The sequence below is a fragment of the Bacteroides caecicola genome (assembly GCF_023337095.1).
In the GTDB taxonomy this organism is placed as follows: Bacteria; Bacteroidota; Bacteroidia; order Bacteroidales; family Bacteroidaceae; genus Phocaeicola; species Phocaeicola gallinarum.
Genome location: NZ_JAMBLM010000007.1, coordinates 115,343 through 173,013, shown reverse-complemented (window position 1 = coordinate 173,013; position 57,671 = coordinate 115,343). Strand labels below are relative to the sequence as shown.

General features: G+C 44.6%; 52 protein-coding genes, 1 tRNA gene and 1 pseudogene (2 of these 54 running past the window's edge). 47 read left to right on the top strand and 7 right to left on the bottom strand.

All coding sequences use genetic code 11. The features are described from left to right. From M3085_RS08960 to M3085_RS08945, 4 genes are all read left to right on the top strand, one after another. A protein-coding gene (locus M3085_RS08960; protein ID WP_249052847.1) for a uracil-DNA glycosylase family protein crosses the window boundary here: on the top strand, window positions 1–468 show its 3' portion. The gene continues 126 nt to the left of window position 1, outside the view; the window shows 468 of its 594 coding nt (coding positions 127–594); its start codon lies off the left edge, out of view; the stop codon is at window positions 466–468. Window positions 469–535: 67 nt separating this feature from the next. Then, window positions 536–608 (top strand) — tRNA-Trp (locus tag M3085_RS08955). A 301-nt stretch (window positions 609–909) separates the two neighbouring features. After that, window positions 910–1,566 (top strand): hypothetical protein, encoded by a 657-nt coding sequence (locus M3085_RS08950; RefSeq protein ID WP_249052846.1) that lies wholly within the window; start codon window positions 910–912, stop codon window positions 1,564–1,566. Next, window positions 1,563–2,117 (top strand): outer membrane beta-barrel protein, encoded by a 555-nt coding sequence (locus M3085_RS08945; protein WP_249052845.1) that lies wholly within the window; start codon window positions 1,563–1,565, stop codon window positions 2,115–2,117. Before M3085_RS08950 ends, M3085_RS08945 begins: the two co-directional genes overlap by 4 nt. 61 nt (window positions 2,118–2,178) lie before the next feature. Here M3085_RS08945 and M3085_RS08940 read toward each other — a convergent pair whose 3' ends face one another. After that, window positions 2,179–3,015 carry a helix-turn-helix domain-containing protein gene (locus M3085_RS08940; protein WP_249052844.1) on the bottom strand — a complete coding sequence of 279 codons (837 nt, stop codon included), beginning with the start codon at window positions 3,013–3,015 and terminating at the stop codon, window positions 2,179–2,181. 175 nt (window positions 3,016–3,190) lie between these two features. Between M3085_RS08940 and M3085_RS08935 the strand changes: the two genes are divergently transcribed. The 17 genes and pseudogenes from M3085_RS08935 to M3085_RS08855 all read left to right on the top strand — a co-directional run bounded on the left by M3085_RS08935 (window position 3,191) and on the right by M3085_RS08855 (window position 19,478). Next, a complete protein-coding gene (locus M3085_RS08935; RefSeq protein WP_249052843.1) occupies window positions 3,191–4,534 on the top strand; it encodes a TolC family protein in 1,344 nt (447 codons plus the stop codon). A gap of 53 nt (window positions 4,535–4,587) precedes the next feature. Continuing rightward, window positions 4,588–5,657 (top strand): annotated as a pseudogene (locus M3085_RS08930) (HlyD family secretion protein). Window positions 5,658–5,675: 18 nt separating this feature from the next. After that, window positions 5,676–5,927 carry a hypothetical protein gene (locus M3085_RS08925; protein ID WP_204498618.1) on the top strand — a complete coding sequence of 84 codons (252 nt, stop codon included), beginning with the start codon at window positions 5,676–5,678 and terminating at the stop codon, window positions 5,925–5,927. Between the two features lie 66 nt (window positions 5,928–5,993). Beyond that, window positions 5,994–6,488 (top strand): hypothetical protein, encoded by a 495-nt coding sequence (locus M3085_RS08920; RefSeq protein WP_249052842.1) that lies wholly within the window; start codon window positions 5,994–5,996, stop codon window positions 6,486–6,488. 16 nt (window positions 6,489–6,504) lie between these two features. After that, window positions 6,505–6,885: a YkvA family protein gene (locus M3085_RS08915; RefSeq protein WP_249052841.1), complete on the top strand. Its 381-nt coding sequence runs from the start codon at window positions 6,505–6,507 to the stop codon at window positions 6,883–6,885. Window positions 6,886–7,045: 160 nt separating this feature from the next. Beyond that, entirely contained in the window at window positions 7,046–7,189 is a 144-nt protein-coding gene (locus M3085_RS08910; protein WP_191709153.1) for a DUF3944 domain-containing protein, read from the top strand. 376 nt (window positions 7,190–7,565) lie between these two features. Beyond that, complete coding sequence (locus M3085_RS08905) at window positions 7,566–8,453, top strand: helix-turn-helix transcriptional regulator (protein WP_249052840.1); 888 nt, start codon at window positions 7,566–7,568, stop codon at window positions 8,451–8,453. An 11-nt stretch (window positions 8,454–8,464) separates the two neighbouring features. Further along, complete coding sequence (locus M3085_RS08900) at window positions 8,465–10,636, top strand: dynamin family protein (RefSeq protein ID WP_249052839.1); 2,172 nt, start codon at window positions 8,465–8,467, stop codon at window positions 10,634–10,636. A 3-nt stretch (window positions 10,637–10,639) separates the two neighbouring features. After that, window positions 10,640–11,461 carry a hypothetical protein gene (locus M3085_RS08895; protein ID WP_249052838.1) on the top strand — a complete coding sequence of 274 codons (822 nt, stop codon included), beginning with the start codon at window positions 10,640–10,642 and terminating at the stop codon, window positions 11,459–11,461. A 3-nt stretch (window positions 11,462–11,464) separates the two neighbouring features. Then, window positions 11,465–12,625, top strand: a complete 1,161-nt coding sequence (locus M3085_RS08890; protein WP_249052837.1) for a hypothetical protein — start codon at window positions 11,465–11,467, stop codon at window positions 12,623–12,625. 2 nt (window positions 12,626–12,627) lie between these two features. Beyond that, window positions 12,628–12,996 (top strand): SMI1/KNR4 family protein, encoded by a 369-nt coding sequence (locus tag M3085_RS08885; RefSeq protein WP_249052836.1) that lies wholly within the window; start codon window positions 12,628–12,630, stop codon window positions 12,994–12,996. Between the two features lie 245 nt (window positions 12,997–13,241). Continuing rightward, window positions 13,242–14,504 (top strand): hypothetical protein, encoded by a 1,263-nt coding sequence (locus tag M3085_RS08880; protein WP_249052835.1) that lies wholly within the window; start codon window positions 13,242–13,244, stop codon window positions 14,502–14,504. A 76-nt stretch (window positions 14,505–14,580) separates the two neighbouring features. Next, on the top strand, window positions 14,581–15,339 hold the full coding sequence (locus tag M3085_RS08875; RefSeq protein ID WP_249052834.1) for a DUF3944 domain-containing protein: 759 nt from the start codon (window positions 14,581–14,583) through the stop codon (window positions 15,337–15,339). After that, window positions 15,311–16,093: a M48 family metallopeptidase gene (locus M3085_RS08870; RefSeq protein WP_249052833.1), complete on the top strand. Its 783-nt coding sequence runs from the start codon at window positions 15,311–15,313 to the stop codon at window positions 16,091–16,093. The genes M3085_RS08875 and M3085_RS08870 overlap by 29 nt, the downstream gene beginning before the upstream one ends. Window positions 16,094–16,114: 21 nt before the next feature. After that, window positions 16,115–16,660, top strand: a complete 546-nt coding sequence (locus M3085_RS08865; protein ID WP_249052832.1) for a hypothetical protein — start codon at window positions 16,115–16,117, stop codon at window positions 16,658–16,660. A 252-nt stretch (window positions 16,661–16,912) separates the two neighbouring features. After that, window positions 16,913–17,650, top strand: a complete 738-nt coding sequence (locus M3085_RS08860; protein ID WP_249052831.1) for an ATP-grasp domain-containing protein — start codon at window positions 16,913–16,915, stop codon at window positions 17,648–17,650. Window positions 17,651–17,747: 97 nt separating this feature from the next. Beyond that, a complete protein-coding gene (locus M3085_RS08855; protein WP_249052830.1) occupies window positions 17,748–19,478 on the top strand; it encodes a tetratricopeptide repeat protein in 1,731 nt (576 codons plus the stop codon). 512 nt (window positions 19,479–19,990) lie between these two features. On the opposite strand, the gene M3085_RS08850 is transcribed toward M3085_RS08855, so the two are convergent. Then, window positions 19,991–21,001, bottom strand: a complete 1,011-nt coding sequence (locus M3085_RS08850; RefSeq protein WP_178255539.1) for a GGGtGRT protein — start codon at window positions 20,999–21,001, stop codon at window positions 19,991–19,993. Between the two features lie 16 nt (window positions 21,002–21,017). Then, on the bottom strand, window positions 21,018–21,719 hold the full coding sequence (locus M3085_RS08845) for an iron-sulfur cluster assembly scaffold protein (protein WP_178255540.1): 702 nt from the start codon (window positions 21,717–21,719) through the stop codon (window positions 21,018–21,020). Between the two features lie 223 nt (window positions 21,720–21,942). Between M3085_RS08845 and M3085_RS08840 the strand changes: the two genes are divergently transcribed. Further along, window positions 21,943–22,455: a DMP19 family protein gene (locus M3085_RS08840; protein WP_249052829.1), complete on the top strand. Its 513-nt coding sequence runs from the start codon at window positions 21,943–21,945 to the stop codon at window positions 22,453–22,455. Between the two features lie 149 nt (window positions 22,456–22,604). Here the strand turns inward: M3085_RS08840 and M3085_RS08835 are convergent, their stop codons facing one another. Continuing rightward, window positions 22,605–24,752 (bottom strand): DNA topoisomerase 3, encoded by a 2,148-nt coding sequence (locus tag M3085_RS08835; RefSeq protein ID WP_249052828.1) that lies wholly within the window; start codon window positions 24,750–24,752, stop codon window positions 22,605–22,607. Between the two features lie 159 nt (window positions 24,753–24,911). Here M3085_RS08835 and M3085_RS08830 point away from each other — a divergent pair, with 159 nt between their 5' ends. The 11 genes from M3085_RS08830 (at window position 24,912) to M3085_RS08780 (ending at window position 40,487) form a co-directional block, all read left to right on the top strand. Then, window positions 24,912–27,359, top strand: coding sequence for a glycosyl hydrolase family 95 catalytic domain-containing protein (locus tag M3085_RS08830; RefSeq protein WP_249052827.1), 2,448 nt, complete (start codon window positions 24,912–24,914; stop codon window positions 27,357–27,359). Between the two features lie 268 nt (window positions 27,360–27,627). Continuing rightward, window positions 27,628–28,305, top strand: a complete 678-nt coding sequence (locus M3085_RS08825; protein WP_225230824.1) for a zinc metallopeptidase — start codon at window positions 27,628–27,630, stop codon at window positions 28,303–28,305. A gap of 727 nt (window positions 28,306–29,032) precedes the next feature. After that, on the top strand, window positions 29,033–29,404 hold the full coding sequence (locus M3085_RS08820; protein ID WP_118363326.1) for a hypothetical protein: 372 nt from the start codon (window positions 29,033–29,035) through the stop codon (window positions 29,402–29,404). Window positions 29,405–29,494: 90 nt separating this feature from the next. Next, the gene (locus M3085_RS08815; protein ID WP_249052826.1) at window positions 29,495–30,583 is read left to right on the top strand and encodes an immunity 26/phosphotriesterase HocA family protein; all 1,089 of its coding nucleotides are present in this window, start codon (window positions 29,495–29,497) and stop codon (window positions 30,581–30,583) included. A 151-nt stretch (window positions 30,584–30,734) separates the two neighbouring features. Next, the gene (gene hisS / locus M3085_RS08810) at window positions 30,735–32,099 is read left to right on the top strand and encodes a histidine--tRNA ligase (protein ID WP_191709174.1); all 1,365 of its coding nucleotides are present in this window, start codon (window positions 30,735–30,737) and stop codon (window positions 32,097–32,099) included. Between the two features lie 14 nt (window positions 32,100–32,113). Beyond that, the gene (gene mscL, locus M3085_RS08805) at window positions 32,114–32,554 is read left to right on the top strand and encodes a large-conductance mechanosensitive channel protein MscL (RefSeq protein ID WP_178255544.1); all 441 of its coding nucleotides are present in this window, start codon (window positions 32,114–32,116) and stop codon (window positions 32,552–32,554) included. 434 nt (window positions 32,555–32,988) lie between these two features. After that, on the top strand, window positions 32,989–34,188 hold the full coding sequence (locus tag M3085_RS08800) for an efflux RND transporter periplasmic adaptor subunit (protein WP_191709176.1): 1,200 nt from the start codon (window positions 32,989–32,991) through the stop codon (window positions 34,186–34,188). A gap of 34 nt (window positions 34,189–34,222) precedes the next feature. Beyond that, window positions 34,223–37,651 carry an efflux RND transporter permease subunit gene (locus M3085_RS08795; protein WP_178255546.1) on the top strand — a complete coding sequence of 1,143 codons (3,429 nt, stop codon included), beginning with the start codon at window positions 34,223–34,225 and terminating at the stop codon, window positions 37,649–37,651. A gap of 5 nt (window positions 37,652–37,656) precedes the next feature. Beyond that, window positions 37,657–39,042 (top strand): efflux transporter outer membrane subunit, encoded by a 1,386-nt coding sequence (locus M3085_RS08790; RefSeq protein WP_178255547.1) that lies wholly within the window; start codon window positions 37,657–37,659, stop codon window positions 39,040–39,042. A 23-nt stretch (window positions 39,043–39,065) separates the two neighbouring features. Next, complete coding sequence (gene lpxA, locus M3085_RS08785; protein ID WP_191709177.1) at window positions 39,066–39,833, top strand: acyl-ACP--UDP-N-acetylglucosamine O-acyltransferase; 768 nt, start codon at window positions 39,066–39,068, stop codon at window positions 39,831–39,833. 3 nt (window positions 39,834–39,836) lie between these two features. Further along, window positions 39,837–40,487, top strand: coding sequence for a TetR/AcrR family transcriptional regulator (locus M3085_RS08780; protein WP_178255549.1), 651 nt, complete (start codon window positions 39,837–39,839; stop codon window positions 40,485–40,487). Window positions 40,488–40,584: 97 nt separating this feature from the next. Here M3085_RS08780 and M3085_RS08775 read toward each other — a convergent pair whose 3' ends face one another. Beyond that, entirely contained in the window at window positions 40,585–40,836 is a 252-nt protein-coding gene (locus M3085_RS08775; RefSeq protein ID WP_249052825.1) for a hypothetical protein, read from the bottom strand. Here M3085_RS08775 and M3085_RS08770 point away from each other — a divergent pair. From M3085_RS08770 to M3085_RS08720, 11 genes are all read left to right on the top strand, one after another. Next, a complete protein-coding gene (locus M3085_RS08770) occupies window positions 40,814–42,193 on the top strand; it encodes an SGNH/GDSL hydrolase family protein (RefSeq protein ID WP_178255550.1) in 1,380 nt (459 codons plus the stop codon). The two genes, M3085_RS08775 and M3085_RS08770, sit on opposite strands and share 23 nt — an antisense overlap. Beyond that, the gene (locus tag M3085_RS08765; RefSeq protein WP_249052824.1) at window positions 42,180–43,148 is read left to right on the top strand and encodes an SGNH/GDSL hydrolase family protein; all 969 of its coding nucleotides are present in this window, start codon (window positions 42,180–42,182) and stop codon (window positions 43,146–43,148) included. The genes M3085_RS08770 and M3085_RS08765 overlap by 14 nt, the downstream gene beginning before the upstream one ends. Then, window positions 43,120–44,628, top strand: a complete 1,509-nt coding sequence (locus M3085_RS08760) for an MBOAT family O-acyltransferase (protein WP_178255552.1) — start codon at window positions 43,120–43,122, stop codon at window positions 44,626–44,628. The genes M3085_RS08765 and M3085_RS08760 overlap by 29 nt, the downstream gene beginning before the upstream one ends. Before the next feature lie 54 nt (window positions 44,629–44,682). Continuing rightward, complete coding sequence (locus tag M3085_RS08755; protein WP_178255553.1) at window positions 44,683–45,003, top strand: DMT family transporter; 321 nt, start codon at window positions 44,683–44,685, stop codon at window positions 45,001–45,003. 94 nt (window positions 45,004–45,097) lie between these two features. Next, window positions 45,098–45,370, top strand: coding sequence for an ACT domain-containing protein (locus M3085_RS08750; protein ID WP_178255554.1), 273 nt, complete (start codon window positions 45,098–45,100; stop codon window positions 45,368–45,370). Window positions 45,371–45,399: 29 nt separating this feature from the next. Next, a complete protein-coding gene (locus tag M3085_RS08745; RefSeq protein ID WP_191709182.1) occupies window positions 45,400–46,764 on the top strand; it encodes a PFL family protein in 1,365 nt (454 codons plus the stop codon). A gap of 185 nt (window positions 46,765–46,949) precedes the next feature. Continuing rightward, window positions 46,950–48,890, top strand: coding sequence for a threonine--tRNA ligase (gene thrS, locus M3085_RS08740; RefSeq protein ID WP_178255556.1), 1,941 nt, complete (start codon window positions 46,950–46,952; stop codon window positions 48,888–48,890). Between the two features lie 104 nt (window positions 48,891–48,994). Then, on the top strand, window positions 48,995–49,576 hold the full coding sequence (gene infC, locus M3085_RS08735) for a translation initiation factor IF-3 (protein ID WP_249052823.1): 582 nt from the start codon (window positions 48,995–48,997) through the stop codon (window positions 49,574–49,576). Window positions 49,577–49,650: 74 nt separating this feature from the next. Beyond that, window positions 49,651–49,848: a 50S ribosomal protein L35 gene (gene rpmI / locus M3085_RS08730; protein ID WP_178255558.1), complete on the top strand. Its 198-nt coding sequence runs from the start codon at window positions 49,651–49,653 to the stop codon at window positions 49,846–49,848. A gap of 106 nt (window positions 49,849–49,954) precedes the next feature. Further along, complete coding sequence (gene rplT, locus M3085_RS08725) at window positions 49,955–50,305, top strand: 50S ribosomal protein L20 (protein WP_178255559.1); 351 nt, start codon at window positions 49,955–49,957, stop codon at window positions 50,303–50,305. Window positions 50,306–50,746: 441 nt separating this feature from the next. Beyond that, window positions 50,747–51,511 (top strand): EFR1 family ferrodoxin, encoded by a 765-nt coding sequence (locus M3085_RS08720; RefSeq protein WP_249052822.1) that lies wholly within the window; start codon window positions 50,747–50,749, stop codon window positions 51,509–51,511. On the opposite strand, the gene M3085_RS08715 is transcribed toward M3085_RS08720, so the two are convergent. After that, on the bottom strand, window positions 51,489–52,763 hold the full coding sequence (locus M3085_RS08715) for a sensor histidine kinase (RefSeq protein ID WP_249052821.1): 1,275 nt from the start codon (window positions 52,761–52,763) through the stop codon (window positions 51,489–51,491). The two genes, M3085_RS08720 and M3085_RS08715, sit on opposite strands and share 23 nt — an antisense overlap. Beyond that, the gene (locus tag M3085_RS08710; RefSeq protein WP_249052820.1) at window positions 52,760–54,127 is read right to left on the bottom strand and encodes a sigma-54-dependent transcriptional regulator; all 1,368 of its coding nucleotides are present in this window, start codon (window positions 54,125–54,127) and stop codon (window positions 52,760–52,762) included. Before M3085_RS08710 ends, M3085_RS08715 begins: the two co-directional genes overlap by 4 nt. A gap of 189 nt (window positions 54,128–54,316) precedes the next feature. Here M3085_RS08710 and M3085_RS08705 point away from each other — a divergent pair, with 189 nt between their 5' ends. The 3 genes in view from M3085_RS08705 to M3085_RS08695 are tightly spaced (at most 39 nt apart) and all read left to right on the top strand, a layout consistent with a single transcriptional unit that may run on beyond the window. Further along, window positions 54,317–55,771, top strand: a complete 1,455-nt coding sequence (locus M3085_RS08705) for a TolC family protein (RefSeq protein WP_249052819.1) — start codon at window positions 54,317–54,319, stop codon at window positions 55,769–55,771. A gap of 12 nt (window positions 55,772–55,783) precedes the next feature. Then, window positions 55,784–57,034 (top strand): efflux RND transporter periplasmic adaptor subunit, encoded by a 1,251-nt coding sequence (locus M3085_RS08700; RefSeq protein WP_249052818.1) that lies wholly within the window; start codon window positions 55,784–55,786, stop codon window positions 57,032–57,034. A gap of 39 nt (window positions 57,035–57,073) precedes the next feature. Further along, a protein-coding gene (locus tag M3085_RS08695) for an ABC transporter permease (protein ID WP_249052817.1) crosses the window boundary here: on the top strand, window positions 57,074–57,671 show its start. The gene runs 1,697 nt beyond the window's last position; 598 of the gene's 2,295 nt are visible here — the first part of the coding sequence; its start codon is at window positions 57,074–57,076; its stop codon lies off the right edge, out of view.

The window sequence follows — 57,671 nt, the reverse complement described above, 5'->3', positions numbered from 1 at the left end:
AATTGGAATAACGACATGTGGCGTATTTTCGGTCTCGTGTTTTTCGGAGACAAAGACCATTTTGTGCGCCCAAGCGGGAAAGGGTTTGATAAGGAGTCAATCAGCTCTTTCCTCAAAGAGAAAGGTGTGGCGCTGTATGATACGGCATCCGTGGTGCGACGCCTGCAAGACAATGCTTCCGATAAATATTTGGAGGTAGTGGAACCGACGGATGTCGGTCTGCTGCTGAAGCAACTCCCGTCTTGTCGCGCCGTAGTGACCACCGGACAAAAAGCCACCGACGTGTTGTGTGAGCAGATGCAGGTAACAGAGCCTCCCGTGGGGAGTAAAAGTCCGTTTCATTACGCCGACCGCGACATGCACCTCTACCGTATGCCTTCTTCCAGCCGCGCATATCCGTTGAAATTAGAAAAAAAAGCTGAGATATACCGCATCATGTTCAGCGAGTTAGGGCTTATATCGGGATGAATTTTAAAAATATCTGCAAAAGAAGGTTGCATATATGAAAATTTGTACTACCTTTGCAACCGCAAACACGGGAATAGCTCAGTTGGTAGAGCATCGGTCTCCAAAACCGAGTGTCGGGAGTTCGAGCCTCTCTTCCCGTGCTGAGATAGGTTGAAGCTACAAACTTCAACCTATTTTTTTTATCTCTCTTATAATAAGCCATTTATATTATTTTCGGAAGATCGGAAAATTCTATTCGTAGAACCGACTAATTCTATGGGTAGAACCGGGTGACTTATCCGCATGAAATGAGTAACACTAACGGTTGCGTTTTCCGGGGAGCGGCAGGGGATTTCTGCCTGTACTTTCACAGGGCAGGAGGATGGAATAAAATCAATCGGGTTTGCGAACAAAAAGAAATGTCGTTTGTTTTATAGATTGTGATAAAAAACCTATAAAACAATGAAAAACATTAAGATTTTCGGGGTACTTTGTATCACACTCTCTTTGCTTTGCAGTTGCCAAATTTATAGTGTGGTAAAGGATGCTACCGATCATGAAGAGGCTCGCGTTATAATGAAAGACGGCACAGAATACGTGGGGCGTGTAAAGATGCCGAAGTGTAATACGGAAAATATTCGTCTTACAACGGCGGACGGGAAGAAAGTCAAGTTGAAGAATACCGACATCGAAGTGCTGGGCGTGTGGAAGAAAACGCATACCGATATGTGTCACTACCTTGTATGCCACCCATACCGGACGAATAAAATGTTCTCTATCAAGAAGGAAAAAATCATAAAACCACAGTGGATGGCTGTGGAAGCACAAGGCGACCATGTGGAGTTCTACTGTTGCAGCTATAAATACAGCATCCCGAAAGACGGTACGCTTACGATAAGCAGTGTGCAGAATGGCGATATAATTTACATAGCCCGTAAGGTAGGCGATGAAAACGGATACGTCATCGGTTACAAAACCGGCGGGAAGAAGTTCTGGCGCAGCCAGCTTGTAAAGTATCTTGAAGATGACCCAAGCCTGTGCGCCAAGCTCGAAAACAAAGAGATAGAGCCGGATGATTTGGAAAAGATTGCCGATTTATATAATCCCGTAAGAGAATGAAAATAAAGTTACTTCTGCTTTTCGGGCTGTTTCTTTGGGCAGGAGCTAAGGGTTCGGCACAAACTGGCTATGCCCACGTCGAACTGCAAGGCGGGTATGAATTGTTTCCAAGCATGAGTAATAAGTCTGGATTTTGCCTTAATTTAGGTGCGCGTTATGCTTTCAGTGAGAAGTTTTTCATCGCCTCTCTGTTACACTGCGGCATCAATAACGGCACTTATGAGGGGATGTATGCCGGAGAGACGATAAGCCTTAAACATACGTTGCGCGAATACATGCTGGGAGCAGGTCCGGGAATATACCTTTATAACGGGGGAAACAAATGGATATATGCCGACGTGCTTTTCGGTTACGGTTTTGGTGAAGAACTGAAAGCCTCTGAAAACAGTACGTCGAAATCGTTAAACGGTTTCGCGGCAGCCGTTCAGCTTGGGATTGAACGTCAGATTAATAACGGGTTGATTATCGGCGTAAATACGGGAGCACACCTCATCGGAGGGAAAGTCAGTCCCTCCCTCTGCCTGAAAGCTGGAATGTTTCTTAACCTCTGATTACATATATAATATTGTGTAGGTTAGTCACTGAGAGGGGTGGACTTTCGTCCTCGTGAAGTTATGTCGTCCCCTCATTCCGGTAATCTGAAGGCGAGACTCCGCAATGCTTCTTGAAGTAACGCCCGAAGACAGACTGGTCGGGGAAGTGCAACTGATAGGCAATTTCTTTGATGCTGAGTTTGGTCTGCCGTAAGTAATGCTGTGCTTGCAGCAGGGTGAATGTTTCTATCCACCGGATGGCGGTACGTCCCGACTTTGCTTTGATAACCGAAGAAAGATAGTTGGGTGAGAGGTGCTGTTCTTTGGCGTAAAAAGTAACGGAACGCTCTTGGGCACAGTTGCGGAATGCCGACATAAGAAAACGGTTGAATATCCTTTCCTCACGGTTTTGGGGGAGTTCTTCTACCGGCGCACAGTTGAAATAGATTTCCAATGCTTCGAGGCAGAGATTTTGTAACAAGACCTGTACCAACATGCGAAGCAGCCGCACCGACCTCGGTTTCGTGGCTTGCTTGAGCAGTTCGGTGCGGGTCTTTAGCATTTCAGCAGACTGTTCCAATCTTTGACATTGCGTTGCGTTCAGCTTCACGCAGGGATGAGAGCGGATGGCAAAACGCTCTGTCGCCGGTATGTTCGATAATGCCGGTTGGATAGTGTCCAGCTCTCCTTCCATCAAGTAACCTTCGATGTCCTCTGTATGGCGCACGATGCGTATGAACGTATAAGGCGTGTAGAGACATAATACCCCCTTTTCTATATGAAAGCTGTGATTGTTCAGCAGTATGTCGGCTTCTCCCTTTCGGCATAAGAAGAAGCCATACTTGTTTTGCGATACGGTGGCGTAATTCGCCAAAAGCTGTCTGACATCCAGCATCTGATAAGCCAACTGTTTCATAGTATATCTTTCATTTATTCCGTAAATTAACCAATAAGATTCATATATTCGTCATCTTTCATCCTTAATATTTTCTTTTATCGTTGAAATTGCACAGTAGCCCCCATGAATTGCACTTCTTTACGACTGCTGTCCGGACTAACTTTGCCTGCAAACAACAAGAAAAAGTAAAGTCATGAAACATTTGCTCTTATTGGTATTTTGGTTCTTTGCCTTGCCCTGCATCTACGGACAAGAAAAGACCTATTCGTTGAAAGAATGTGTGGAAACAGGTCTCCGTAACAATCTTTCGCTGAAGAACAGCCGGCTGTCTGTACTGAAAAGCCAAACGGCTTTAACCCAAAGTCGCTCGCGGCTGCTCCCCGTACTGTCTGCCGATTTCCGAATGGCAGATTACCTGATGAAGCCTGCCAATGTAACCACCGGTGCATTGCTGGGAAGCGATTTCCCCGATAACCCTACGTGGCAGAAAATCCAAAGTATGCAGTATGCCATGTCTGCGGGAATCCGGTTCGGTGTTCCCCTTTATAACCAGACGGTGCTTTCGGCAACGAAGGTGGCTCGCACGGTACAAGAACTCAGCAACTTGTCCTACGAGAAAGCAGTGGAAGACCTTACCGTACAGATTGGCAACGTGTATTATTTGGCGCAAGCCTCATTGGAACTGCAAAAGCTGTTGGATGAGAATATCCGCCGGATGGAAGAGCTCTGCACCATTACCGAGGAACTTTATAAAGGCGGAGTGGTATTGGAGGTGGATTTAACCCGTGTGCAAATCAATCTGAAAAGCCTCGTAGCGCAGCGCGACCAGTATGCGACGCTTTACGAACAACAGTTGAACCTGCTCCGCTTCCTGCTCGACCTTCCTCCCGAAACGCCTATGGCAGTCTGCCCGATGCCGTCCGAAGTAGTCCTGCTTCAGGCAGAAGGTGTCAGCGAATCCCTTCCCGAACTGCGGTTACTCTCTACCCGTCAGGAGCTGACAGACCGCCAGATTAAGGCTGTACGCGCCGGATACATCCCCTCCATCTCGTTGGGCGGACAATTAGGAGCAATAGGATATCAGGAGAAATTCCATCATTTCTTTCACACCTCGGGCGAGACCCATAATTGGTTCGGAAATACGTATCTCGCCCTGTCGGTACACATCCCGATTTTCGACGGCAATGACAAGCGGCTGAAAGTACGTCAATACCGCTACGATAGGCAGCAGGCGGAAACAACCTTCGATATGCGTCGCAAGCAACTGGACAAAGAGTATGCCGACGCTTCTCGCCAGCTCCGTCATAATATCGAAGTATTCCATACACAGAAAGACAGTTACCGTCAGGCGGAAGACGTATATGCCGTGACCGAAGAGAAGTATAAAGAGGGAGTGGCATCCATGACGGAACTGCTGCAAGACGAGATGCGGCTTCGCACGGCACAGTCGGCGTGTGTACAGGCGCATTGCCAGTGTAACGTGGCTCAGCTTACGCTGCTGAAACTGTCGGGAGACTTGGAAACACTTATCCGATAATTCACCGACACGTAAGGATATTTTATATGTAAACTGCTAAATAAAATTTTGATATGGAAACTAAAACGAATACCCGCAAACAAGAATCCGGAAAAGTCTTTACCATGAAAAAGGCAGTCGGCATTATAGGCATCTTCCTCGCTATATGGGGACTGTATGCCATCATATCTCTTTTTGTCGACTATAAATCCAATGAAACGACCGACGATGCGCAGGTGGAACAATACCTTTCGCCCGTCAACATCCGAGTGCCGGGCTATATCAAGAAGATTTACTTTACCGAGCATCAACATGTGCGTAAGGGAGACACCTTGCTCGTATTGGAAGACGATGAATACCGCATCCGTCTGAAAGAGGCGGAAGCAGCCTTGATGGACGCACGGAGCAGACGTAAGGTGGTGGCAAACACGCTGAATACCGTATCCAACTCAGCTTCGGTGTACGATGCTTCCATTGCTGAGGCTCAATACCGCATGGAACAGTTGGAGAAAGATTACCGCCGATACAACTTTTTGCTGAAGAAAAACGCCACCACGCCCATAGTAGTGGAGCAGTATCAGACGCAGTTGGAAATGGCTCGTGCAAGGGTGGCGGCACTGAAGCAACAGCGGGAAGCCGCCCACTCCTCCGTTACCGAGGTAGACCAGCGTCAGGAGAATGCCGAGGCTGCCGTCAAACGTGCCGAAGCTGCTGTGGACTTGGCGGCACTGAATCTGTCGTACACGGTGGTAACTGCACCCTGCAACGGCTGTCTGGGGCGACGTTCCATCGAAGAAGGTCAGCTGGTAAATGCCGGACAGACACTCACCACCATCATCCCCGATACCCGAAAATGGGTGGTGGCAAACTATAAGGAAACACAAATCTCCTCGTTGGCTGTGGGGCAGGAAGTGGAAGTATAACGGTAGATGCTTTCGCAGGAAAAACATTTAAAGGGCGCATAACCGCCATCAGTTCCGCCACCGGCTCGAAATACTCGATGGTTCCTACGGACAACTCGGCGGGAAACTTTGTGAAAATTCAGCAGCGCGTTCCGGTGCGTATCGAACTGACGGACATCTCCGACGAAGATAACGCACGCTTGGCTGCCGGAATGATGTGTGTGGTAAAAGCAAACCTCTGATAATACAACCCCATGCTTATGAAAACGAATTACCCATTTTACGACTGGATGCCCAAACCGATAGGCGTACTTATCCTGTTGGCGTTGTTCGTCCCGCTGTTCTTTTCGGGCGGAACATACCTGAGCAACATCAACGAGATGGCGGGAGGCATGGGTGTGCTGACCGAGAACTTCCAGTTTCTGAGCCTCTGTGCCAGTATCGGCATGTCGATGGTCTTCCCCTTCATGCTGCCTTACTTACAGGCACGTAACGTAAAGCATGTTTACTAGGGAGGCTACACCCTGCTGGCGTTGCTTAACGGGGTATGTGCCGTTACCGAAAACATTCCGGTGTTGATGGCGTGCTGCTTCCTGATTGGCTTTATCCGTGTGGCGCTGGTACTGAATACCACTTTCGTCATCGCCCCCTACCTGCTGGGCATACAAACGCTTGACATGTTCCTTTATGAGCCTGATTCACCGGAAGGTGTCTATAAGAATGACCATGCCCGTACGGTACTGATGCCCGTGCTCTACTGTTACATTCTCTGCATCGTGCAGTTCAGCAACTACGTTTCGGCGTGGGTGGCATACGAGTTTCGCTGGGAATACACCTACCTGCTGGTCATGGGCATGATGCTCGTTGCCATTCTGCTGGTGTCGTTTACCTTCTGCCATGCGCCCACGCATCAGTATCATTTGCCGTGGCGATTGCTACCCGATGCCCTGCTGCTGACGCTGGCGATGGGAGCATTCTGCTACATCATGGTGTTCGGAAAGACTTACGATTGGTTTGCCCAGCGCTCGATTTGCGTGGCTTGGGCGGTGATGCTTGTCTGCGGAGGCGTATAAGAAATGTAGGCTGTATATGGAATTTGATAAGGAAACTATAATCGAGAAGTTCCAAAATAGCAATTGGTTGGAAAAGGCCCAAAATTGCTTAAAGACACCGGAAGAATTAAAACAATTATCTGATAAATTGAGTGGTTATATGAATAAAGACGGGTTAAAAGATGTGCGAAACCAGTTAACTCAATTGTTAGTTTATCTAAAACAATTGTTGACGAAAGGATACTATGATTATAAAGATAATACGCTTGTTCTTATGGTAGCGGTCATTATTTATGTTGTGTCTCCGATAGATTTGATGCCTGATTTTCTTCCAGCAGTTGGATTTATTGATGATAGTGCTCTTGTAGCATGGTTATTCCAGAAATTAGGAGATAAGCTAACCCAATCTGTACAATAAACAGAACAGGGAAAGGAAGAGAATGTATAGGAATTTTTGAATTAAATATTGAAAAAACTGAGATGTTCGGACAGTTTTTGTCCGTGTTGCCTTTTACTTTTGGCTCAGAAAAGATGAAGTAGTTCAAATGAATGTATCACTTATAAACACACAAAGCATTATGGCAGATAAAGATTTAGATTTTTTGTATCAGTGTTCCAATGAACAGTTAAAGTTACTTGCCGATTTTATGTTGTACGATAAAGACGGTAAGTTAAGATGGGCAGAAGAAATTTCTTCTACGCAGGCTTTCAAGTTGAAGTGATTTAAACTTATGTATATCAATAAAAATGTTGTCAAACAGCGTACAAATAGCATTATTCATTATAAAGTGATTCAAACTTTTAATAGACTTGTTTTAAAAACTTTCCGGTTTAATTTGGAACATTGAAAAACATTAACGGTAAAACCAAATAACTCTCCGAATAGAAATGGTTGACGCATCCGCATGAGATAAGCGATACTAACGGTAGCGTTTTTCGGGATATGCAGACCAAGTATTGTATAAGATAAGAAAGTTTAAAAAAGGTTCATTGAAAGGCCTGTTTTATTGAAAAAAAAGAACTTTGTTCGAAGAAAAATGTAAATTTGTAAATGTTAGCCGTTACATTTTTGCCTTTGAATCTGAAAAACGAAAAAGTATGGGTAAACTTGAAAAATGCTTATATATCGTAGAATTGTTATCACATGGTAGAGCTATGTCTCTTCGTGAGATAAACGAGCATTGGAAGTACTCCTCTTTTTATGATGGAGAGCTTCTTCCTAAATCTTTTGGGCGTTATAAAGAATATGTGTCGGCAGTATTTGCTATTGACATCGAATGCGATAAGCGTTCGAATACGTATTACATAGCCAATCCGGATTACATTGAAAACAATGCGCTTTACAAATATTTGCTTTCCGCATTCCATGTAGAAGCTCTGGTGGAGTTGGCGATGAAGCATAAGGACTGTGTTGTGATGGAAGATGCGCCCAGCGGTGTGGAATATCTTCAGCTAATCCTTAAAGCCATTGACCAAGGTGTAGTTATTGAGTTTGATTATCATTCCTTTAATAAAAAGACTATTACCCATCAGCTACTTATCCCTTGTTTTTTGAAAGTATGGGAAAGCCGTTGGTATCTAATAGCCGAGCCGTTGAGTCGTAAAACGCCCACAGTCTATGCCTTGGAGCGTATCAGCAATCTACATTTGACAGAAGAACGTGCAACTGCTTCTCCCTATATTAAACCGAATACATATTTCGAAGCTTGCTTTGGAGTGAATCATGAGGATTGCATTCCCCAATTGATAAAGCTTAAAGTGTATGGCAGTCAGGTGGATTATATCAAGGCTCGTCCTTTGCACGAATCGCAACAGGAGATAGAGACTGGGGATGGTTGGAGCATTTTCAGTTATTGGCTGAGACCGAGCTATAACTTTTATCAGGCGGTGCTTTGGAATCGGGAGAAGATGGAGGTGCTGGAGCCGGAAGGGGTGAGGAATGAGGTGAAGGGAATTGTAGAGAAAATGAGAAATATGTACTTATAAAATATACGAATATGAATGAAACACTAAAACAAATCCGAGTTAATGCACTGGGATTTAGCGTAAAGGAAATGGCAGAAAAATTGAATATGTCAGTTTCTGAGTATGAGAAAATCGAGAAAGAGTCATTGTCTCTAACGATGTTGGGAAAGGTTGCACAAGCAACAGGGAAGAATGTGGATTTTCTATTGAATGTGCAAAAAGAACCGATAAAGTTTGATATTAAAAATAGTTGGCTTTCTATTTATGACATTGAGCGTAAGCTTTCGCAATTTTTAATGGAGCATAGATCCTATATTGATAGTGAATCTTTGCTTGGTCTTTTAAAGAATATGGTTCGTAAACCGCGGATAGCTTTCGTTGGGCGTTCGGATGCTGGCAAAAGCACCTTGATTAATACATTATTAGGAAGTGATACTCTTCCGGTAAGTTGGACTCCTACGACTTCTATCATTGTCTATGTGAAACATATCAAAGACAAGCCTTCTTATATTAATGGTGATGTTGCAATCTTCCATGCGGATGAGAATAATGAGTTGTGGGATGATACAAGATTGGGTGAACGAGAATACACAGAGTCATATCTGCTTACGACTGGTGATTATTCTTTGCTGAAGGATTATGGATCACGCCAAGGACGTAAATTTGAAGAGACTAATGCTGTTTCTGCTGTAATGTTTGTAAATGCGGATATTCTGGCAAATTGTGATTTGGTGGATTTACCGGGTTTCGGAACCGGGGACAGAGAAAAAGATGATTCTCTGCTTGCAAAGATTAAAAGAATAGATATCTTGATATATATGTCTGCTGCTAATCAATTTATGCAGGCTGAAGATATTGCATATTTACAAAACGGATTGCCTAATTTAGCTTCAATCACATTGAATAATAAGTCATTGAAGCCATTGTCAAATATTTATGTTGTCGCATCTCAGGCTCATGCTGTAGATAACGGCTCAATTATTGAACTCAATAAGATTTTGGATCAAGCTGTTTGTCGTTTTGATAAATCATTGTCTCCCAATTATTGGAGTAACTTGGGGCAAGATATCAATTCTGCAACTTTCCGTAAACGTTTCTTTACTTATTCAACGGATCAGGAAAGCTTGAGAAGAGATTTTGATAAGGACTTACGTGATTTGTTGGAGAAACTGCCTCATGTTATAGTAAGTAAGTTGTTGTCTGTATTCAAAGATGCAATTCAAGAACGAATAAGCAGTGTACAATCACGAATAAAGTCCTTTCGTGAGATATTGTCAGACAGAAGTGCAAAAAAAAAATCTTTAGAAAAAATGTTAGCAGATGAGCCGAACCGCATAAACAAAAATGCAATGGCAAAGCAAAAGATATTTGATGCTATCAATCGTTTTAAGCAGGAAGCAACTGTTGACTTTGTGGAAGAGTATAATCGGATTATTAATAAAGAAAGTATTCTTAATCTGATTAAGAGTAATGATTTTAAGAAAAAAGAAGAGGATATGAAATTGCTCGGCCAAAAATTATCCAATCTTTTGAATGATGCAAACTCGGCTGTTACTCTTCGATATTCGCAAAAGCTTAGCACTTTAGTGGATGAATACATTCATGATTTTGCAGCAGCAACGAATCTGCAATCTTTGGAAACAGGTATTAATGGGAAAGCTGGTTTTGATTTCAAAGCTTCTTTTGCAGGTGGTTTAGCCGGTGTTGCGGTATATGGAGCTTTAGCCGTATGGGCAGCAGGATTAGGTAATTTGGGTGCCTATATTTTGGTCGCAAAAGGTGTTAGCCTTTTAGCAGCTTTAGGCATTGGTATAAGCGGAGGCACAGCTGCTGCCATATCAGCAGTTGCGGCTATCGGTGGTCCTGTCGTCATTGCGGTTGGACTGGCAGCCCTTGTTGCTGCATTGTTCTATGCTATTTTTGCTGCAAATTGGAAGGAAACGATGGCAAAGAACATTGTGAAAGAATATGATAAGAAGAAAGTTCTGGAGGACTGCAAGAAGTCTATCGCTAAGTATTGGGACGATACAAAGTCTGCATTTATTTCTGCTGCGGATAATATGGAGAAAGAGTATAAGGAATATCTGAAAGTTCTTGAAAAAGAAATTAATGAAGTAAATGATGCTGAAATTGGTCAGAAGATTGCTTTTGAAGAGAAGTGTTTAGATATATATAGTCAATTGATTAATAACTTAACAGAATAGCGTATGGAATTGTTCAATGCACTTAAAGACACGAATTTTTGGGATGCTCAGATTGTAGGTAAGAATCTATTTTGTAAGTATCCGGATAACTCAGAATACTTTACTGCATATTTTGATTTCTGTATCAAGGTTGCAGGGTATCCTGTTGAAGTAGAAACCTGTTCATTTTTCTTGAGTGAAGCGGAATTGGCTTTGAACGTATTTTCTGAAAAAGTGGATATGACAGAGGAAAGTTTGTCTCTTATCCAAGGAAAGCGTGCAGAATTGATTAAAGCTTCATCCAAGGTTAATGAAGTGATTGCCAAGAATGACAGAGCAGCTTATGATCAGCAGGTGAAGGCTAATACGGATGCTTTGACTAAGTTGGCTACTTTGAGAGATGAGCTTCTCTCTGTAAGAGCACAAGAAGCTTTTGAAGCAACCTTGAGTGCAATAGCTGTTGCGGATAATTCATTGGATAAATCTATCTTTACAGATAATCAAGCCTCCATTTACGAAAGCTTGACTCGTGGGTATTCAGAACTAGTTTCCAAGAAAATGGCTGAGCTGGCTCATGATGAAGATGTAAAGTATAACAAAGAGGCCGCACAAGCGTTTAAAAAGGCTTTCACTCTGTTTAAAGCAGATGAGGGCAGATACAAAAATCATGATAACAATTTGTATGAGTTAGTGGCTAAATATTTGTTTGCATATGATGCTAGACGCCTGTTTAGTGAAACATTGATTTATTACAATCATGTATATTCATATATGTTCAATAAGTTGGATGACGAAGCTAAGTATCGATTTACTCAGTTCTCGTTTGATACTCCTAAATCAAAGTAGACTATGATAGGTAGTAGAGATACACAAAGACAAGTCATTGGAAGATCTTCTTTACAATACCGTACATGGGGCGGTATTGTAAATCCCATGCTTATGGCTGTGCCAATGCAAGCTGCTAATGCTTTTCAGATTACTCAGTTGACTAACAATTATAATAGTGATTATAGAGCGAGAATTATTCCATTGCGAATAGAGAAGGAAGCTAATCTGATTAGTTTGGATATAAAATTAGCTGTAGACCCCAATTATACTGCTGATAGACAGAAGGGAGTTGATTTGGCCTGGAAATATGAGCAAGCTGATGTTGCAATGGGAGGCACAGGATCTGCTAATTGGAATCCGGAGCAACGAACAGAACTTTTGCAGAGAGGTAAAGTGCGAAATTATGTTGGGCATCATCAAAAGAATGTTGCTAATCATCCTCAACATCAGACTAATCCTGATAATATTCGATTCCTTAGAAATGAGAAACACTTGTCAATAGGGCATAAGGGGAATTTTAGAAATCCAACAGATGATCCTTTTATTGATAAGGATGCAATGCTAAAGCATACTAATAGAAAACGGGTTTTAAGAAATGAATTCAAAGGAATTGGTATTGCTGCCGCAATCGGTTTTGCTACTGGCGCATCCATTGGTTTTATTGTGACTTTAGCACAAAATGGCCTTTCTCCTGAGTCTTTTAAATTAGCTGCTATCGAAGGCGGAAAAGTTGGTTTAGAAGGTATGGCATTTGGGGTTATTGGGCATGTTGCATCAAGAACAATTGGTGAAATGGCGACAAGTGCCATGACTGGTGTTTTGGCTAATGCCGGAATGGAATTGACGGAGAACTTAATGAAGGCTTGTAATATGGGTATTGTTGGCTCTGTAATAATTGTAGCCTCTTCTATCTATCAGTTTGTACGTTTAAAGCGGGCGGGTTGTAGTACACAAGAATGTCTTGCACGTGTAGGTAAGCAAGCCTTGGTATCTGTAGGCTCACTAGCTGTATGTGCTGTGGTTCAAGTAACATTTGGAACCGGTCCTGCAATTGTAGTAGGAATTGCTATAAGTGCAGTTTTACTGAGCTATTCTATGTATAAAGCATACCAAGACAAGGCTCTTGCTGAGAGAATTCAAGGTTATGTAATTGAAAAGTCGTACCCGTCCATTATCGCTTAACTATGTCATATAAAGATTTTGTATCACGAGCCATACAGCAAGATGCAAGAAATGTCTTTGCTGCATCAGATAAAGTACCTGATATAGTGCCTCAATCTTTGCGTAAATTTTATAATGAATATAATCCTGTAGATGTTGAGATTGATACCAAAAAATATGGTGCTATTCGATTTTACGGAATTGATGAGCTGGAAAGGTTACGTGAAGAGTATTATTTTTATCCTAAAGATGTTTTTATTTTTGCTACAAGCAATGGGGATCCATTTTTTATGGGTGAAGATAATCAGGTTTATACTTCGTTAGAAAGTGAATATAGTCCAGAAAAGGTGGCTGATAATTTTACAGCGTTTTTAGAAAGTTGTTTAGTGTAAATATATTATGGAGTGGATAAAATATACAGGACTTAATAAGAATTTTCTTACGACTCAATCAGGTATGGCCAAATGCCCTCAATGCGGGCATGTATTCTATTATGAACATGGACGTTTTTTGACAGAGATACCCCCTATGATAGGACGATCTACCAATTTCCCGTCTCCTTGTCCTAAATGTGGATGCGGCCAATGTAAAAGATTAACTCTTATAGATTATATAAAGCGTGAACGTAGATAACCTTATGAGCAAACTAACCGACCACCTATCAAATCTCTTGCCATTTTCACAGGAAGATAAGAGATACGTAAAAGAGCGTGGTGAAGAACTCGCTACCTCTTTTTTGATTAAAGAAGCCTTGAAAACTGGTACGTATTTGTCTGAGGAATTGGAATTCCAAAATCAGAAGGAGGGGTTCCGATGGCGGGCAAGCAGAAGCCATGCCGTGATATTAGGCACGGTGCTCAACCGAATATTCGATATCCGGAAAGAAAACCTTTTTAGGCTGTATGTGGTTTATACACGAAGAGACGGACAAACAGGGAAAGAATTCATTCAGCCAGATGCTATATGGAACTTTGACTTGTGCAAGGCGATGGCGGATGAAAAGCATCCCGAAATGTTTTATAATCAGGTGACCCTGTGTGTTTCTTATATCTGTAATGAAGAAACAGAGGAAACCGTGCTTATCCATTTAAAGGAGAACGGCGGTGATGAACAGACCCGGTTTATTCGTGCTTCTATCATGCGGACTCTTTCGACTGAGAAAGGTGATGTTTCATTCTTGGCTACTCAAAACCGGCCGGAAACCTGTTCCATTTTGTTTGCATACGACATGACAGATTCACAAAAACGGATTGTCGAGTTTGAGAAGAAAGTGGAAAAAGCGGCCGATAAATATGCAAAAGGAAAAGAACTGGATGCGGATGAAATGGCCTTGATTGCTAAAATCGCTCCTGAAGCTGGATGGTATTATTCGTGGGGATACAAGGCTTTCAATGAGAAACGTTATTGGGATGCTTTGTTGTATTTCGAGAATGCTGTTTATTTGTTGAAGGAAAAGTTTTACGATAATACCCTTTCGGATGAAGAATTGGATGTATTTTATCATTGTTGTTATTTGATAGGTTTTTGTTATGCTGAAATGGAGTTATATCAGAAAGCCTATTATTATCTGAGTTTTGTTTGGCCCTTGGATAATGTTACATACAGTTGTGAATATGTCAATTGTTTGGTTAATATTAAAGATCCCCGTGCCCTGCAGGAGATAGATGATGAGTTGAAGCGATTGGATGCCTTGAAGGAAGAAGAACTTCCGGAGGAAATCTTTCATTATTATTGTTTCTTGTTCCGTAGACGTGCACATGTTCTCACGGATATGCATCATTTGGATGAGGCGGAGAAGTTGCTGAAGAATTTGATAGAACTAGGTGATCAGTCTAAATTAATTCGGCATGAACTGGATTATATTAAGCAACTACGCAAAATGCAACAAGAAAATTCATAAAAATCTTTTCCTGTCGGACAACTTTTGTCTTAGTCTCTGCTTTCCTTTGCATTATCAAACTTATAAAATTGAGGATATGAAAGAAGACAGGGACTTGCAGTTTTTAGCGTCATGCAAAAGTGAAGATTTGAAGACGTTGGTCGATATGATGACATCCGATAAGGACGGGAATGTGCGTTTGTCGGAACAGTTGACAAATACGGATGCTTACTTACAGTATTATCCCGACCGTCTACCCTGTATGTGGCAAAAGATTGCCAACGAGTTGCAACGCTTTGGCGGCAATACGATAGTGAATGTGTTCCGCAAGGGAGGTGTGTGCTATCGGGAAATATTGCAGGATGTATGCCGAAAGATGGAAGTCTGGTTCTCCGACTTGGACGAGACCGCAGAGATAGAGAGACGCTTGTTGGAAAAGGTCTGTATGGAAACGGTAAGGCGTATGCCAGAAGAAGAGTTGCGGCAGATGGCGGAACAATTGGGCATTGGCGAGAAGCATCCGCAGAAGTTCATGGTGGTGTTCGCCCTTCAGATAGCGATACGGAAAGGGGGCGTGTTGTTTACCCGGATTGCGCTTTATGTAGCGCAGATGATTTCGAAGATGTTGCTGGGTAGGGGGGTATTGATGCTTGGCGGAAATCTGCTGAATAAGGCGTTCGGTATTTTCGGCGGTCCAATTGGCTGGGCAGTCACTTTAGGTTGGGCGGCTTTCGATTTGGCTTCGCCGGCTTACCGGGTGACGATTCCCTGCGTGATACAAGTGTCGTGTATGCGTTTGCGGTTAATGGAAGAAAGGAGGATAGGTTATGAGGGCGCAAGACATTATGCATCCTGAAGATGCGAAGGCAATACGGTTGATAAAGAGTGTGCCGGGCTGTGAGGAATTAGTTCGTAAATTCATGAAGTTGGGCTATGAAGCCCAATACCGAGGAGAGAATCTGGCGAATATGATTAAAGTCACTTCAAGGAATTTTCCGGATATCTATGCTATTTTTAAAGAGGTGACGGTTAAAATCGGCATCATGGAACCGGAACTGTATGTGTATAACGACCCCATGATGAACGCTTATACTTACGGTGAGACCCGTACGTTCATCGCCTTATCCAGCAGTTTGGTGGAGCGGATGAGCAAGGAGGAATTGAAGGGAGTTATCGCCCATGAGTGTGGTCATATTTTGTGCCGCCATACGTTGTATCTCACCATATATGAGACGCTGAAAGAGATGGGCGTGTTTTTAGGCTTGATACCTTGGATGATGTTCTCGCCGCTTTATTTGGCTTTGCAATACTGGAACAGGAAAAGCGAATTGTCCGCCGACCGTTGTGGGGCAGCAGTTGTTGGTGAAGAAACCTATCAGTCGGTGTTGATAAAGTTGGCATCGGGAATGAAAGAAGAATCCCGCCAGCCGGATTGTCTGGTGGAACAAGGAAAAGCGTATGAGGCGCTGAAGTGTTCTTCGCTTTGGAACCGGATACAACAGGAATATCAGCGTATTTTTTATTCGCACCCTCAATTGTGCGTGCGGGCATTGGAACTGGACCGCTGGAAGGTTTCGTATGCTTACCGTAGCCAACGGAACAAATATTAATTAATAAAACGAAGAAACAATATGAACAAGGCGATAACTTCTTTTGGGAAACGGCTGTTTTTCCGTTATGATGTTAGCCGAATGCGCGAGGCTGTGGTGGATTATCTGACAGCGGAAGGCATACAGACGGAGGTGAAAGACGGCATGATACGGGTGCTGTTTGAAGACTATTATTATAATGTGGAGTTCGACTTGGACGGGGAATATCCTCGGTGTGATATTTCGTTCCGAATGAAGGACGAAAAATATGAAAAGCTAGATTTGTCGCGCAAGACTTTCATTGCGGATAAAGTCAATACAGATGAGGATTATTTGTCGACGCTGAAGGCGTTTGGTGACGTGATAATCGTTGATGCGCATTTTTATTTTGTTGACCGCAAAATGCTGCTTTCGCTTTTCTATGAGTATTTTGTGGATGTGAAAGATGCAGTAGACGATATGTGCGATTTGTTGCAAAACGAATTGAGCGGGAAAGAGGAAAAACGTCCGATAGGTTTTACGGCGAGTCCAGTCCCCTCGTCCAAAGAAGAAGCAAAGGTAGTGGCTTGTAATAAACAAACAGAATAACTATGACACGCGGAACAATTTTATTCATTTACACCAAGTGCAAGAAAGTTTTTTTGGCACCAGACATAGAATATGGCGCAATGTTTTTTTCGGTACCCATGCCTTGCGAACGTTGCGGGAGCATACGTACCCTGCCGATGGAGCTACAGTTTCTCGTTACAAGTGTTATCAAAGAGGAGAATTAAGTTATATACCAAGATGGCATATCGGACAGGAATTTGTTGATGAAAACTTTAAAATAAAACAACAACAATGAGAGCCTTTATACACTGTGATTCTACCGGCTACCCTTGTAATACCAATGCGTTTACGGCATTTGTTGGTTTGCGGGAGATGGGGTACGAGTGCATCTTCTTCCAAAGATACGAAGAGCTAATGGCGAATAATCACTGTAAGGAAGAAGTCATCGTCAGCGGCATCGGAATGATTCGGAGAAGATTGCAGGATTTCGGGATTGCCTGCTTTGCTATAAACTATCCAGAAGAATTAAGAAAATATCTCGGAAGGAAGATTTGGAAATCGACCATTAATGAGATAGCGAATACTCCTACAGCGTGGCCAGTATTTGTCAAATCAGTTGAAGGGAAAAGGTTGTCAGGTAGGGTTATTAATAGTATTCACGATTTGGTGGGTTGCGGATGCTGTGATAATAATTACGAGGTGTTGTGCAGCGAACCTGTTGATTTTATTGCAGAATGGAGAGTGTTTGTCAGATATGGAAAGATACTTGATGTTCGACCTTATAAAGGCGATTGGAAAGTGCATTATGACCCGAACGTGATTGAATGTGCCATCAAAGATTATATAACTGCGCCTAATGCGTATGGCATTGATTTCGGGGTGACTTCAAGCGGGGAGACCTTGCTGGTTGAGGTGAACGAGGGTTATGCCTTGGGATGTTATGGCCTGTTCCCACACCTTTACGCCAAACTTGTCCTCACACGTTGGGCTGAGCTGACGGGTACATCCGATGAATATGGGTATGTCTAATGAAGTGAGATAACTCAGAAAAGTGAACTTAAAACAACAATAAGTCATGACACGCGGAACAACTTTATTCATTTGCACCCAGTGCAAGAAAGTTTTTTTGGCACCAGACATAGAATATGGCGCAATGGCTTTTTCGGTGCCCATGCCTTGCGAACGTTGCGGAAGCATACGCACCCTGCCGATGAAGTTCGATTTTTTTGTTGATTCAATAAATCCGGATAAGCCGTTGGAACGACAATTACGTGATTACGCAATGTACAAGGATATCTGGGGAAAGCAGGGCTCAAATTCGTATATGGGGCAAGATACGCCCGACGAGCAATACCGCATCGGGATGGAGTATCTGGATGACAGCTTTCATGGTTCTGATGTCGCTTTTTATTGGTTAATGAAAGCGGCCAAACGCGGGCATGTCCAGGCACAGTATCAAGTGGGTAGATTGCTACGTCACAGGCCTCCCGTACCCAAATATCTGCAAAACCCACCCTTTTGCTACACGGAGGGCACGGCTTACCAATGGATGGCCCAAGCAGCTGAACAGGGTTTGCCGGAAGCCATGTGTGGTTTGGGGAACATGTATTGCGTCGGAGACGTGATTGAAAAGAATCCGGAAAAAGCGTTCGCATGGCATCTGAAAGCGGCCATGTCGGGTTGTGCGGCGAGCGAATATGCCATAGCTTGCCTGTATGAACAAGGCCAAGGAGTGGAGCAGAACACGTTCAAGGCGTTGCGTTGGTGTTGGAAAGCAGCCTTGCATGGATATGCGGAAGCGCAGCTGCGTTTGGGCATTGTTTATGAAAGTACCGGAAAGGAGCGGTATTTCCATACGGCGGCCACTTTCTACCAGCAGGCGGCACAACAGAATATGGTAGAAGCCTGGCTACGTTTGGCCGCGCTTTATGAGGCGCGCAAGAGTGAACAAAACTTGCAAAAGGCCTGGGAATGTTACGTGAATGCCTGGGAAGCGGGGGACGAAAACGCGTACCAGGAAGCGAAGCGCCTGGTGGATGAAGGTCTGGCGAATCCGGACGCTTCCACCCTGATGGCATGGTACAGGAAGTGTATCGAACGAGGGCATAAAGAAGTATGGTATGACTTGGGCAAGATATACCATGAGGGCAGAGGAGTGGAACGGAATCTGCAAGAAGCCCGTCAATGCTATCTGTTTGCCGCACGTACCTCTCATGTACCCGAGGCACAGTTTGCATTGGGGCGTATGTATGAACAGGGTGAAGGCATCCAACCGGACTTGCAAAAGGCCATCCGCTGGTATAAGGAAGCGGCGAATCAAGGACATACGGAGGCACAGGTCGCTTGCAGGCGGTTGAAGGTGTATGAACCGCGCGAGGGATTCGATACCTGGCAACAGTTGGCTTTGCTTTATGAGGTGGGCAAAGGTGAACAAGATTTGCAAAAGCTTTGGGAATGCTACCTGAATGCTTGGGAAGCGGGAAATGAAAACATATATCAGGAAGCGAAACGTCTGTTGGATGAAGGCTGGGTGAAGCTGGACGCTTCCACTCTGATGGAATGGTACAGAAAGTGTATCGCACATGGACACAGAGAAGCATGGTATGACCTGGGTAAGATATATCATGAGGGCAGAGGAGTGGAACGGAATCTGCAAGAAGCCCGTCAATGCTATCTGTTTGCCGCACGCACCTCTCATGTACCCGAGGCACAGTTTGCATTGGGGCGTATGTATGAACAGGGTGAAGGCATCCAGCCGGACTTGCAAAAGGCCGTTCGCTGGTATAAGGAAGCGGCGAAGCAAGGACATACAGAAGCACAGGCTGCTTGTTGGCGGTTGGAAGACGGAGATGACTGAAAACGATGATTCAACAAAATGAACTTGAACAATAATAACTATGATACGCGGAACAACTTTATTCATTTGCACCAAGTGCAAGAAAGTCTTTTTGGCACCAGACATAGAATATGGCGCAATGGTTTATTCAGTACCCATGCCCTGCAAGCGTTGCGGAAGCAGACGGACACTACCGGTGTTGCAATTGCCTTATTATGCAGTGTATAAGAAGATTTGGAAGACGATGGAATAATAATAAGGAGGTTTGATTATGCGTGTTTTAATTGAATTGGGGATTTCTTAGAAGGGAAGTTTTGGTGATATACTAAAAAATACTATTGTTAGTATCTCTATATTCATGCGGATGAATGCTTCTGTTCTATCCGTAGGATTTATCAGTTCTACGGATAGAATTTACTAGGTCTCGGATACATCCGAATAATGTCCCTATCAGAATAGGGGATAGGTAAAAAAACAAAAATCCCCATAACTCAAAGAGTTACAGGGATTTATTATGTTGTTTTAAGTATGTATTACTTATTCAGAGCCAAAGCCACATTTACAGCGCAAGCTACAGTACATCCTACCATCGGGTTGTTACCGATACCGAGGAATCCCATCATTTCTACGTGTGCGGGAACTGATGAAGAACCTGCGAACTGAGCGTCTGAGTGCATACGACCCATAGTGTCGGTCATACCGTAAGAAGCAGGACCGGCTGCCATGTTGTCCGGGTGAAGTGTACGGCCTGTACCACCACCTGATGCTACTGAGAAGTAAGGTTTGCCGGCAAGAACACGTTCTTTCTTGTATGTTCCGGCTACCGGATGCTGGAAGCGAGTCGGGTTAGTAGAGTTACCAGTGATAGATACGTCTACATTTTCGTGCCACATGATGGCTACACCTTCACGAACGTCGTCAGCACCGTAGCATTTTACTTTTGCACGCGGACCGTCTGAGTACGGAGTTTCTTTTACGATGTTCAGGTTACCGGTGAAGTAATCGAACTTAGTCTGAACGTAAGTAAAGCCGTTGATACGAGAGATAATCATCGCAGCGTCTTTTCCCAAACCGTTCAGGATGCAGCGCAACGGGTTTTTACGTACTTTGTTTGCCATTTCAGCAATTTTGATGGCACCTTCAGCAGCAGCGAATGATTCGTGACCTGCCAAGAATGCGAAACATTGAGTTTCTTCGCGCAGCAAACGTGCAGCCAAGTTTCCGTGACCCAAACCTACTTTACGGTCATCGGCTACTGAACCTGGAATACAGAATGCCTGCAAACCGATACCGATAGCTTCGGCAGCGTCAGCAGCGTTTTTGCAACCTTTTTTCAGTGCGATGGCGCAACCTACTACGTAAGCCCATTTTGCGTTTTCGAAGCAGATACCCTGCGTTTCCTGACAAGTCAGATACGGGTCGAGACCTGCTGCGTCACAGATTGCATTAGCTTCTTCAATGTCTTTGATGCCGTTTTCGTTCAATGCAGCAAGAATTTGCTTCATACGGCGGTCTTGACTCTCAAATTGTACTGGTCTAATCATAATCTGTGTCCTCCTATTATTCTTTACGTGGGTCAATATATTTAACTGCTCCTTGTTCGGGTTTGAAGCGTCCGTATGTACCGGTTACAGCTTTCAGTGCTTCGTTAGCATCTACACCCTTCTTGATTTGTTCCATGAATTTGCCCATGTGAACATATTCATAACCGATTACTTGGTTATCTTTATCCAAAGCCATGCGAGTGATGTAACCTTCGGTCAGTTCGAGGTAACGAGTTCCTTTAGCTTTTGTTCCGTACAGTGTACCTGTCTGGCTGCGGAGACCTTTACCCAAGTCTTCCAGTCCGGCACCGATCATCAATCCGCCTTCTGAGAAAGCTGACTGCGTACGGCCGTAAACGATTTGCAGGAACAGTTCACGCATAGCAGTATTGATAGCGTCGCAAACCAAGTCGGTATTCATTGCTTCCAAGATCGTTTTGCCCGGCAGGATTTCAGAAGCCATTGCTGCTGAGTGAGTCATACCTGAGCATCCGATTGTTTCTACCAAGCATTCTTCAATAACACCTTCTTTAACGTTCAGTGTCAGTTTACATGCGCCTTGTTGGGGTGCGCACCATCCCACACCGTGTGTTAAACCTGAGATGTCTTTGATTTCTTTTGCTTGAATCCATTTTCCTTCTTCAGGAATTGGAGCCGGACCGTGATTAGGTCCTTTTGCGACACAACACATGTGTTCAACTTCGTGTGAATAAATCATATTCTTTACGTTTTTATTAGTTGGTAATAAAAAATAGGTATTCGTAAACCACTCGATTAAAGAAATTCTTCCTTAATCCGCACGCAAAGTTAGTCGTTTTATTTTGTTCTACAACGGGTGATAGCAAACTTTTTCTTTTCTTTTTATAATATTTTTGCTTTACCTTTGCCTGTAAGAATTTTTAAAACGACTACCTATATATAGGTAATAATAATTAGGTATAATGGATGTGACTAAAATTGAAGTAACAGATGAGGCTTTGCGCAAGGGAGCGGCGGAAGGCATGGACGGTTTTTTACAAGTATTTATCGACAAGTATCTTGAAGTGACGGGCGGTGTGCCGGATGCAGAGACCATGCCGCTGCTTAACGGTTATCAGCATACCTTGTTGGGATACCACTTTTTCCGTGAAGAGGTGCTTGAGGGAGGCTTTGTCCAGCTTATCCAAAACGGCTATGCGCCTTATATTTTCGGTAATCCCTTTGCTAAAGCGATGCGTATTTTCGGAGCCAAGAATTTTTCGAAATTGATTTACGAGGCGCAGAAGATATACGAGGCTAACAAAGAGGATTTGGAACGTGAGCGTACCGACGAGGAGTTTATGGCGATGTACGAGCAGTATGAGGCTTTCGATGATTTGGAAGAATCGTTTATGGATATGGAAGAGGAGGTGACGGAACAGGTGGCTCGTTACGTTGACGAACATCTGGAACAGTTCGCCCAAATCGTTCCGTAGATAACCGGATTTCAGCCTTTTGGGAGGGCTTATGAGTTTATCCGCATGTGTTGGTTAAAACAAGCCCATAAACTCATAAGTCTATCCGCATGTGTTCCCTCTTTCTATGGGTAGAATTTTGGCGCTGATAATGAGGCCGATGGAAACCCTTAAAAAGGCTTACGGAATGTACAGCCGTTTTTCCATTCCGAGCAGCCGTAAGCCGTTTTTCCTTTTATGATGATTCCTTTGCCGCAAACGGGGCAGGCACGGCCTAACATGGCGTCTCCTTCGGGCAGTGGCGGCGGAGGCGTATCTGCTACTTTGCGTTTGCGCGGAGCTCTCGGTTTTGTCGGGGCAGGTTTGTCGGCGGAAGCATCTTTCCTGCGAGCCGCTTTCTTTACCGGGGTGGCAGCATCTTCGGGTGCAACGGTTACACGGCGGTTGGTATTGTCGCGCAGCACACTGTAAACGATGTCCGTAACCATTTGTTTCAGTTCGGCGAGGAATGTGCCGGCATCATAACTCCGGCGTTCTATTTCTCGCAATTTCTTTTCCCAGATGCCCGTCAGTTCTGCCGATTTCAACAGCTCTTCATGGATGAGTTGTATCAGTTCCACCCCTGTGGGAGTAGCAATCAGGTTTTTCCGTTCCTTACGTATGTAGTGACGTTTGAAAAGCGTTTCGATGATGGCGGCACGTGTAGAGGGGCGTCCTATCCCGTTTTCTTTCAGTGCGTCGCGCAGCTCATCGTTGTCTACCAGCTTTCCGGCCGTTTCCATGGCGCGCAGCAACGTGGCTTCAGTGTATGGGCGTGGCGGCTGTGTCCATTTCTCGTTAAGTTGCGGTTGGTGAGGTCCGCTTTCTCCTTTTGTAAAAGCAGGCAAAACGCTTTCTTCTTCGTTTTCTTTATTCTCGTCGGACTGAGGCTCTTTGGCGAAAATAACACGCCATCCCGCATCAAGGATTTGTTTGCCGGTTGCTTTGAATTCTATTTCTTCTGCCACTCCCGTAACGGTGGTTGTCGAAAATTTGCAGTCAGGATAGAATACAGCGATGAAACGGCGGGCTATCAGGTCGAATACGCGCCGTTCCATGTCGGTCAGTCCTTGCGGATTTACTCCCGTAGGAATAATGGCATGGTGGTCGGTTACTTTGGAGTTGTCGAACACTTTTTTCGATTTCAGCAGCGGTTTTCCGAGGATAGGCGCAGTGTAGGCAGCATAATCTCTGATGCCCTCTAATATTTTCGGACATTTGGGGTAAATGTCATCGCTCAGGAATGTCGTGTCGACGCGCGGATAAGTTGCCACTTTCTTTTCGTATAGCGACTGGATGAGTTGCAGCGTCATGTCCGCCGAGTAGCTGAACTTCTTGTTACATTCTACCTGCAATGACGTCAGGTCGAATAATCGGGGAGGGGCTTCCGAACCTTTTTTCGATGTAATGTCGGTAATCGTAAACGGTTTGTCTTTGATGCGTTCCAGCAGGGCGCGTCCCGTCTGTTCGTCTGTAATGGGCGGAATCCCCCGGTTGGTATCTTCTTTTGCCGCGGTTTTCTTTTTCGCGTTCGGATTTTCTTTTTCCTTTTCAGCCTCTTCCGCTAATTCTTCATCGCTCTTCCGGACGATGGCAGCAAACAGTGTGTCGCGGTAAATGGTCTTTAGTTCCCAGTATTGCTTCGGGACAAAGTGTTCTATTTCCTGCTGACGTTTTACAATCAGAGCCAGCGTAGGTGTCTGTACGCGCCCTATGGAAAGAATCTGCTTGTTCTGTCCGTATTTTAAAGTATAAAGCCGGGTGGCATTCATTCCCAGCGTCCAGTCGCCGATGGCACGGCTCAACCCCGCCTCGTATAGCGGTTGGAAGTCCGACTGGTCTTTCAGGTTTGCAAATCCCTCCCGGATGGCTTCTTCCGTGAGCGAGGAAATCCACAACCGTTTTACCGGACATTTGGCTCCCGCTTTCTGCATAACCCATCGCTGGATAAGTTCACCTTCTTGTCCGGCATCGCCGCAGTTTATAATCAGGTCAGCCTGCTGCATCAGTCCTTCGATGATGTGAAACTGTTTTTCGATACCCGTATCATTAATGAGCTTGATGCCGAAGCGGGGCGGTATCATAGGAAGGCTTCCCAATGACCATGCCTTCCAAGCCGGCGTATATTCATGCGGTTCTTTCAGAGTGCAAAGATGTCCGAATGTCCAAGTTACTTGGTATCCGTTTCCTTCTATGTAACCGTCTTTTCGGTTTCTTGCGCCGAGTACTTCGGCTATGTCGCGTGCCACGCTGGGCTTTTCGGCTATACAAACTATCATAAGCAAGCTGTCTTTAACGGCGACAAAGTTAGCAAAAAACCGCTAACATGCGGATAAAATCTGAATGTTGCCGCATATTCTTTCGTCGTAATCCGATATATTTTTCTATCTTGCGGACGATTTCTAACCTTAATTTATTTAAAAGACATAAGAAGCGATATGAAAAACGGACAATATTTGTTGGCAAAAATATGCCGGTGGGGAATGATGGGGGCACTTGTGTGTTTGGGAAGAGTGCTTCCGGTAACAGCAGATGAAGGACAAGATAATTTGACTTTGCGTTATAACCGTCCGGCGGAATATTTTGAAGAGGCGTTGGTGATAGGTAATGGAACGTTGGGAGCCGTGGTGTATGGCGGAACAGATAAAGACCGGATTTCACTGAACGACCTAACGTTGTGGACGGGTGAACCTGACAAATCCGTTACTACGCCCGATGCCTACAAAGCCATTCCAGATATCCGGGCTTTGCTGGATAAAGAAGATTACCGGGCTGCCGATAGCGAATATCGCAGGGTACAGGGACATTACAGCGAAAATTACCAACCGCTTGGAACATTAACCATTAATTATCTTGACCGTGAGGCAGACGTTACTTCGTATCAACGGCTGTTGGATATCGGTAATGCTACTTCGCAAACTGCTTACCGGCGTGGCGGCAAACTGTTTACTACCGATTATTTTGCATCTGCTCCCGATTCGGTGATTGTTATTCGCCTCAAGTCTGAATCTGATAAAGGCATTAACGCCGTACTTTCGTTTGATTCGCCGTTGCCTCACTCCGCAGTGTCGGGCGATCATGCGATTTCGGCAGAAGGCTATGCGGCTTATCACTCTTATCCCGTGTATTATGACGGTGTAAAAGAAAAACATCTGTACGACCCCGACAGAGGGATACACTTTAAGACCATTATAAAAGTAATTGCTCCGCCGGCGTGTGTTGAAAGCCATCCTTCCGGTGAACTGAAAATTAAAGATTGCAGTGAAGCCTTGATATTGATAGCCAATGCCACCAGTTTTAATGGCTTTGATAAAGACCCGGTGAAAGAAGGACGTGATTATCAGCATATCGTGGCAAGGCGGATGAAGCAGGCGATGGCAAAGACTTACGATGAGCTCCGCCGCTCGCACGTGGCAGATTATAAACAGTTTTTCGACCGTGTTTCGCTGGACTTAGGAGAGACTGCTCCCGACATAGCTACCCTGACTACCGATGAGCAGTTGCGCCTGTATACCGATAGCTTGCAACATAATCCGGAGCTGGAGGCACTTTATTTCCAGTACGGACGTTACTTGCTGATATCGTCTTCGCGTACGCCGGGCGTTCCTGCTAACCTGCAAGGTCTGTGGAATGAAAAAATACTGCCGCCGTGGAGTTGCAACTATACTACCAATATCAATCTGGAAGAAAACTATTGGGCTGCCGAAACCACCAACCTTAGCGAAATGCACCGTCCGCTGATGGATTTCATCGGCAACCTGAGCCGGACGGGAAAAGAAACGGCTAAAGCTTATTATGGTGTAGATAAAGGATGGTGTCTGGCGCATAATACGGATATATGGGCAATGACATGTCCCGTAGGTTTGCGCGACGGAGACCCCTCTTGGGCTTGTTGGACAATGGGAGGCGCATGGCTTTCTACGCATATTTGGGAACATTATTCATTTACGCAGGATAAAGATTTTCTGAAAGATGCTTATCCGATGCTGAAAGGAGCCGCCGAGTTCTGCATGGGGTGGCTGGTTGAAAAAGACGGCTACCTGATGACTTCGCCCGGAACATCTCCTGAAAATAAATTCGTAACCCCCGATGGGTATGTAGGAGCCACTTTGTACGGCAGTGCGTCCGACCTTGCTTTGACGCGCGAATGCCTGATTGATGCTGTTCATGCGGCAGAAGCATTAGGTGTGGATAAGGATTTCAGAAAACACGCAAAACAAACGCTCAGCAAACTCTTGCCTTACCGCGTAGGGAAAAACGGAAACTTGCAGGAGTGGTTCCATGACTGGAAAGACGAAGACCCGAAACACCGTCACCAGTCCCACCTTGTCGGACTTTATCCGGGACATCACCTTTCCATTGCCGATACGCCCGAACTTGCCCGCGCCTGTGCCCGCACGCTCGAAATAAAAGGAGACGAAACGACAGGGTGGAGCACCGGATGGCGTGTAAATCTGTATGCACGCCTGCACGACAGCAAGAATGCCTACCACATCTACCGCAAACTGCTGCGTTACGTCAGCCCCGACGGTTATCAGGGGAAAGACGCACGCCGGGGCGGAGGCACGTATCCTAATCTGCTGGATGCCCATTCTCCTTTTCAGATTGATGGTAATTTCGGAGGTTGTGCCGGAGTGGTCGAAATGTTGATGCAGTCGACAGCCGATGAAATCATCCTGCTTCCGGCTTTGCCGGCGCAGTGGAAAGACGGTAGCGTAAAAGGAATCTGTGCACGGGGAGGCTTTGTGGTCGACATGGCGTGGAAAGACGGGAAGGTCGTTTCATTGGCTGTTTTCTCTCGGAAAGGTGGAAAAACGCGCATCAGCTTCAATGGAAAAAGAAATTCAATATCTCTTAAAGCCGGCGAGAAAAAGCAGTTATTATGACACATTGCAGCATACAATTCCCAAAAATAAATAAAAAATGCGGCTATTCTATGCCTTTGGCTGTGAAATCCGATATATTTGGCAAAATATTTGTTGGATTTATCATGTAAAAACGCTACCGTTAGTGTTGCCTGTTTCATGCGGTAGTGTTACACAGTTCTACCCATAGAATTGGTCAGTCCTATGGGTAGTGTTTTCGGGCATCAGAACAGCCTCTCAGAACGGGAGCAGGCACATAGTAAAATGTCATAGTAAAAAGATAGAAATTATGTTTATTTGGATTGTATTTATCGGCATAGCCGTGATTAGTTATCTGGTGCAAGCCAGTTTGAAAAGCAAGTTTGAAAGATATTCTAAAATACCTGTTGCGGCAGGAATGACCGGACGCGAGGTGGCAGAAAAAATGCTGCGCGACAATGGCATCTATGATGTAAGGGTGATTAGTACGCCGGGCATGTTGACCGACCATTACAACCCGACCAACAAGACGGTGAACCTGAGCGACGATGTATATAACACTTGCAGCGTGGCAGCAGCTGCGGTTGCCGCCCATGAGTGCGGACATGCCGTTCAGCACGCCCGTGCCTACGCTCCGTTGCAGATGCGTTCGGCACTGGTTCCTGTGGTTCAGTTTTCTTCGTCTATCGTGTCGTGGGTACTGCTGGCAGGCATTGTTTTGGTGAATGTTTTCCCTCAGCTTTTGCTGATAGGTATTTGTCTGTTCGCCATGACTACGCTGTTCAGCTTTATCACACTGCCGGTCGAAATAGACGCAAGCCGTAGGGCGCTGGTGTGGTTGAACACAGCCGGAATAACAAATTCTGCCAGCCACAAGCAGGCGGCGGATGCTTTGAAGTCGGCTGCATACACGTATGTGGTAGCTGCATTGGGCTCGTTGGCAACACTGATTTATTACGTGATGATTTATATGAACCGACGCGAGTAATACCGGAAAGATTTTCAGGGGTGTCAGGGTTCCGCAGATTTGTATCGGTAAGTTAAGGCAGAACATGCGCCGACCACTACAACCGCAAAGTAAAAGCAAGAGGGTCAGGCTATATATAAATGTTAATCCTGCCCGATTTATTGAAAAAAAAGTGCAGTACGCCGTTCGTGGTGTACCGCACTTTTTTTATATTTGTTCGCAAAGTAGTATGCTTAAAGAAAATAACAGCCGATTTCGCTGTTGGCATGACGTTATCGGTTATAAAAAGAACAGAATGAAAATATATATTCCTATCATAATAAGTATAATTTTTTGTATGGCGTATTGCCTCTGCATAAATCTGGTCAATATATACAAACCTATTGCACACATGGATATTTCAATAGGAATACTTTTCCGATTGAGTGTAATAGTTATGTTTTTAACTTTATTGATGGGGATGCTAACAGTACGATTTACCAAAAGGAAATATTTGATAGTAATTCCTATAATCATGCCTATTTTGTTATGGTGTTCTTATGTAAAATTATTTCCTTGCAGGTCGTTTGTTTATATGGGGATATCTGCCTTGATTTATCTTATACATATATCAATTTTATGGTATTATAATAAGGCAAAGTATAAGAAGAATAATCCGATAACATGCGGCTAAATCGCCCTTGAAATGGTCGATTATCCGCCAGACATTATCGGCTCAATAAAATGTTCAATTTTTAATTAGAAGAAAATGAATACTAAAACAAATGATTTAAAAGAAGTTATCAAAAGTTGGATCATCAATATTGATAAAACAGAAGAATTGCCTTCTGATATTGTGGCTTTGAGCTTTAATCTTTATGAACCTTATGGTTTAGAAATGGTTGGTTCTACTTGGTTTGATGAAAAGGATGAAGATTGGGCATGTGATGAAAGTTTTGAACCAGCTCAAAGAAGTTGTCCTAATTTTGAAATTTCAGACAAACTAAAATGGGAAGAAGTGTTAGAAATAGTTGTTGCTATTCTTAAAGACTTACTCAATGAACTTGCTGACTTAAATATTTTTAGAGTAGAACATATCGCAGTTGGATTTGTAGATGGTGATTTGATTATCATTAAATAATCAATATGCCGCCATAACATACGGCTAAATCGCCTTTGAAAGGTCGATTATCCGTCAGACATTAGCGACTGCTTGTAAAACGACAGTGATATGAAAACAAATATACCCTTTGAATTGACAAATGAAGAACGTAAATACTTAGGATTATCCCCTGTTAGTGATACATGGGAGTTAGTCTATTTTGCAGGACAATATTTGTATTATGACGGTAATGTCATTCGTAAAAAAATAACAGTAAATGATGATGGTTCATATTCTGAAGCTGAATTGTACGAGATTACAGCAGAAAACCATACTATTCTTTTACCCAAAACCAAACGGGGAAAGTCTAAGAAGATGAATTATACAGCAACATTGTCTTTTCGACCGTTTGGTGTATATTTCAGTTTTTCCCCGTACTACGTAACTATTGACAATAATACAACTCAAATAACATTCTACCATGAAGTTTTCCAAAGCAGACTATCTTTGAAAGAATGGTTGAGTCGATGGGTTTCAGAAACAACAGAAGAAGACTTGAAAGAAATAGAACTTTACAAAAATGCCAAACGCCAACATATAAAATATCGGGAAGGAGATTTCTTCGCTTTTAAGATTGGAAGAAGAAAATGGGGATTCGGGCGTATTGTATTGAATATTGCAGAACGGCGCAAGTCTGCAACATTTAAAGCTCAAAAGAACTATGGATTAACCAATCTAATGGGAAAGCCTTTATATATCATGGTTTATCGAAAAATAGCAGAAACAATAGAAATTGATATAAATGAATTGGCATCGTGTGAAACTTTACCTGTTCAAGCTATTATGGATAACAACTTTTATTATGGTGAATACAAGATAATAGGAAATCTGCCTATAACAGCAGATGAATGGGAACCTATAATATCATACGGTAGAAGTATCAGTGCATGGGATAGGTATACAGTGTATTTACAATACGGACTGATATTTAAAGAAACGACCATTGATAAATTTAATAAATATTTAATTGACTGCAATGGTAAAGTCAATCCTTACAGTAACGAAGCTATTGGTTGGGTTATTAATGATGTCCGATATGAAAAGACAGATTTGAGAGCACCGGAGAATATTGATATAAAACGTGAGATCTTTACGTTTTTTGGTCTGGATGCAAACAAGAGTTATGCGGAAAATCTAAAATTGGAGATAGATAAGTAGTTAACGAGGTTTAGCCAACCGCTGAACGTTGTACCTCGTCAATCCATTATCGCTAAATAAATTACAAACTAAAATAAAATCGGCATGAATCTGCGGAATCCGCGTTTTTCTGCGTACTTTTGTGCGGAAAATCAAAAAGTTAAAATCAATTATGGCAACAAAACCAAGCATACCTAAAGGAACAAGAGACTTTTCTCCCGCTGAAATGGCGAAACGTAACTATATATTTAATACGATTCGTGACGTGTTCTATCTGTATGGCTTTCAGCAGATAGAGACTCCTGCGATGGAAAACCTGTCGACACTGATGGGAAAATATGGGGAGGAAGGTGACAAATTATTATTTAAGATTCAAAATTCAGGCGATTATTTTTCGGGATTGACCGACGAAGAGTTATTGAGCCGTAATGCTGCGAAACTGGCAAGCAAGTTCTGCGAAAAAGGTTTGCGTTACGACCTTACCGTGCCTTTTGCCCGCTATGTGGTGATGCACCGCGATGAAATTACTTTTCCTTTCAAACGATTTCAGATTCAGCCTGTATGGCGTGCCGACCGTCCGCAGAAAGGGCGTTACCGTGAATTTTACCAGTGTGATGCCGATGTGGTAGGAAGCAACTCTTTGCTGAACGAAGTTGAATTGGTTCAAATGATTGATGCCGTGTTCGCTAAGTTCGGTATCCGTGTGTGTGTGAAGATAAACAACCGCAAGATTCTGACAGGAATAGCCGAAATTATCGGTGAGGCAGACAAGATAGTGGATATAACCGTAGCCATCGACAAATTAGATAAAATCGGTCTCGATAATGTGAATGCCGAACTTGCTTCGAAAGGTATTGCTCAAGAAGCCATCGATAAGTTGCAGCCTATTATATTATTGAGTGGCTCAAACGAAGAAAAGCTGGCAACACTGAAAACTGTATTGGCAGGCAGTGAAACCGGACTGAAGGGAATTGAGGAAAGCGAATTTATTCTCAGCAGGGTGGCTCAGTTGGGAATGAAAGCTGAAGTAGAACTTGATTTGACTTTGGCTCGCGGATTAAATTATTATACGGGTGCAATTTTCGAAGTGAAAGCGCTTGATGTGCAGATAGGAAGTATCAGCGGTGGCGGACGCTATGACAATTTGACAGGCGTGTTTGGTATGGATGGCATGTCGGGCGTGGGTATCTCGTTTGGTGCCGACCGCATCTATGATGTGTTGAACCAGTTGGATTTATATCCCAAAGAAGCTGCCGATGCTACCCAACTGCTGTTTGTCAACTTTGGCGAAGCGGAAGCCGAATATGTACTTCCGTTCTTGTTTAAAGTGCGCGAGGCAGGCATACGTGCCGAAATTTATCCGGATTCAGCCAAGATGAAAAAACAAATGAGCTATGCCAATGCTAAATCGGTTCCATTTGTGGCGATAGCGGGCGAAAACGAGATGAAAGAAGGCAAGATTATGCTGAAAAATATGGAAAGCGGTGAACAATCCTTGCTTACTCTTGTTGAATTAATTACCGTTATTAAAGGATAAAACAAAAAGAAGCGATGAAAAAAACATTGGAAGAGTTTAAAAAGTTTGCCATGCGTGGTAACGTGGTTGATATGGCAGTCGGCGTTATCATCGGTGGGGCTTTCGGGAAAATCGTGTCGTCCATCGTGGGCGATATCGTGATGCCTGCTGTCGGCGTATTGGTAGGAGGCGTTAGTTTTACTGACTTGAAATTAGTCTTAAAACAAGCTGTGGTAGAAGGAGATACCGTGATTTCTCCGGAAGTTGCCATTAATTATGGTAATTTCATCCAAGTAACTTTTGATTTCCTTATTATTGCAGTGGCAGTGTTCCTATTGGTAAAAGGCATTAATTCATTGAACCGGAAGAAAGAGGCTCCGGCAAAAACTCCTCCTGCTCCTCCGGCAGACATCCAGTTGCTGACAGAAATACGGGATTTGCTGAAGGAACAAAAGAAAGATGATTTGCAAAAATAACAGCAACAGTTTTTCATTAAAAAAACAACAGCTTCTTTATTTAATCTATGCTCGTACGTTCACAAATGTACGAGCATAGATTTTTTTTATTACCGCCTTTTAAGAGCCTATTTAAATTTTAGGAGGATAACGTTAACGATTCTATTAATAAAGGTGAAAAAGGACAGTAAAGGAAACAAGCAGTTTGTCGGTAATATTTGTCTATTGGTCGGTTTAATCGGACTATATGTAATAATTGGTATATTTTATGGTTATTCTTAGTTAAATCAAATAGTTTTGAGAATGATTTTTCCTTATATTTGCACGACCTAAAACTGAAAGGAGCAAAAAAGTTTTCACTTGTTTGATGCTCTTTGAACCGGACGGTTTGGGTAGGTAACAATTAGGCATAGATTGAATTGTAGAAACATTATAATTAATTAAATAAGAAGAATATGAACGTGAAAAGAAACAGAAGTTTTTCTTCAAGTCGGATTGCTTTAATGGCTTTGGGCATATCGGCATTGACTGCTTGTAGTGGACAAAGCGGAAAAATGGGTGATGACGAGTTTACTGTGCAGGAAGTTACAACTACTTCCAGTAATCAGATAACGAAGTATCCAGCTACCATCAAGGGGTTACAGGATATCGAAATTCGTCCGCAAGTATCAGGCTTTATCGTAAAGTTGTGTGTAGATGAGGGTGCTACCGTGCACAAAGGACAGGCTCTGTTCCAAATCGACCCCACCCAGTATCAGGCAGCTTACGACCAAGCCGCAGCGGGTGTAGAATCTGCAAAAGCTAACTTGCAGACTGTAAGCGAGACGGAAGTGCATAAGAAAATGTTGCACGAACAGAAAATTATCAGTGACTTCGAATATCAGACGGCTGTCAATAACCTGTTGACCGCTAAGGCAAGTTTGGCTCAGGCTGAGGCTTCTTACACGGCAGCTAAGCAAAACTTGGGATTTTGTACGGTTACCAGCCCGTCAGACGGTGTAATCGGAACATTCCCTTACCGTATCGGTGCGTTGGTTAGCCCGTCGGTATCAGAACCGCTGACTACAGTTTCTCAGATTGGCGACATGTATGTATATTTCTCATTGACAGAGAAAGAACTGTTGGCGTTGACAAAAGCTGAAGGCACATTGAAAGAACAGTTAGAGAAAATGCCCGCCGTGCAGCTTGAGTTGTCAGACGGAAGTGTTTATAACGAAAGCGGAAGGATTGATGCAGTGAGCGGAGTTATCGACCAGACTACCGGTTCGGTAAGTATGCGTGCCGTTTTCCCGAACAAGCAAAATGTATTGCGAAGCGGCGGTACAGCAAACGTGATGTTCCCATATACAATGGAAAATGTTCTGCTGGTTCCGCAGTCGGCTACTGTTGATATCCAAGATAAGAAATTCGTTTATGTTTTACAGCCGGATAGCACTGTTAAATATACAGAAATCAGTATTTCTAACCTGAATGATGGTAAAAACTACATTGTTCTTGATGGATTGAAATCTGGCGATAAAATTGCCGTCGAAGGTGTTACACGTTTGAGTGACGGTATGAAGATTACTCCGATTACCTCTGCGCAGAAGGAAGCCAAATATCAACAGGCTTTGAAAGACCAGAAAGAGGGTAATTTGGCTACGGCTTTTAATTGATAAACGTAATGTCGTTATATAATAAAAGTATAGAATGAGACTTGATAAATTTATTAACCGTCCGGTATTATCAACCGTTATTTCTATTTTGTTGGTAATCTTGGGTATAATAGGTCTTGCCACACTGCCTATTACTCAATATCCGGACATTGCGCCGCCTACCGTTTCGGTTAGTGCGACCTATACAGGTGCCAATGCGCAGGCTGTATTGAACTCTGTAATCTCTCCGTTGGAAGACCAGATAAACGGTGTGGAAAACATGATGTACATGCAATCTACCGCTACCAATAACGGTTCGGCACGTATTACAGTATATTTTAATCAAGGAACCGACCCTGATATGGCTCAGGTCAATGTTCAGAACCGTGTAACTCAGGCGCAGGGTTTGTTGCCTGCCGAAGTTACTCAGGTCGGTGTGACCACACAGAAACGTCAGACTTCTATGTTGATGATATTCTCTGTATACGATAAAGAGGATAAGTATAACATTGAGTTCCTTGAAAACTATGCAAGTATTAACTTGATTCCGGAAATCAAGCGTGTAAGTGGTGTGGGTGATGCAAACGTGATGGGTACGGACTACTCTATGCGTATCTGGTTGAAGCCGGATGTGATGGCACAATATAAGTTGGTACCGAGCGACATCACGGGAGTGTTGGCTGAACAGAACGTGGAAGCAGCTCCGGGACAGTTCGGTGAACGTGGTAATCAGTCATTCCAGTATACCATCCGATACAAAGGACGTTTGTCAAGTACCGTTGAGTTTGGCGATATTGTCATTAAATCATTGCCAGATGGTGAAGTTCTTCGCTTGAAAGATGTAGCAGAAATGGAGTTGGGTCGTTTGACTTATAACTTTAATAATACGGTAAACGGACATAAAGCGGTTTCTTGTATTATTTATCAGATGGCAGGAACCAATGCGACGGAAACCATCCAAAACTTGGAAAAGGTGCTTGCCGAATATGAGAAGAATCTTCCTGAAGGATTGGGTATAAACATTGCTCAGAGCGCCAACGACTTCTTGTTCGCTTCTATTCATGAGGTAGTAAAGACTTTGATTGAAGCATTTATCTTGGTGTTTATTGTGGTGTATATCTTCTTGCAGGATATGCGTTCTACATTGATTCCGGCTATTGCCATTCCGGTTGCGTTGATTGCTACGTTCTTTGCTTTGAAACTGATCGGATTTAGTATCAACTTGTTGACTTTGTCTGCAATGGTGTTGGCGATTGCCATAGTCGTCGACGATGCCATAGTCGTCGTCGAGGGTGTTCATGCGAAACTCGATCAGGGATATAAATCGACGAAAGAGGCCTCTATTGATGCCATGAGCGAACTGGGTGGAGCGATTGTCTCTATTACATTGGTCATGATGTCTGTGTTTATTCCGGTAAGTTTCATGAGCGGTACAGCCGGTACATTCTATCGCCAGTTTGGTCTTACCATGGCGATTGCTATCGGTTTCTCTGCTTTGAATGCGTTGACACTTTCTCCGGCATTGTGTGCCCTGTTCCTGAAACCTCACAATTCGGAAGCTACGCTGAAAGAGCGCATGGGAACTGCTTACAAGGAATCACGTAAATTAATGGTAGCCCGTTATACGGATGCACTTGGTAAATGGATGAATCCGAAGATTGTCATCCTCTTTACGATTGTTGCTATTTTGGGTATGATTTTCGGACTCTTTAGCTTTAGCGAACATCCGGTACTTTGTATTGTGCTTATCATTATCAGTATCTTGGCTTTTGCCGGTATGACTACTGATAAATTCAAGGCTTCATTTAATAAGTCATATACAAATCTTTTGGGCGGATATAAGAAGCGTGTTGTGTTCTTTATCCATAAGAGATGGTTGTCTATGGGGCTGGTTGGTGCTGCCATTGCGTTGTTGGTGGTGTTTATGAGCATTACTCCGACCGGTATGGTTCCGAACGAAGATACAGGAACAATCATGGGCTCTGTAACATTGCCTCCCGGTACATCTCAAGAGCGTGCCCGTGAGGTATTGGCAAAAGTAGATAGCTTGATAGCTGTTGACCCGGCTGTACAGTCGCGTACGGTGATTTCCGGATTTAGCTTCATCGGTAGTGGACAAGGACCTTCTTACGGCTCTATCATTATCAAACTGAAAGACTGGGAAGAACGTTCTACCCAGCAAAGTTCGGATATTGTGGTGGCATCGCTGTTTATGCGTTCTCAGAAGTTGTTTAAAGACGCGCAAGTATTGTTCTTCGCTCCTCCGATGATTCCGGGATATTCTATTTCAACCGATATTGAGTTGAATATGCAGGATAAAACCGGTGGTAGCTTGGATCACTTCTTCCAAGTGGTGAATGATTACATTGCCGCTTTGCAGGAACGTCCGGAAATCAATTCTGCATCAACGAACTTCAACCCGAGCTTCCCGCAGTATCAGATGGATATTGATGCGGCAGCTTGTAAGAAAGCAGGTATCAGTCCGAGCGATATCTTGACAACCATGCAGGGATATTTCGGAGGTATTTACGCTTCTAACTTCAACAGCTTCGGTAAGATGTATCGTGTAATGATTCAGGCAGAACCCGATGCAACGAAGAATATGGAATCATTGAACCGTATCAAGGTACGCGGAAGTGATGGTGAGATGGCTCCTATTTCGCAGTTCGTATCAATGAAGAAGATTTACGGTCCGGATGTGATCAGCCGTTTTAACTTGTATACTTCTATTCAGGTAATGGTTTCTCCGGCTGCCGGTTATTCATCCGGTCAGGCTTTGCAGGCCATTTCTGAAGTTGCCAGCCAGAATCTGCCGGCAGGTTTCGGATACGAGTTGGGAGGTATGGCACGTGAAGAGGCACAGACTACTAACACAACAGGAATTATTTTCGTTCTCTGTTTGGTATTCGTTTACTTGCTGTTAAGTGCGCAGTACGAAAGTTACCTGTTGCCGCTGGCGGTATTGCTTTCTATCCCGTGCGGATTGTTGGGTAGCTTCTTGTTTGTCAACGGATTCTCTGCTTTAGGAAGCATTCCGGCATTGAAGATGATATTGGGTACGATGTCAAACGATATCTATATGCAGATTGCATTGATCATGTTGATGGGTCTGTTGGCTAAGAATGCCATCTTGATTGTAGAGTTCGCGCTCGACCGTCGTAAGCAAGGTATGAGTATCTCTTGGGCTGCTGTCTTAGGAGCTTCTGCCCGTTTGCGACCGATTTTGATGACTTCTTTGGCGATGATTATCGGTTTGCTTCCGTTGATGTTTGCATTTGGTGTAGGCGCTCACGGTAACCGTACATTGGGAGCTTCGGCTATCGGCGGTATGTTAATCGGTATGATTTTCCAGATTTTCATTGTTCCGATATTGTTCGTAGTATTCCAATGGTTGCAAGAGAAATTCAAACCGATGGAATGGGATAGCTTGGACGAAAGTGAAATAGAATCAGAAATTGAACAATATACTCTTAATAAAAGATAAAGTCAATGAAGAAACAAATAATAGGAATGATGTGTCTGGCTGCCATGATGAGCAGTTGCCACATCTATAAATCATACGATCGTCCGGAAACGGTAGATGCTTCAGGCATCTACCGAGACCCGGTATCGGATACAGATACATTAGCTGTTGCCGATACAGTGAATATGGGAAATCTTCCGTGGAAAGAAGTATTCCGCGACCCTAAACTGCAAGCGCTGATAGAAGAAGGTTTGGCAAACAATGTTGATTTGCAGGCTGCCATCTTGCGTGTAGAGGAGGCTAAAGTAATGCTTACGGCTGCAAAATTATCCTATTTGCCGTCTATAAATCTTGCTCCGCAAGGAACATTGAGTAGTTTTGATAAAGCGAAACCAATCCAAACCTACCAGTTGCCGGTAGCTGCGAGCTGGGAAATTGATTTGTTTGGAAAGTTGCTTAACGCCAAGCGCGGACAGCGTGCGGCTTATTTGCAAAGCCAGTATTCACAACAGGCTGTCCGTTCGCAAATTATTTGCGGTATAGCAAATACATATTATTCTTTATTGATGCTTGACCGTCAGGTTGAAATTACAACCGAAACGGTTGCCATTTATAAAGAAAATGTTCGTACAATGGAAGCGATGAAAATAGCCGGTATGACGACCGAAGCTGCCGTTGCTCAGACTCGTGCTGCTTATCATCAGGTACAGGCTTCTCTGTTGGATTTGAAACGTCAGGTGCGCGAAACCGAAAACTCTTTGTGCATTTTGTTGGCTAAGGCTCCTCAACAAGTAGACAGAGGAACGTTAGACGAGCAGGTAATGCCGGAAGATTTGACCGTGGGCGTTCCTTTGCAGTTGTTGGCTAACCGTCCGGACGTTAAGGTTGCCGAAATGACATTGGCAAGTGCATACTATACAACGAACCAAGCCCGTGCAGCTTTCTATCCGAGCATTACATTGAGTGGTACTGCCGGATGGACGAACAGTTCGGGAGCGGGAATTGTCAATCCGGGAAAAGTAATATTGAACGCCATCGCTTCACTGGCTCAGCCAATATTTAATAATGGTCAGTTGGTAGCTAACCTGAAGGTTTCGAAGGCAGAAGAAAAGATTGCTCAAATGAACTATCAGCAAACCATTTTGGAAGCCGGACAGGAAGTAAGCAACGCTTTGTTCCTTTATGACACCCAAGATAAAAAATTGGTGGAAGACCGAGGACAGGTTGACCAGTTGGATAAAGCCGTTACTTATACGAAAGCCCTGTTCCAAAGCGGCGACGCTACGTATCTGGAAATCCTGACAGCACAACAGAATTTGCTGAGTGCACAGTTGACCGAAGTTTCAGATAACTTCCAGCGTATGCAAGCTGTAGTGTCTTTGTATAGTGCATTAGGCGGAGGCAGAGAATAATCTAACCTTAAAATATTATGTCTATGATTAGCCCTTTAGCTTATGTTGACCCGTCTGCAAAACTCGGGAAAAACGTTACGGTTCATCCGTTTGCCTATATCGATAAAAATGTCGAGATAGGCGATAACAATGTTATAATGCCATACGCAAGCCTGATGAGTGGTACACGTATGGGTAACGGTAATACGGTATATCAAGGTGCGGTTATTGCTGCTACCCCGCAAGATTTTGCTTACACGGGTGAAGAAACAATAGCTCGTATCGGAAACGATAATGTGATTCGTGAGAATGCTGTAATTATTCGCGGTACTCATGCCGACCACGAAACATCGGTAGGTAATGGAAACTTTATCATGACCGGCGCCCGCTTGTCGCATGACGTGACAGTAGGCAATAGATGTATCATCGGAAACGGCTCTCAGATTTCCGGAAATGGCATCGTACAAGACTGTGCGATTTTAACATCCAATGTCCTGATGCAAGGAAATACCCGTTTGGGAAGCTACTCAGTAGTGCAGGGCGGCTGTCGTTTTGTAAAAGATATCCCTCCCTACATTGTGGCAGCTCACGAACCGATAGAGTTTTATAGCATCAACACCATTGTATTGGAAAAGGCAGGTATGTCGGAAACCCTGATTAAGCACATCGCGCAGGCTTACCGTATTCTGTATAAAGCCAATACATCACAGCATGATGCTTTGATCCGTATTCGCGAACAGATACCTAATAGTCCGGAGATTAACCGAATTATAGAATTTGTAGAAACATCTAAATTAGGTATTATCCGTTGATACATGGCAGTAAAGAGAAACAAGCAAGATAAGGAAGAATTAAGAGAGCGTATCGTTGGAGCGGCTACGTTAGCTTTTACCAAATCTGGTGTTCGTAATGTCAGAATGGACGATATTGCAGTTTCGCTTTCCATATCCAAGCGTACTCTTTACGAACTTTTCCGCGATAAAGAGCAACTCTTGTTAGAAGTAATGAAATGCTACTGGCAGGAGATGAGTAACTACATGGCAGAGGTTATTTCCAGAACTGAAAATGTTTTGGAAATAATCTTTGCTTTTTATATGCGTAAAGTAGATGAGTTATGTGCGATTAACCCGGCTTTTTTACGCGATTTACGTAAATATCCGCTTGTGTTGGATTTCCTCGTCGAAAAGCAAAAGTTAAGCGATGAAGTAGCATTCCGTTATTTTCAGAAAGGGATGGAACAAGGAATATTCAGGGATGACATCAATTTTAGAATCATCAACGAAGCGATGTTGATGAGTATGGATTTGCTGATTTACTCCGACATCATCGAAGATTATTCTTTGAGCGAGATTTACAGCGAAGTTACATTCCTTCATATCCGTGGCATTGCCACCGAAAAAGGGATGAAGATGGTTGATGCTTTTCTGGAAGAAATAAAAAAAGGAAAGCAGCCTCTTTCCCGATAGCATGTTTGAATGTTTCGTTAACCGACCGAATCTGATTGTTAGTGAGACGGTTAAGGCTTTTCTGCCTAACGAGAACACAAGAAAAAATTCCTCGCCATCATATCCCGTAAAACGCAACCGTTAGTGTTATCCATCCCATGCGGATGTGTTGACCATTTCTACCCATAGCGTTGACCATTTCTACCGTTAGTGTTTTTTCAGCCTCCGGACAAGCCGGAAAAGAGTTAAAATAAGCTCTGAACTGCTTCAGTATAAAGATTTCTTTCCTTTCGCTTTCTCTTGTTCGATTAAACACTATCTTTGCAGCTGTTTTATAAAAAAGATTGATGAAAAATAAAATAGTTGCCACATTCTGGTTTGTTTTGTTGGTAATAGCCGGTGTGGAAGCATTACATTTTCTGCCTGTGCTGAATGTCGGAGGGAAACCCCTGCGCAAGGTGGATTTATTGGCTGATATCCGTAAGGATGAGGTTGTCGAGATTGAGGTAGCCGACTCGGATACAGTGGTATTACCCGTGGTTAAGCCTTTGTTTGTCGATACCTGTAAAGAGGGGATGACATGTATTGAAGATTATGCAGATTCAACGGAGGGAGGCGGCATGAAAGCATTCTATGAAGCATTGTTGAATCAGGATAAGCTGAACCGTCCGTTGCGCATTGCTTATTTTGGCGACTCTTTTATCGAAGCGGACATCTTGACCGGAGATTTGCGGGCAATGCTCCAGCAGCGTTTCGGAGGTTGCGGGGTAGGCTATGTCCCCATTACTTCGAAAGTATATGGATTCCGTCCTACGGTACGCCATTCGTTTAGCGGGTGGGAGAGTCATGCCACAACCGATTCGCTGCATTTCGACCGCTCTCTTCAGGATATATCCAATCATTATTTTAAAGCACATCCCGGAGCTTCGGTCACATTATCGGGACAAAAGAAGTATGCCTCACGGCTGGATACGTGCAGTGTTTCCACTTTTTACTTCTTGTCTGTCGATTCGGTATATCTGACAGCGCAAATAAATAATGGGAAAAAGGTTGCTTATGCTCTTGCCGGAGACAGCTCGTTGCAGGCTGTATCGGTTAGAGACAAAATAGGCAGTGTGAAATGGACGGTGGATAAAAGCACTCCGTCATCGGTCTTTTATGGCGTTACGATGGATTCTTTTGACGGAATTGTTTTGGATAACTTCAGTACGCGCGGCAGCAGCGGGCAGCAACTTGCACAAATACCGTTGAAGATATTGAAACAATATAACCGCCTGCGTACTTATGATTTGATAGTTCTTCAGTATGGCTTGAATGTAGCATTCGAGCGCGGAGTTAATTACACTTACTATAAGAACGGCATGATTCCGGTAATAAACCGTTTGAAAGCCGCTTTTCCGCAAGCATCTATCTTGGTTATAGGGGTGGGCGACCGTGAGTATAAGACAGAGAACGGCGATTTGCGCACGATGCCCGGAGTGAAGAATCTTATTCGTTACCAGCAAGCGTTGGCGGCAGAAACCCATGTGGCGTTTTGGAATCTGTATGAAGCGATGGGCGGCGAAGGCAGCATCGTGGAAATGGTGGAAAGCAATCCGCCGATGGCGAATTACGATTATACGCATATTAATTTCCGGGGTGGAAAACACATCGCAAAGATTCTTTTCGATACGTTGATGTATGGTATGGAACAATATGAGAAACGGAAGACCTATGAGGCAGAGTAGGATACGTTTGTGGATAATAGCTCTATGCGGATTATTCGGTTTGCTGTTTCCGTTGGCGGTGGAGGCGCAAGACCCGGTTCCGGAGAAAGCACGCAGAGACCGTAACTCCGGGATTATTAATCCCAGTCATGAATTGCAGCAACTCATGCAGTTTGTGCCGGTCTGCAATCCGATGCCGGAATCTTTTAAAAACACCGGCGATAATCAGATTATCGACCCCGATGCCTCGCTTGACAAGGTTTGGGAAAAAATAAGTAAGATGGAGTCGCCTGTGCGTATAGTGCATATAGGCGATTCGCATGTACGCGGGCATGTTTTCCCTTATGTGGTGCGAAAGAACTTGGAACACGATTTTGGCGATGAGGCAGTGCTGGATATGGAAGTTTCTTATCGTACTTCGGGATTAGCGCATGAAACCGGAAGGGCTGGCATCGTTTACCATATTATAGGAGTAAACGGGGCTACATGCGCCACTTTTTCTACGGATGAACGTATCCGGATGATTATTGATTTGAATCCTGATTTGGTGATTGTTTCGTTTGGAACGAACGAGGCTCATGGGCGGCGTTATTCCACATCGGAACATCTTTGGCAAATGCAGTCTTTGATAGACCGTTTGAGGAACAAATGCCCTGATTTGACGTTTCTGATAACAACTCCGCCCGGCGCTTATGTCCGTAGCGGGCGTAGGGGAAGGGTGATTAACCCGCGGACGGCTGCTGTGGTAAAAACAGAACAGGAGTTTGCTGAGACGAACCATTTGGCACTGTGGGACATGTATCACATTGTCGGGGGAGAAGACCGCGCTTGCCGTAACTGGTTGTCTGCCGACATGTATCAGCGAGACAGGATTCATTTCACCGTAGCGGGATATACTTTACAGGGATTATTATTACACGAAGCACTTATCAAAGCATATAATACTTATGTGGCTATTCAACAAGACAGATTTTGATTTTAATATTGACTGGGGCAAATTAGCAGAAGTCTTTACTTACGACCCCAAGCAACCCATGATATTCAGCAGCGGATTTTTTCTTTGGTTGTTTCTGGGCTTTGCCTTTGTTTACGTGCTTCTCCGCCGGAAAATGACGGCACGTTTGTTGTTTGTTACCCTCTTTTCTTATTATTTTTATTATAAGAGCAGCGGCATCTATTTCTTTTTGCTCGGAGTAGTAACGGTATCCGATTTTTGTCTTGCCCGGATAATGGCTCGTACTGACGACCCCTTCCGGCGTAAGCTGTTGGTGGTTATTAGCCTTTGCATCAATCTTGGGTTGTTGGTTTATTTCAAGTATACCAATTTCTTTTATGAAATGCTCGCTCCGCTTTGGGGAGGTTCGTTCCATGCGCTCGACATCTTTCTGCCTGTGGGGATTTCTTTCTTCACTTTTCAGTCGCTCAGCTACACGCTTGATGTTTATCGGGGCGACCTGAAACCTCTCGATAATCTGTTGGATTATGCTTTTTATATATCCTTCTTCCCCCAGCTTGTAGCCGGTCCCATAGTCCGTGCACGCGATTTCATTCCGCAGATACGCCGTCCGCTTTTTGTTTCTGCGGAAATGTTTGGCGAAGGTGTTTTTTTCATCGTTAGCGGTCTGTTTAAGAAAGCCGTCATATCCGATTATATCAGCATCAACTTTGTGGAGCGCATCTTTGACAATCCGGGACTTTATTCCGGTCTGGAAAATCTGTTCGGCATTTACGGTTATGCTTTGCAAATTTATTGCGACTTTTCCGGATACAGCGATATGGCGATAGGCATTGCCTTGTTATTGGGATTCCGTTTCCCCATCAACTTTAATTCACCTTATAAGGCAGACAGCGTGACCGACTTTTGGCATCGCTGGCATATTTCGCTTTCCACATGGCTGCGCGATTACCTGTATATCTCCCTCGGAGGAAACCGTCGCGGACGGATACGCACGTATGTAAATCTTTTGTTGACAATGCTTTTGGGAGGATTGTGGCATGGGGCTTCGTGGAATTTCATCGTGTGGGGAGGACTTCACGGGGCTGCGCTTGCCGTACATAAATACGTTCGTTCGGTGTTAGGGCGTGCCAAACAGTATCGCAGTACGGGTATACGTCGTTTTTTTGCCGTGGTGCTGACGTTTCACTTCGTATGCTTTTGTTGGATTTTCTTCCGGAACTCCACTTTCGAGGCTTCGCTCACCATGATTCGGCAACTGTTTACTTCTTTTCACCCCGAACTGATAGGTCAGTTGCTTACAGGATATTGGAAAGTATTTGCACTTATGGGCATAGGTTATCTGCTTCATTGGTGTCCTGATAAATGGCAAAACACTTGTTGTTCGGTTATGACTCGTCTTCCGCTTGTGGGGCAGGCAGTGGTGCTGATAGCGCTTATCTACCTCGTTATCCAAGTGAAGAGCAGCGACATTCAGCCGTTCATTTATTTCCAGTTCTGATGCCGACATGCGTTTTTCAAAACTTTAATTTTGACTTTTTTATAAATCGTTTTTATGAGTTGGATTATTTTGATTATTGCCGGATTATTCGAATCGGGGTTTGCCTTCTGTCTCGGTAAAATGAAAGGAGTAACCGGGATGGAATACTATCTGTGGGGAGCAGGATTCCTTCTTTGTCTGACTTTAAGTATGCTTCTGCTCGCAAAAGCGGTACATACGTTGCCTATCGGGACCGCATATCCCGTATGGACGGGGATTGGCGCGGTAGGAACCGTGATACTGGGCATTGTGTTCTTTCATGAACCGGCATCTTTTGCACGACTGTTCTTCATCTGTACGTTAATAGCTTCGGTTATAGGATTGAAAATGGTATAAACGGATAAAGAGCAGGAAGAATTTCATAACTGAAATCTGCCATTAAGAAAGATTTTTTTACCTTTGCGCGACAAATTAAAATAGAAATAAGAAAATGAATAGAACAATTATTACCGTAGTAGGCAAGGATACGGTAGGTATCATTGCTAAGGTTTGCACCTATTTGGCAGAAAATAAAGTAAATATTCTGGATATTTCACAAACCATTGTGCAGGGATATTTCAACATGATGATGATTGTCGACATGACTGCGATGGAGAAACCTTTCGAAGAAGTGGCTGGCGAGTTGACCGGACTGGGAAAAGAAATGGGAGTGCAGGTAAAATGTCAACGCGAAGAAATATTTAACAAGATGCACCGCATCTGATAATAACACAGGATAGATACACGGAAATTATGATAAATATATCAGAAGTTATCGAGACCAATAAAATGATAGAGCAGGAGAACCTCGACGTGCGTACCATCACGATGGGGATTAATCTGTTAGACTGTGCGGACAGCGATTTGAAAAAGCTCTGTCAGAATATTTATAATAAGATAACCGGGCTTGCCAAAGATTTGGTGAAGACGGGCGAAGAAATTTCAAAAGAATACGGTATCCCTATCGTAAACAAGCGTATTTCAATCACGCCGATAGCTTTGGTGGGAGGTACGGCATGTAAAACGCCGGATGATTATGTGGAAATAGCCCGCACGCTCGACCGTGCTGCTGCGGAATTGGGCGTAAACTTCATAGGTGGTTATTCGGCTATCGTTTCGAAGGGTATGAGCCGTAGTGACGAATTACTGATTCGTTCCATCCCGAAAGCAATGGCGTGTACGGAGCGCATTTGCAGTTCGGTAAATGTAGGCTCTACCAAAACCGGCATCAACATGGATGCGGTTCGCCTGATGGGAGACATTATTAAAGAAACAGCCGAGTTGACTAAAGATTGCGACTCGTTGGGTTGTGCAAAGCTGGTGGTATTGTGTAATGCGCCTGATGACAACCCGTTCATGGCAGGCGCATTTCATGGCGTATCCGAAGCCGATGCGATTATCAACGTAGGTGTAAGCGGACCGGGCGTGGTAAAATATGCACTTGAGCAAATTCGTGGAAAGAGTTTCGAGGTATTGTGCGAAACGATAAAACGTACAGCGTTTAAAATTACCCGTGTAGGTCAGTTGGTGGCACAAGAAGCATCGCGCCGTCTGGGAGTACCGTTCGGAATCATCGACCTCTCTCTGGCTCCTACTCCGGCAGTAGGCGACAGTGTGGCAGAGATTCTTCAGGAAATCGGGTTGGAACATCCCGGTGCACCGGGTACCACGGCGGCATTGGCTTTGCTGAACGACCAAGTGAAGAAAGGCGGCGTTATGGCTTCATCGTACGTAGGCGGACTGAGCGGCGCATTCATCCCCGTGAGTGAAGATCAGGGCATGATTGATGCCGTAGAAGCAGGCGCGCTCACCATTGAGAAATTAGAAGCAATGACCTGCGTATGTTCCGTAGGCTTAGACATGATAGCCATCCCCGGCGATACATCGGCTGCCACGATAGCCGGCATTATAGCCGACGAGTCAGCTATCGGCATGGTGAATCAGAAAACGACAGCTGTCCGTATCATCCCTGCCGTTGGCAAAGTGGCTGGCGACAAAGTGGAATTTGGCGGATTGTTGGGTTATGCTCCCGTAATGCCCGTCAACCGTTTTTGCTGTGAAGCGTTTGTAAACCGTGGCGGACGCATCCCGGCTCCGATACACAGCTTTAAAAACTGATTCTGAGAAGTGAGATAATATTCAGATAAAACATGCTTTTATCCGGCAAGCCATTTTATTACGGTGGCTTGCCGGATTTTTTTATTTCGTTTTCCGGCAATTTTAAAACTTTTTGGCTTATACTGTTTTATTCTGAGTTAAATTGTTTATTTTTGCGTCTCAATAAGATAACAAATAAAAAGACTATGATTAAGATAACTTTTCCTGATGGCTCCGTTCGCGAGTATAACGAAGGAGTTACCGGTCTGCAAATAGCAGAAAGCATCAGTTCACGCCTTGCTCAAGACGTTTTGGCTTGCGGCGTAAACGGTGAAACGATTGATTTGAATCGCCCTATCAACGAAGATGCAAACTTCGTTCTTTATAAATGGGAAGACGAACAAGGTAAACATGCTTTTTGGCATACCAGCGCCCACCTGCTTGCCGAGGCTTTGCAGGAACTGTATCCGGGCATCCAGTTCGGTATCGGTCCGGCTATCGAAAACGGATTTTATTACGATGTAGATCCGGGAGAGGCTGTGATTAAAGAAGGTGACCTGCCTGCCATTGAAAAGAAAATGGCGGAATTGGCTGCCAAAAAGGAGTCGCTCGTGCGTGAAAGCATTTCGAAAGATGATGCACTGAAAATGTTTGGCGAGCGTGGAGAAACCTATAAATGTGAATTGATTTCCGAACTGGAAGACGGTCATATAACTACCTATACGCAGGGAGCGTTTACCGACTTGTGCCGCGGACCGCACTTGCTTTCTACTGCACCCATCAAGGCTATCAAACTGCTGTCGGTAGCCGGTGCGTACTGGAGAGGACACGAAGATCGCAAGCAGATGACCCGTATCTACGGTATCACTTTCCCGAAGAAAAAGATGCTGGACGAATACTTGGTTATGCTGGAAGAGGCAAAGAAACGTGACCATCGTAAGATTGGTAAGGAAATGGACTTGTTTATGTTCTCAGACACAGTAGGAAAGGGATTGCCGATGTGGTTGCCTAAAGGTACTGCGTTGCGTATCCGTCTGCAAGACTTTTTGCGCCGCATCCAAGCTCGTTACGATTATCAGGAGGTAATGTGTCCGCCTATCGGTAACAAGTTGCTGTATGTAACTTCCGGTCACTATGCGAAGTATGGAAAAGATTCATTCCAACCCATTCATACTCCCGAAGAAGGCGAAGAATATTTCTTGAAACCGATGAACTGTCCGCACCACTGTATGATTTACAAGAATTCTCCGCGCTCTTACCGCGACCTGCCTTTGCGTATCGCTGAATTCGGAACGGTATGTCGTTACGAACAGAGCGGTGAGCTTCACGGACTGACTCGTGTACGTAGCTTTACGCAAGATGACGCTCATATCTTCTGTCGTCCCGACCAAGTAAAAGACGAATTCCTCCGCGTGATGGATATCATTTCCATCGTGTTCCGTGCGATGGGATTGGAAAACTTTGAAGCACAGATTTCACTGCGCGACAAAGTGAATCGCGAGAAATACATTGGTAGCGATGAAAACTGGGAAAAAGCAGAACAGGCCATCGTTGAGGCATGTGAGGAAAAAGGACTGAAAGCAAAAGTTGAATACGGTGAAGCTGCTTTCTATGGTCCGAAATTGGACTTTATGGTAAAAGATGCCATCGGTCGCCGCTGGCAGTTGGGGACGATTCAGGTAGATTACAACCTGCCCGAACGTTTCGAACTGGAATACATGGGCTCTGATAACAAGAAACATCGTCCGGTAATGGTTCACCGTGCGCCGTTCGGCTCAATGGAACGCTTCGTAGCCGTGTTAATCGAGCATACGGCTGGTAAATTCCCCTTGTGGCTGACTCCTGACCAAGTAGCGATTCTGCCGATATCAGAGAAGTTTAACGATTATGCTGACCAAGTACGCTTGGAGTTGCGTAAATACGATATCCGCGCCATCGTAGACGACCGTAATGAAAAAATCGGTCGCAAGATACGCGATAACGAAATGAAGCACATCCCTTACATGCTGATTGTAGGTGAAAAAGAGGCTGAAAACGGTGAAGTTTCGGTACGTAAACAGGGCGAAGGGGACAAAGGCAGCATGAAAATCGAAGATTTCGCAAAAAATATTGCGGAAGAAGTTCATAATATGACAAATAAATGGTAACTTTGCCGCCGTTTGCTGAAGTCTGTTAATCGGATTTCAGCAAACGGATTAAAATAACAATAATTTATAACTCTAAAACACAAACTTAGGAAGAAAAATTTTTGATGAAGAATGACAGTTTAAAAGGGCAGCACAGAATCAATGAACAGATTCGCGCCAAAGAAGTCCGTATTGTTGGAGATAATATAGAATCGGCTGTATTCCCAATAGCCCAAGCATTAAAGATGGCTGAGGAACATGAAGCTGACTTAGTTGAAATTTCACCCAACGCTGTTCCTCCGGTTTGTAGAATTATAGATTATTCTAAATTCCTTTACCAGTTGAAAAAACGTGCGAAGGAACAGAAAGCTAAGCAAGTAAAAGTAAACGTAAAGGAAATCCGCTTTGGTCCGCAAACCGATGAACATGATTATAACTTTAAGTTGAAACATGCCATTGGCTTCCTGCAGGATGGCGATAAAGTGAAGGCATACGTGTTTTTCAAAGGACGTTCCATTCTGTTTAAAGAACAAGGTGAAGTACTGTTGCTTCGATTTGCCAATGATTTGGAAGAATATGCGAAAGTAGAGCAAATGCCGATTTTGGAAGGTAAACGAATGACTATTTCGTTAGCTCCTAAAAAACCGGGTTCACCTAAGAAAACAGCTCCCAAACAAGAGGCTCCGAAAGCGGAAACAAAAGAGTAAACAAGAGAGGTGCGTAACGCGCCGGTATAGTGCGTTGCCACTGTTTGAATACTAATAATTAAAAATTTAACAAGATGCCAAAGACTAAGACTAACTCCGGTTCTAAAAAAAGATTCACTCTTACCGGAACGGGTAAAATCAAAAGAAAGCACGCTTTTCATAGTCATATCCTGACTAAGAAAACTAAGAAGCAAAAGAGAAACCTTTGCCACAGCACGTTGGTTCACAGCGCTAACTTGACTCAGGTTAAAGAACTTTTGTGCATGAAGTAATCGTGCGAAAAGCGTAAAAGTATCATTTAAATTATTAACCGAATGTATTAGCTTCAAGTCCGGGTGAGAAATATCGGCGCTATCATTCAAAAAAGAATTAAAAACTATGCCAAGATCAGTAAATCACGTTGCTTCAAGAGCAAGAAGAAAGAAAATTTTGAAATTAACCAGAGGTTACTTTGGTGCAAGAAAGAATGTTTGGACGGTTGCCAAAAATACTTGGGAAAAAGGTCTGACTTATGCGTACCGTGACCGCAAGAATAAAAAACGTAATTTCCGCGCATTGTGGATTCAACGTATTAATGCGGCTGCTCGTTTGGAAGGCATGTCATACTCTAAATTGATGGGTGCATTGCATAAAGCAGGCATCGAAATCAACCGTAAAGTGTTGGCAGACCTTGCAATGAATCATCCCGAAGCATTCAAGGCTGTTGTTGACAAAGTAAAGACGGCTTGATTGTGAGATAGCTTATCTCAATCAGGAAATTATAATTAGGCACAGATTTTACAAATTCACGGCAAATTTATGTGTCAGTCGTGAAAATTTAGTGAAATCTGTGCCTAAAACTTTTTCAGGGGGTCTCTTTTTCTCCGTTTTGTTTTGTACTCTCAAATATTAGTTGTACATTTGTAATACAAAAATGAAGCCGTACTTGCAGAATCGGGAAACTCATCAAACTAATAAGAAATACCGAGACACGCTTCATCTTCCAATGGCGGGCCACGCCTTCGGGTAGCATTTATGCCGGTGGATTACAAAGGAGGAGAGCACTCAAAACCTGTCATTCGGAGTTTCGTCACGCCTCGGGTACGGCTTCTCCTTTTTATAAGAGGCGAAGAATCTTGGGTAGTAGGTCAAGGTTCTTCGCTTTTTTATTGATAGTTTAATTCATACGTTATGATTTTATATTTCTCCGGAACAGGCAATTCACGTAGGGTTGCAGAATTTCTTGGCAGGTTACTTGGCGAACGGGTGCTCCCGATAATGGAACTTATTAATGAAGGGACAAAAACACTTCAGCTTCAGGAAAAGGAGTCGTTAGGCTTTGTTTTTCCGGTGTATTCGTGGGGGCCTCCAACTGTGGTACTGAAAGCGTTAGAGCGATTGCGTGTATCACGACTGTCTGATTACGTATACTTTATCTGTACTTGTGGCGACGATACGGGAAAGACAGCCGATATATTCCGGAGAGCAGTAGAGAAAAAAGGCTGGAAGTATGGAGCCGGTTTCTCGGTTGTGATGCCGAACACGTATGTTTGTCTTCCGGGCTTTGATGTGGATTCAAATGATCTTGCGGATATAAAGTTAGAGAATATGGAAGGCAGGTTGGAGGTCATTGCCTCATGTGTCAAGGCTCGTAAGCGTATGACTGACTGCCATGAAGGAGCGTTGCCTCGCTTAAAATCCTATTTCATTCGTCCGTTGTTTAATCGTTATCTTACTTCGCCGAAAGCGTTTCGTGCGTCTGATGCTTGTATTTCGTGCGGGAAGTGTGCACAAGTATGTCCCATGCATAATATTCGTTTGGCAGATGGACATCCGGTGTGGGGAATGGATTGTGCGATGTGTCTGGCATGTTATCATTACTGTCCGAAACATGCTGTGGAATATGGCTGCATGACGAAAGGGAAGGGACAATTTACATTGGAAAAGAAAGCGTAAAACAACTTCCTTTATCGGGATGGGATTGCACGGTTATTTGTCCGCCGTGGAGCATGATAATCTGTTTGCAAAGTGCCAGTCCGATACCTGACCCGCCGGGTTTGGTGGTGAAAAACGGAACAAAAATCCTTTCGGTTACTTCGGGCAGCATTCCTTCGCCGTTATCGCTTACTTGGAAACGCCACATTCCGTCGGATACGGAGGCAGTGATGCCGATATGTGCATGATCGGTGTTCCGGCAGGCTTCCAACGCATTTTTAATCAGGTTGATAAAGACTTGTTCCATTTGTCCTCGGTCGGCTCTCCAGTGAGGGAGACCGCTGGGAGTTTCAAACGACACGAAAGGTTTATCGGCAAAGAGTTGCTTGAGGTCGTTAAAAAAGTCGCATACATCAATGTCTGTTTTGGCAGGCTGCGCGATGCGGGTCAGCTTCCGATAGTTTTCCACAAATTCCAATAATCCTTTGCTTCTTCGGCGGATAACCTGAAGTCCTTGCTGTATATGTGTGCGGGTACGTTCATCGGGCGATGCCGTCATGCTCCGTTCGCTTAGCGTGTCTGCCAGTGAGATGATGGGGGTAATAGAGTTCATGATTTCGTGCGTCAGTACCCGGATAAGTTTCTGCCATGCTTCCATTTCTGTATGTTCCAGTGCACTATGGATGTTCTTCAGGCTGACCAGATAATAGGTTTTTCCTTTCTGTTGGATGCGTGTTGCCGATACAGCCAGTTCGGTAGGGATGGAGCGGTGAGGCAGACGGGCTACTGCTTGGTGATTCTTCAGCGCAGTGATAATCTCTTCGGGCAGGATGCCACAGTTGTCCAGCATCTGTTGAGCCGCTTTGTTCATCCATTCCGTTCGTCCGTCCGCATAACATACTACTACCGCCGTGTCTACTTGGTTCAGCAGGTTTTCATAATACAGATGCTTGGTTTCCACTTCGTTCAGGTGCGTACGTATTCCTTTCAGTGTGGCAGAGAGAGCATCGGCAAGTTGCGTCATCTTCCTGTCGCTAAAAGGAGGGCAAGCCAATTGCGAGAAATCATTGCTGTTCATACAGTCTACTATCCGTTGCATCATTTGTGTCTGTCGTGTCTGTGCCCGGTAGAGGCTGATGCAGATGCCTGTTATCACCGCGAAGGAGGCGGCTGCGCAGAACCACAAATGATTCATGGTAGTCCACACACTTGCTGCAACAAAAAGAAGCAGTCCGACTACGTGGAATATCAGCGAACATACGTAACTTTTCATAATCCTAATTTTTCGATTTTCCGGTAAAGAGCAAAGCGGGTGATGCCCAGCAGTTCTGCCGCGCGGGTCATGTTTCCCCCGCTGGAGCGCATAGCCTTTTCTACTGCCTTCCGTTCCAATTTTTCCAGATTCAGTTCTTCATCGTTACTTTCACGATGCTCGTTTCCGGCAGTGGGGAAGGGGAAGTCCGCCGGACGCAGCAGCGTATTGTCGCTAAGGATTACCGCCCTTTCTATGGTATGTTGCAGTTCACGCACGTTACCCGGCCAGTTATATTTCAGCAACTTGTTCTTTGCCTCGCGTGTCAGTCCTTTCACCTCTTTGTGGTACTTCCGGTTATATCCGGTCAGGAAATGTTCTGCCAGCAAGAGGATATCCTCCCCGCGTTCCCTCAGTGGCGGGATGCGCAGTTCGATGGTGTTGATGCGGTACAACAGGTCTTGACGGAAACTACCGTCTGCCACCCGTTGGTGTAGGTTGGCATTGGTGGCACAGATCAGTCGCACATCTATTTCGATGGGTTCTACTGCTCCTAGTCTGAGAATCCGGTGTTTTTCGATGGCAGTCAGCAGTTTTGCCTGCATCGGCAGCGAGAGGTTACCGATTTCATCAAGGAACAGCGTGCCGCCCGAAGCGATTTCCATTCTCCCCGGTTTGGCTTTTCGTGCATCGGTGAACGCCCCTTTCTCATAACCGAAAAGTTCACTTTCAAAGAGTTGTTCGGGAATGCTCCCCAAGTCGATGGTAACAAATGCAGCTTCCTGTCGGGGAGAAAAATGCTTCAGCATACGTGCCACGAGGTCTTTTCCCGTACCGTTCTCGCCCAAGATAAGGATATTGGCATCTGTGTCCGAGAGTTTGAATATGGTTTCCTTCACTTTCTGCATGGCGGGCGAATTGCCGATGAGTTCGGGCAGTTCATCATCGGTTTTCAGGGCGAGCATCTGTGCTTGCAGTTTTCCCACCTCCTTGCGTGAGCGGCTGAGTTTTAGTGCCGAGGAGAGCGTGGCGAGTAACTTCTCTTTTTCCCACGGTTTCGAAACAAAGTCGGTAGCCCCTTCTTTGATGGCACGTACCGCTTTGTCGGTATCGGCATAGGCGGTCATGAATATCACTACCGCCTGCGGGTCGATTTGCAGAATCTGTTCCAAGCAGTCGAATCCCTCCTGACCGCTGATGGCATCGCGCCGGAAATTCATATCGAGCAGGATTACATCGGGTTTGAAGGTCGTCATGAAGTGCGCGATGCGTGCCGGCTGCGTGGTTACTTTCACCTTTTCCATATACGATTCCAGCAGCAGGTTGAGAGCGAAAAGCACGTCCTCGTTATCGTCTATAATCAGTATTTTTCCTTTTTCTTCCATGTATGGTGGGTTGTGATGTACAAAGATAATGATTTTCAAGATGTGTTGTATGTGCGTTTCCGCACGAAAAATGTGTGATTCCGCACGCTGAAATCTCCCTCTATTTCTTATTATTTACCTGATTGTTAGCGTTCTGATTGTGTGGCACGACTTTTGATTTACTGTATCCGTATGATTGCGAAACGAGATATGAAACGATTGTTGTTTACGATATGCGGACTACTTTTCTTATGGGGTGAGGCGGATGCCCGGCGGCTGACGTTGGTTGATGCCATCCGTATGGCGCAGGCTTATTCGCCGGAAGCGCAGGCGGCGGAGCATACTTATCGGGCGGCTTACTGGAGTTACCGCTCTTTTCGTGCCAACTATCTGCCGGAGGTGAATCTGGTGTCGTCTCCCTACCTGAATCGTCAGATTAACCGGGTGACGCAGCCCGATGGTACGGAGCAGTTTATCCGGCAAAACCAGTTGATTACGGATGTGGGTTTGCAAATTAGTCAGAACGTCTGGTTTACGGGCGGTAATTTGTTTGTGCAGACTTCTACGCAGCGGATGGATGAGCTGGGTAGCAACCTGACGTCGTATAACTCACTGCCGGTTACGGTTGGTTATCAGCAGTCGCTATTCGGTTATAACTCGCTGAAATGGGACCGCCGCATTGAACCGGTGCGTTTCCGCGAGGCGAAGAAAACTTATGCCGAAACGCTTGAACTGATTGCTTCGAAGACTTGCGAACTGTTTTTCGCTCTTGCCACGGCGCAGGCGAATCTGGATATTGCCCGTTCGAATTATGCTTCGGCAGATACGCTTTACCGTTATGCGCGCGGTCGGTATAACATCGGCAGTATTACCGAAAACGAGATGTTGCAGTTGGAAGTGAACCGGCTGAACGAGGAGACGAACATGATGAAGGCGCGTATAGAGGTGGAAGACGCCATGCTCACGTTCCGTTCGTTTTTGGGCATCCGTGAGGAAACGGAGATAGAAGTCATGGAGGGCGACAGCGTACCGCAGTTTGAAGTTCCGCTGGGCGAGGCGCTGGAGCAGGCGTACCGCAATAGTCCCGATCCGGATACGTATCGGAGGCTGAAGTTGGAGAGCCGGAGCGCGCTGGCGCAGGCACGGACAAGCCGGGGACTGAAAGCCGACTTGTATTTACAGTTCGGATTGTCGCAGACTGCCGATCGATTGAAAGATTCGTGGCGCGATCCGCTTGACCAGCAATACGTAAGTCTGTCGCTGGTAGTTCCCATCCTCGACTGGGGACGCGGAAGGGGCAAGGTGCGCGTGGCGAAATCGAATGTGGCGTTGGTTGAAACACAGACGGAGCAGGGCATGAACGATTTCGAGCTGAATGTAAGGAAGATGGTGCGGCAGTTCAACCTTCAGGCGCGTCAGGTGGAAGTGGCGGCACGCACTGACGAAACGGCACGCCGACGCTACGAGGTGGCACTCCGCCTGTATCTGATGGGGAAATCTACCGTGCTCGATCTCAATGCAGCCATCAGCGAGAAAGACACGGCGCGGCGTAACCGCATTGAGGCGATGAAAACCTATTGGACGCTTTACTACGGTTTGCGCAGCATGACGCAATACGATTTTGAACGCGGTTGTCCGATTACCGACAATCTGCCGGAGATATAAAAGAACAGAACGATGGATATAAAACTGGAAAAGAAAGCATGGTATGTACGTTACCGCTATCGTTTGGCGGCGGCGGTTATCGTAACAGGCGTACTGATTTATGTATCGGTGCTTGCCTCCGGTCCGCAGCGGTTACGGGTTGACTCCGAATCGGTACAGATGGCGGAAGTGAAAAACGAGGATTTCTTGGAATACGTGGATGTGGAGGGAGTGGTACACCCCATCCTTACCCTCATGGTCAATGTGCGCGAGAGCGGCAACGTGGAGCGCATCGTGGCGGAGGAAGGTAGTCTGATGAAGCAAGGCGACACCATTCTTACGCTGACCAACCCCGACTTGATGCGCGATTTGGAAGACCAGCGAGACGAATGGGAGAAGCAGTGTTTTACGTATGAGGAGAAAGCCATCGAGATGGAGCAGAAAACCCTTACCCTCAAGCAGCAGACCCTTGAAGCGGAATACGAACTGAACAAAATACGCAAGAGCTTTGCGCTGGAGGAAGAGGAATACAAGATGGGGATTCGGAGCAAAGCGCAGTTAGAGGTGTCTGCCGATGAATACCGCTACAAGACGGAATCGACACGCCTCAAGCTGCAAAGTCTGAAAAGCGATTCGGCTATGACGGTGATCCGGCGCGAATTGCTGCTTAACGACCGCGAGCGCGAGCGCAGAAAATGGGAGCGTTCGTTGCAGCGGACACAAGATTTGGTGGTGCGCGCTCCCGCCGACGGGCAGTTGAGCTTCGTGAAAGTCACCCCCGGGCAGCAGGTAGCCTCCGGCGAAAACATAGCCGAGATAAAAGTGCTGAGCCAGTTTAAGATACACGCCTCGCTGAGCGAGTATTACATCGACCGCATAACCACGGGGCTGCCTGCCTCGGTGGTTTATCAGGGCAAGCGTTTCCCGCTCCGCGTGAGCAAGGTAGTGCCCGAAGTGAGAGAACGCACCTTCGATGTCGATTTGGTATTTACCGGCGAGATGCCCGATAACGTCCGCCTCGGCAAGAGCTTCCGAGTACAGATAGAATTGGGGCAACCCGAACAGACAGTGGTGATTCCGCGCGGAAATTTTTACCAGCAGACGGGCGGCAACTGGATATTCCGGCTCAATGCCGACCGTACACGTGCAGTGAAAGTCCCCATCGAAATCAGTCGGCAGAACCCACGCCAGTATGAAATAACCGAAGGATTGCAGCCCGGAGATTGGGTAATTACTTCAGGATATGATAACTTTGGGGACGCCGAAGAGTTGCTGTTGCGGTAAAGAGTAAGAAGTTGGTAATTAGTGAATTTAAAGTATGGTATGATAGGGCATTATCTGAAAGTGGCTTTGCGCAATTTGTTGAAATACAAGGTGCAGAATATAGTATCGGCTCTGTGTCTGGCGATAGGAATTGTGGTATTCAGTATGGTATATCTGTTTGTTGACCGTTTTGCGGATGCGTATAGCAGATTGCCGGATTCCGAACGGCGTGTTCTTATCAGGGCATACGGTGAAGAAGCGGAACGTGACATACCGTTTTATCTGTCGGCTGTAAACGAGTTGGTTTCTCGCACAGAAGGAGCGTTGGACTCGGTATCTGTCCATTCGGCTACGTTACGTATGGATGTGGATGTAATAGGGAAAGACGGTCGTAACCTGCCATATATTGTACAGTATATGGTAACGAACAGTTGCTTTTTCAGCTATTTCAACCTGCCGTTACTTTATGGTAATTACGTGCCGACCTTACCGAACGAAATAATCATATCGTCTGACTTTGCAGGAAAAATAGCTAAAAACAGCAGTCCTGTCGGTATGGTGGTACGTCTTAACTCTTTGAAATCGGGAAACGGAATAAGAGATTATCGGATAGTAAATGTGGCAGACGTATCCAAAGATGGGTTAGAACTAAACGCCG

Excerpts from the sequence above, each read along its gene's own strand:
- M3085_RS08950 (WP_249052846.1), top strand. The coding sequence starts at position 910 with ATGAAAAACATTAAGATTTTCGGGGTACTTTGTATCACACTCTCTTTG.
- M3085_RS08945 (WP_249052845.1), top strand. The coding sequence starts at position 1,563 with ATGAAAATAAAGTTACTTCTGCTTTTCGGGCTGTTTCTTTGGGCAGGA.
- M3085_RS08940 (WP_249052844.1), bottom strand. The coding sequence starts at position 3,015 with ATGAAACAGTTGGCTTATCAGATGCTGGATGTCAGACAGCTTTTGGCG.
- M3085_RS08935 (WP_249052843.1), top strand. The coding sequence starts at position 3,191 with ATGAAACATTTGCTCTTATTGGTATTTTGGTTCTTTGCCTTGCCCTGC.
- M3085_RS08925 (WP_204498618.1), top strand. The coding sequence starts at position 5,676 with ATGAAAACGAATTACCCATTTTACGACTGGATGCCCAAACCGATAGGC.
- M3085_RS08920 (WP_249052842.1), top strand. The coding sequence starts at position 5,994 with ATGGCGTGCTGCTTCCTGATTGGCTTTATCCGTGTGGCGCTGGTACTG.
- M3085_RS08915 (WP_249052841.1), top strand. The coding sequence starts at position 6,505 with ATGGAATTTGATAAGGAAACTATAATCGAGAAGTTCCAAAATAGCAAT.
- M3085_RS08910 (WP_191709153.1), top strand. The coding sequence starts at position 7,046 with ATGGCAGATAAAGATTTAGATTTTTTGTATCAGTGTTCCAATGAACAG.
- M3085_RS08905 (WP_249052840.1), top strand. The coding sequence starts at position 7,566 with ATGGGTAAACTTGAAAAATGCTTATATATCGTAGAATTGTTATCACAT.
- M3085_RS08900 (WP_249052839.1), top strand. The coding sequence starts at position 8,465 with ATGAATGAAACACTAAAACAAATCCGAGTTAATGCACTGGGATTTAGC.
- M3085_RS08895 (WP_249052838.1), top strand. The coding sequence starts at position 10,640 with ATGGAATTGTTCAATGCACTTAAAGACACGAATTTTTGGGATGCTCAG.
- M3085_RS08890 (WP_249052837.1), top strand. The coding sequence starts at position 11,465 with ATGATAGGTAGTAGAGATACACAAAGACAAGTCATTGGAAGATCTTCT.
- M3085_RS08885 (WP_249052836.1), top strand. The coding sequence starts at position 12,628 with ATGTCATATAAAGATTTTGTATCACGAGCCATACAGCAAGATGCAAGA.
- M3085_RS08880 (WP_249052835.1), top strand. The coding sequence starts at position 13,242 with ATGAGCAAACTAACCGACCACCTATCAAATCTCTTGCCATTTTCACAG.
- M3085_RS08875 (WP_249052834.1), top strand. The coding sequence starts at position 14,581 with ATGAAAGAAGACAGGGACTTGCAGTTTTTAGCGTCATGCAAAAGTGAA.
- M3085_RS08870 (WP_249052833.1), top strand. The coding sequence starts at position 15,311 with ATGAGGGCGCAAGACATTATGCATCCTGAAGATGCGAAGGCAATACGG.
- M3085_RS08865 (WP_249052832.1), top strand. The coding sequence starts at position 16,115 with ATGAACAAGGCGATAACTTCTTTTGGGAAACGGCTGTTTTTCCGTTAT.
- M3085_RS08860 (WP_249052831.1), top strand. The coding sequence starts at position 16,913 with ATGAGAGCCTTTATACACTGTGATTCTACCGGCTACCCTTGTAATACC.
- M3085_RS08850 (WP_178255539.1), bottom strand. The coding sequence starts at position 21,001 with ATGATTAGACCAGTACAATTTGAGAGTCAAGACCGCCGTATGAAGCAA.
- M3085_RS08845 (WP_178255540.1), bottom strand. The coding sequence starts at position 21,719 with ATGATTTATTCACACGAAGTTGAACACATGTGTTGTGTCGCAAAAGGA.
- M3085_RS08840 (WP_249052829.1), top strand. The coding sequence starts at position 21,943 with ATGGATGTGACTAAAATTGAAGTAACAGATGAGGCTTTGCGCAAGGGA.
- M3085_RS08835 (WP_249052828.1), bottom strand. The coding sequence starts at position 24,752 with ATGATAGTTTGTATAGCCGAAAAGCCCAGCGTGGCACGCGACATAGCC.
- M3085_RS08830 (WP_249052827.1), top strand. The coding sequence starts at position 24,912 with ATGAAAAACGGACAATATTTGTTGGCAAAAATATGCCGGTGGGGAATG.
- M3085_RS08825 (WP_225230824.1), top strand. The coding sequence starts at position 27,628 with ATGTTTATTTGGATTGTATTTATCGGCATAGCCGTGATTAGTTATCTG.
- M3085_RS08820 (WP_118363326.1), top strand. The coding sequence starts at position 29,033 with ATGAATACTAAAACAAATGATTTAAAAGAAGTTATCAAAAGTTGGATC.
- M3085_RS08815 (WP_249052826.1), top strand. The coding sequence starts at position 29,495 with ATGAAAACAAATATACCCTTTGAATTGACAAATGAAGAACGTAAATAC.
- hisS (WP_191709174.1), top strand. The coding sequence starts at position 30,735 with ATGGCAACAAAACCAAGCATACCTAAAGGAACAAGAGACTTTTCTCCC.
- mscL (WP_178255544.1), top strand. The coding sequence starts at position 32,114 with ATGAAAAAAACATTGGAAGAGTTTAAAAAGTTTGCCATGCGTGGTAAC.
- M3085_RS08800 (WP_191709176.1), top strand. The coding sequence starts at position 32,989 with ATGAACGTGAAAAGAAACAGAAGTTTTTCTTCAAGTCGGATTGCTTTA.
- M3085_RS08795 (WP_178255546.1), top strand. The coding sequence starts at position 34,223 with ATGAGACTTGATAAATTTATTAACCGTCCGGTATTATCAACCGTTATT.
- M3085_RS08790 (WP_178255547.1), top strand. The coding sequence starts at position 37,657 with ATGAAGAAACAAATAATAGGAATGATGTGTCTGGCTGCCATGATGAGC.
- lpxA (WP_191709177.1), top strand. The coding sequence starts at position 39,066 with ATGATTAGCCCTTTAGCTTATGTTGACCCGTCTGCAAAACTCGGGAAA.
- M3085_RS08780 (WP_178255549.1), top strand. The coding sequence starts at position 39,837 with ATGGCAGTAAAGAGAAACAAGCAAGATAAGGAAGAATTAAGAGAGCGT.
- M3085_RS08770 (WP_178255550.1), top strand. The coding sequence starts at position 40,814 with ATGAAAAATAAAATAGTTGCCACATTCTGGTTTGTTTTGTTGGTAATA.
- M3085_RS08765 (WP_249052824.1), top strand. The coding sequence starts at position 42,180 with ATGAGGCAGAGTAGGATACGTTTGTGGATAATAGCTCTATGCGGATTA.
- M3085_RS08760 (WP_178255552.1), top strand. The coding sequence starts at position 43,120 with ATGTGGCTATTCAACAAGACAGATTTTGATTTTAATATTGACTGGGGC.
- M3085_RS08755 (WP_178255553.1), top strand. The coding sequence starts at position 44,683 with ATGAGTTGGATTATTTTGATTATTGCCGGATTATTCGAATCGGGGTTT.
- M3085_RS08750 (WP_178255554.1), top strand. The coding sequence starts at position 45,098 with ATGAATAGAACAATTATTACCGTAGTAGGCAAGGATACGGTAGGTATC.
- M3085_RS08745 (WP_191709182.1), top strand. The coding sequence starts at position 45,400 with ATGATAAATATATCAGAAGTTATCGAGACCAATAAAATGATAGAGCAG.
- thrS (WP_178255556.1), top strand. The coding sequence starts at position 46,950 with ATGATTAAGATAACTTTTCCTGATGGCTCCGTTCGCGAGTATAACGAA.
- infC (WP_249052823.1), top strand. The coding sequence starts at position 48,995 with ATGAAGAATGACAGTTTAAAAGGGCAGCACAGAATCAATGAACAGATT.
- rpmI (WP_178255558.1), top strand. The coding sequence starts at position 49,651 with ATGCCAAAGACTAAGACTAACTCCGGTTCTAAAAAAAGATTCACTCTT.
- rplT (WP_178255559.1), top strand. The coding sequence starts at position 49,955 with ATGCCAAGATCAGTAAATCACGTTGCTTCAAGAGCAAGAAGAAAGAAA.
- M3085_RS08720 (WP_249052822.1), top strand. The coding sequence starts at position 50,747 with ATGATTTTATATTTCTCCGGAACAGGCAATTCACGTAGGGTTGCAGAA.
- M3085_RS08715 (WP_249052821.1), bottom strand. The coding sequence starts at position 52,763 with ATGAAAAGTTACGTATGTTCGCTGATATTCCACGTAGTCGGACTGCTT.
- M3085_RS08710 (WP_249052820.1), bottom strand. The coding sequence starts at position 54,127 with ATGGAAGAAAAAGGAAAAATACTGATTATAGACGATAACGAGGACGTG.
- M3085_RS08705 (WP_249052819.1), top strand. The coding sequence starts at position 54,317 with ATGAAACGATTGTTGTTTACGATATGCGGACTACTTTTCTTATGGGGT.
- M3085_RS08700 (WP_249052818.1), top strand. The coding sequence starts at position 55,784 with ATGGATATAAAACTGGAAAAGAAAGCATGGTATGTACGTTACCGCTAT.